Source organism: Actinoplanes sp. NPDC019969 (genome assembly GCF_055562375.1).
Genome location: NZ_JBVHFK010000013.1, coordinates 54,519 through 109,271, shown reverse-complemented (window position 1 = coordinate 109,271; position 54,753 = coordinate 54,519). Strand labels below are relative to the sequence as shown.

At 71.7% G+C, this 54,753-nt stretch carries 62 protein-coding genes (1 of these 62 cut by a window edge); 37 read left to right on the top strand and 25 right to left on the bottom strand.

Translation table 11 applies throughout. The annotated features are described in order from the left end of the window. Positions 1-9 precede the first annotated feature (9 nt). The 4 genes from ACZ3II_RS33485 (at position 10) to ACZ3II_RS33470 (ending at position 3,455) form a co-directional block, all read left to right on the top strand. Complete coding sequence (locus ACZ3II_RS33485; protein WP_465522870.1) at positions 10-171, top strand: hypothetical protein; 162 nt, start codon at positions 10-12, stop codon at positions 169-171. 121 nt (positions 172-292) lie between these two features. Next, positions 293-1,945, top strand: a complete 1,653-nt coding sequence (locus ACZ3II_RS33480; RefSeq protein WP_465522869.1) for a serine/threonine-protein kinase — start codon at positions 293-295, stop codon at positions 1,943-1,945. Between the two features lie 9 nt (positions 1,946-1,954). Further along, the gene (locus tag ACZ3II_RS33475; protein ID WP_465522867.1) at positions 1,955-2,665 is read left to right on the top strand and encodes a hypothetical protein; all 711 of its coding nucleotides are present in this window, start codon (positions 1,955-1,957) and stop codon (positions 2,663-2,665) included. Positions 2,666-2,759: 94 nt separating this feature from the next. After that, positions 2,760-3,455 carry a carbonic anhydrase gene (locus ACZ3II_RS33470; RefSeq protein ID WP_465522865.1) on the top strand — a complete coding sequence of 232 codons (696 nt, stop codon included), beginning with the start codon at positions 2,760-2,762 and terminating at the stop codon, positions 3,453-3,455. On the opposite strand, the gene ACZ3II_RS33465 is transcribed toward ACZ3II_RS33470, so the two are convergent. Further along, positions 3,419-4,321, bottom strand: a complete 903-nt coding sequence (locus tag ACZ3II_RS33465) for an aldo/keto reductase family oxidoreductase (protein WP_465522863.1) — start codon at positions 4,319-4,321, stop codon at positions 3,419-3,421. The genes ACZ3II_RS33470 and ACZ3II_RS33465 overlap by 37 nt on opposite strands. A 123-nt stretch (positions 4,322-4,444) precedes the next feature. On the opposite strand from ACZ3II_RS33465, the gene ACZ3II_RS33460 reads away from it, so the two are divergent. Beyond that, entirely contained in the window at positions 4,445-4,855 is a 411-nt protein-coding gene (locus ACZ3II_RS33460) for a winged helix-turn-helix transcriptional regulator (RefSeq protein ID WP_465522861.1), read from the top strand. Here ACZ3II_RS33460 and ACZ3II_RS33455 read toward each other — a convergent pair. After that, positions 4,822-5,553: a response regulator gene (locus ACZ3II_RS33455; protein WP_465522859.1), complete on the bottom strand. Its 732-nt coding sequence runs from the start codon at positions 5,551-5,553 to the stop codon at positions 4,822-4,824. The two genes, ACZ3II_RS33460 and ACZ3II_RS33455, sit on opposite strands and share 34 nt — an antisense overlap. Positions 5,554-5,603: 50 nt before the next feature. Continuing rightward, a complete protein-coding gene (locus ACZ3II_RS33450) occupies positions 5,604-6,746 on the bottom strand; it encodes a sensor histidine kinase (RefSeq protein WP_465522857.1) in 1,143 nt (380 codons plus the stop codon). A gap of 76 nt (positions 6,747-6,822) precedes the next feature. Here ACZ3II_RS33450 and ACZ3II_RS33445 point away from each other — a divergent pair, with 76 nt between their 5' ends. Continuing rightward, complete coding sequence (locus ACZ3II_RS33445; protein WP_465522855.1) at positions 6,823-8,178, top strand: serine hydrolase domain-containing protein; 1,356 nt, start codon at positions 6,823-6,825, stop codon at positions 8,176-8,178. Between the two features lie 105 nt (positions 8,179-8,283). After that, positions 8,284-8,538, top strand: a complete 255-nt coding sequence (locus ACZ3II_RS33440) for a hypothetical protein (protein WP_465522853.1) — start codon at positions 8,284-8,286, stop codon at positions 8,536-8,538. 758 nt (positions 8,539-9,296) lie between these two features. Here the strand turns inward: ACZ3II_RS33440 and ACZ3II_RS33435 are convergent. After that, complete coding sequence (locus ACZ3II_RS33435; protein ID WP_465522851.1) at positions 9,297-10,496, bottom strand: MFS transporter; 1,200 nt, start codon at positions 10,494-10,496, stop codon at positions 9,297-9,299. 130 nt (positions 10,497-10,626) lie between these two features. Between ACZ3II_RS33435 and ACZ3II_RS33430 the strand changes: the two genes are divergently transcribed. Both ACZ3II_RS33430 and ACZ3II_RS33425 read left to right on the top strand, forming a co-directional pair. Next, positions 10,627-11,259: a GntR family transcriptional regulator gene (locus tag ACZ3II_RS33430; RefSeq protein WP_465522849.1), complete on the top strand. Its 633-nt coding sequence runs from the start codon at positions 10,627-10,629 to the stop codon at positions 11,257-11,259. Between the two features lie 53 nt (positions 11,260-11,312). After that, positions 11,313-11,645: a hypothetical protein gene (locus ACZ3II_RS33425; RefSeq protein ID WP_465522847.1), complete on the top strand. Its 333-nt coding sequence runs from the start codon at positions 11,313-11,315 to the stop codon at positions 11,643-11,645. Between the two features lie 2 nt (positions 11,646-11,647). Here ACZ3II_RS33425 and ACZ3II_RS33420 read toward each other — a convergent pair whose 3' ends face one another. Further along, positions 11,648-12,436 (bottom strand): lysostaphin resistance A-like protein, encoded by a 789-nt coding sequence (locus tag ACZ3II_RS33420; protein ID WP_465522845.1) that lies wholly within the window; start codon positions 12,434-12,436, stop codon positions 11,648-11,650. A 101-nt stretch (positions 12,437-12,537) separates the two neighbouring features. Between ACZ3II_RS33420 and ACZ3II_RS33415 the strand changes: the two genes are divergently transcribed. Next, positions 12,538-13,695, top strand: coding sequence for a sensor histidine kinase (locus ACZ3II_RS33415; RefSeq protein ID WP_465522843.1), 1,158 nt, complete (start codon positions 12,538-12,540; stop codon positions 13,693-13,695). Next, positions 13,692-14,318 carry a response regulator gene (locus ACZ3II_RS33410; RefSeq protein WP_465522841.1) on the top strand — a complete coding sequence of 209 codons (627 nt, stop codon included), beginning with the start codon at positions 13,692-13,694 and terminating at the stop codon, positions 14,316-14,318. Before ACZ3II_RS33415 ends, ACZ3II_RS33410 begins: the two co-directional genes overlap by 4 nt. A gap of 17 nt (positions 14,319-14,335) precedes the next feature. Here the strand turns inward: ACZ3II_RS33410 and ACZ3II_RS33405 are convergent, their stop codons facing one another. Continuing rightward, the gene (locus ACZ3II_RS33405; protein WP_465522839.1) at positions 14,336-14,803 is read right to left on the bottom strand and encodes a TIGR00725 family protein; all 468 of its coding nucleotides are present in this window, start codon (positions 14,801-14,803) and stop codon (positions 14,336-14,338) included. Between the two features lie 146 nt (positions 14,804-14,949). On the opposite strand from ACZ3II_RS33405, the gene ACZ3II_RS33400 reads away from it, so the two are divergent. Next, positions 14,950-15,270, top strand: a complete 321-nt coding sequence (locus ACZ3II_RS33400) for a hypothetical protein (RefSeq protein ID WP_465522837.1) — start codon at positions 14,950-14,952, stop codon at positions 15,268-15,270. Between the two features lie 51 nt (positions 15,271-15,321). On the opposite strand, the gene ACZ3II_RS33395 is transcribed toward ACZ3II_RS33400, so the two are convergent. Next, positions 15,322-15,540, bottom strand: coding sequence for a DUF4229 domain-containing protein (locus ACZ3II_RS33395; protein ID WP_465522835.1), 219 nt, complete (start codon positions 15,538-15,540; stop codon positions 15,322-15,324). An 84-nt stretch (positions 15,541-15,624) separates the two neighbouring features. Here ACZ3II_RS33395 and ACZ3II_RS33390 point away from each other — a divergent pair, with 84 nt between their 5' ends. From ACZ3II_RS33390 to ACZ3II_RS33380, 3 genes are read left to right on the top strand one after another with little or no spacing between them, the layout of a single operon-like run. Continuing rightward, entirely contained in the window at positions 15,625-16,146 is a 522-nt protein-coding gene (locus ACZ3II_RS33390) for a PadR family transcriptional regulator (protein ID WP_465522833.1), read from the top strand. Continuing rightward, complete coding sequence (locus ACZ3II_RS33385) at positions 16,143-16,841, top strand: ABC transporter ATP-binding protein (protein WP_465522831.1); 699 nt, start codon at positions 16,143-16,145, stop codon at positions 16,839-16,841. Before ACZ3II_RS33390 ends, ACZ3II_RS33385 begins: the two co-directional genes overlap by 4 nt. Next, the gene (locus tag ACZ3II_RS33380; RefSeq protein ID WP_465522829.1) at positions 16,838-19,081 is read left to right on the top strand and encodes an FtsX-like permease family protein; all 2,244 of its coding nucleotides are present in this window, start codon (positions 16,838-16,840) and stop codon (positions 19,079-19,081) included. The genes ACZ3II_RS33385 and ACZ3II_RS33380 overlap by 4 nt, the downstream gene beginning before the upstream one ends. A 1,118-nt stretch (positions 19,082-20,199) precedes the next feature. On the opposite strand, the gene ACZ3II_RS33375 is transcribed toward ACZ3II_RS33380, so the two are convergent. The 4 genes from ACZ3II_RS33375 to ACZ3II_RS33360 form a co-directional block, all read right to left on the bottom strand. Beyond that, the gene (locus tag ACZ3II_RS33375) at positions 20,200-20,814 is read right to left on the bottom strand and encodes a hypothetical protein (protein ID WP_465522827.1); all 615 of its coding nucleotides are present in this window, start codon (positions 20,812-20,814) and stop codon (positions 20,200-20,202) included. A gap of 32 nt (positions 20,815-20,846) precedes the next feature. Next, a complete protein-coding gene (locus tag ACZ3II_RS33370; RefSeq protein ID WP_465522825.1) occupies positions 20,847-21,098 on the bottom strand; it encodes a hypothetical protein in 252 nt (83 codons plus the stop codon). A gap of 373 nt (positions 21,099-21,471) precedes the next feature. Continuing rightward, positions 21,472-22,236, bottom strand: a complete 765-nt coding sequence (locus ACZ3II_RS33365; RefSeq protein WP_465522823.1) for a leucine-rich repeat domain-containing protein — start codon at positions 22,234-22,236, stop codon at positions 21,472-21,474. Further along, a complete protein-coding gene (locus ACZ3II_RS33360; protein WP_465522821.1) occupies positions 22,229-22,840 on the bottom strand; it encodes a hypothetical protein in 612 nt (203 codons plus the stop codon). Before ACZ3II_RS33360 ends, ACZ3II_RS33365 begins: the two co-directional genes overlap by 8 nt. A 30-nt stretch (positions 22,841-22,870) precedes the next feature. Between ACZ3II_RS33360 and ACZ3II_RS33355 the strand changes: the two genes are divergently transcribed. Beyond that, on the top strand, positions 22,871-24,046 hold the full coding sequence (locus tag ACZ3II_RS33355; protein WP_465522819.1) for a cytochrome P450 family protein: 1,176 nt from the start codon (positions 22,871-22,873) through the stop codon (positions 24,044-24,046). Positions 24,047-24,048: 2 nt separating this feature from the next. Here the strand turns inward: ACZ3II_RS33355 and ACZ3II_RS33350 are convergent, their stop codons facing one another. The 3 genes from ACZ3II_RS33350 to ACZ3II_RS33340 are packed head-to-tail and all read right to left on the bottom strand — an operon-like array spanning position 24,049 to position 25,816. After that, the gene (locus tag ACZ3II_RS33350) at positions 24,049-24,366 is read right to left on the bottom strand and encodes a DUF3349 domain-containing protein (protein WP_465522817.1); all 318 of its coding nucleotides are present in this window, start codon (positions 24,364-24,366) and stop codon (positions 24,049-24,051) included. Next, positions 24,363-24,620, bottom strand: a complete 258-nt coding sequence (locus ACZ3II_RS33345; RefSeq protein ID WP_465522815.1) for a hypothetical protein — start codon at positions 24,618-24,620, stop codon at positions 24,363-24,365. The genes ACZ3II_RS33350 and ACZ3II_RS33345 overlap by 4 nt, the downstream gene beginning before the upstream one ends. Beyond that, positions 24,617-25,816, bottom strand: coding sequence for an inorganic phosphate transporter (locus tag ACZ3II_RS33340; RefSeq protein WP_465522813.1), 1,200 nt, complete (start codon positions 25,814-25,816; stop codon positions 24,617-24,619). Before ACZ3II_RS33340 ends, ACZ3II_RS33345 begins: the two co-directional genes overlap by 4 nt. Before the next feature lie 224 nt (positions 25,817-26,040). Between ACZ3II_RS33340 and ACZ3II_RS33335 the strand changes: the two genes are divergently transcribed. After that, on the top strand, positions 26,041-26,511 hold the full coding sequence (locus ACZ3II_RS33335) for a serine hydrolase (RefSeq protein WP_465522811.1): 471 nt from the start codon (positions 26,041-26,043) through the stop codon (positions 26,509-26,511). Positions 26,512-26,556: 45 nt separating this feature from the next. On the opposite strand, the gene ACZ3II_RS33330 is transcribed toward ACZ3II_RS33335, so the two are convergent. From ACZ3II_RS33330 to ACZ3II_RS33315, 4 genes are read right to left on the bottom strand one after another with little or no spacing between them, the layout of a single operon-like run. Continuing rightward, positions 26,557-26,865 carry an HPF/RaiA family ribosome-associated protein gene (locus tag ACZ3II_RS33330; protein WP_465522809.1) on the bottom strand — a complete coding sequence of 103 codons (309 nt, stop codon included), beginning with the start codon at positions 26,863-26,865 and terminating at the stop codon, positions 26,557-26,559. A 29-nt stretch (positions 26,866-26,894) separates the two neighbouring features. Then, positions 26,895-27,413, bottom strand: a complete 519-nt coding sequence (locus ACZ3II_RS33325) for an NUDIX domain-containing protein (RefSeq protein WP_465522807.1) — start codon at positions 27,411-27,413, stop codon at positions 26,895-26,897. A gap of 20 nt (positions 27,414-27,433) precedes the next feature. Then, complete coding sequence (locus ACZ3II_RS33320) at positions 27,434-27,826, bottom strand: SRPBCC family protein (RefSeq protein WP_465522805.1); 393 nt, start codon at positions 27,824-27,826, stop codon at positions 27,434-27,436. Between the two features lie 17 nt (positions 27,827-27,843). After that, entirely contained in the window at positions 27,844-28,470 is a 627-nt protein-coding gene (locus ACZ3II_RS33315; protein ID WP_465522803.1) for a GDSL-type esterase/lipase family protein, read from the bottom strand. A 92-nt stretch (positions 28,471-28,562) separates the two neighbouring features. On the opposite strand from ACZ3II_RS33315, the gene ACZ3II_RS33310 reads away from it, so the two are divergent. From ACZ3II_RS33310 to ACZ3II_RS33260, 11 genes are all read left to right on the top strand, one after another. Beyond that, complete coding sequence (locus ACZ3II_RS33310; protein WP_465522801.1) at positions 28,563-30,602, top strand: PAS domain-containing sensor histidine kinase; 2,040 nt, start codon at positions 28,563-28,565, stop codon at positions 30,600-30,602. Next, positions 30,599-31,051, top strand: coding sequence for a hypothetical protein (locus ACZ3II_RS33305; RefSeq protein WP_465522799.1), 453 nt, complete (start codon positions 30,599-30,601; stop codon positions 31,049-31,051). Before ACZ3II_RS33310 ends, ACZ3II_RS33305 begins: the two co-directional genes overlap by 4 nt. A 110-nt stretch (positions 31,052-31,161) precedes the next feature. Then, positions 31,162-32,628: a choice-of-anchor M domain-containing protein gene (locus ACZ3II_RS33300; RefSeq protein ID WP_465522797.1), complete on the top strand. Its 1,467-nt coding sequence runs from the start codon at positions 31,162-31,164 to the stop codon at positions 32,626-32,628. A 63-nt stretch (positions 32,629-32,691) separates the two neighbouring features. Continuing rightward, positions 32,692-33,978: a WxL protein peptidoglycan domain-containing protein gene (locus ACZ3II_RS33295; RefSeq protein ID WP_465522795.1), complete on the top strand. Its 1,287-nt coding sequence runs from the start codon at positions 32,692-32,694 to the stop codon at positions 33,976-33,978. Continuing rightward, a complete protein-coding gene (locus ACZ3II_RS33290; RefSeq protein WP_465522793.1) occupies positions 33,978-35,588 on the top strand; it encodes a TIGR03773 family transporter-associated surface protein in 1,611 nt (536 codons plus the stop codon). Before ACZ3II_RS33295 ends, ACZ3II_RS33290 begins: the two co-directional genes overlap by 1 nt. A gap of 71 nt (positions 35,589-35,659) precedes the next feature. Beyond that, positions 35,660-36,298: a choice-of-anchor M domain-containing protein gene (locus tag ACZ3II_RS33285; RefSeq protein WP_465523356.1), complete on the top strand. Its 639-nt coding sequence runs from the start codon at positions 35,660-35,662 to the stop codon at positions 36,296-36,298. Further along, positions 36,295-36,930: a choice-of-anchor M domain-containing protein gene (locus ACZ3II_RS33280; RefSeq protein WP_465522791.1), complete on the top strand. Its 636-nt coding sequence runs from the start codon at positions 36,295-36,297 to the stop codon at positions 36,928-36,930. The genes ACZ3II_RS33285 and ACZ3II_RS33280 overlap by 4 nt, the downstream gene beginning before the upstream one ends. A gap of 53 nt (positions 36,931-36,983) precedes the next feature. Further along, entirely contained in the window at positions 36,984-38,513 is a 1,530-nt protein-coding gene (locus tag ACZ3II_RS33275) for an anchored repeat ABC transporter, substrate-binding protein (RefSeq protein ID WP_465522789.1), read from the top strand. 6 nt (positions 38,514-38,519) lie between these two features. After that, the gene (locus tag ACZ3II_RS33270) at positions 38,520-39,383 is read left to right on the top strand and encodes a choice-of-anchor M domain-containing protein (protein WP_465523354.1); all 864 of its coding nucleotides are present in this window, start codon (positions 38,520-38,522) and stop codon (positions 39,381-39,383) included. Between the two features lie 14 nt (positions 39,384-39,397). After that, positions 39,398-40,102 carry an anchored repeat-type ABC transporter ATP-binding subunit gene (locus ACZ3II_RS33265; RefSeq protein ID WP_465523352.1) on the top strand — a complete coding sequence of 235 codons (705 nt, stop codon included), beginning with the start codon at positions 39,398-39,400 and terminating at the stop codon, positions 40,100-40,102. Positions 40,103-40,104: 2 nt separating this feature from the next. Continuing rightward, positions 40,105-40,953 carry an anchored repeat-type ABC transporter permease subunit gene (locus ACZ3II_RS33260; RefSeq protein WP_465522787.1) on the top strand — a complete coding sequence of 283 codons (849 nt, stop codon included), beginning with the start codon at positions 40,105-40,107 and terminating at the stop codon, positions 40,951-40,953. A 312-nt stretch (positions 40,954-41,265) separates the two neighbouring features. Here the strand turns inward: ACZ3II_RS33260 and ACZ3II_RS33255 are convergent, their stop codons facing one another. Then, positions 41,266-42,300, bottom strand: a complete 1,035-nt coding sequence (locus ACZ3II_RS33255) for a universal stress protein (protein ID WP_465522785.1) — start codon at positions 42,298-42,300, stop codon at positions 41,266-41,268. Positions 42,301-42,497: 197 nt separating this feature from the next. Here ACZ3II_RS33255 and ACZ3II_RS33250 point away from each other — a divergent pair, with 197 nt between their 5' ends. Both ACZ3II_RS33250 and ACZ3II_RS33245 read left to right on the top strand, forming a co-directional pair. Next, a complete protein-coding gene (locus tag ACZ3II_RS33250) occupies positions 42,498-42,710 on the top strand; it encodes a universal stress protein (protein WP_465522783.1) in 213 nt (70 codons plus the stop codon). A 12-nt stretch (positions 42,711-42,722) separates the two neighbouring features. Continuing rightward, positions 42,723-42,959 carry a hypothetical protein gene (locus ACZ3II_RS33245; RefSeq protein ID WP_465522781.1) on the top strand — a complete coding sequence of 79 codons (237 nt, stop codon included), beginning with the start codon at positions 42,723-42,725 and terminating at the stop codon, positions 42,957-42,959. Positions 42,960-43,036: 77 nt separating this feature from the next. Here the strand turns inward: ACZ3II_RS33245 and ACZ3II_RS33240 are convergent, their stop codons facing one another. The 4 genes from ACZ3II_RS33240 to ACZ3II_RS33225 form a co-directional block, all read right to left on the bottom strand. Beyond that, positions 43,037-43,522 carry a hypothetical protein gene (locus tag ACZ3II_RS33240; RefSeq protein WP_465522779.1) on the bottom strand — a complete coding sequence of 162 codons (486 nt, stop codon included), beginning with the start codon at positions 43,520-43,522 and terminating at the stop codon, positions 43,037-43,039. 137 nt (positions 43,523-43,659) lie between these two features. Then, positions 43,660-44,499, bottom strand: coding sequence for a M23 family metallopeptidase (locus ACZ3II_RS33235; RefSeq protein ID WP_465522777.1), 840 nt, complete (start codon positions 44,497-44,499; stop codon positions 43,660-43,662). Beyond that, on the bottom strand, positions 44,496-44,999 hold the full coding sequence (locus ACZ3II_RS33230; protein ID WP_465522775.1) for an ArsR/SmtB family transcription factor: 504 nt from the start codon (positions 44,997-44,999) through the stop codon (positions 44,496-44,498). Before ACZ3II_RS33230 ends, ACZ3II_RS33235 begins: the two co-directional genes overlap by 4 nt. 44 nt (positions 45,000-45,043) lie before the next feature. Then, positions 45,044-45,811 carry a maleylpyruvate isomerase family mycothiol-dependent enzyme gene (locus tag ACZ3II_RS33225; protein ID WP_465522773.1) on the bottom strand — a complete coding sequence of 256 codons (768 nt, stop codon included), beginning with the start codon at positions 45,809-45,811 and terminating at the stop codon, positions 45,044-45,046. 184 nt (positions 45,812-45,995) lie between these two features. Between ACZ3II_RS33225 and ACZ3II_RS33220 the strand changes: the two genes are divergently transcribed. Further along, positions 45,996-47,582 carry a peptide chain release factor 3 gene (locus ACZ3II_RS33220; protein WP_465522771.1) on the top strand — a complete coding sequence of 529 codons (1,587 nt, stop codon included), beginning with the start codon at positions 45,996-45,998 and terminating at the stop codon, positions 47,580-47,582. 17 nt (positions 47,583-47,599) lie between these two features. Here the strand turns inward: ACZ3II_RS33220 and ACZ3II_RS33215 are convergent, their stop codons facing one another. Beyond that, complete coding sequence (locus tag ACZ3II_RS33215) at positions 47,600-49,003, bottom strand: GGDEF domain-containing protein (RefSeq protein ID WP_465522769.1); 1,404 nt, start codon at positions 49,001-49,003, stop codon at positions 47,600-47,602. Between the two features lie 87 nt (positions 49,004-49,090). Between ACZ3II_RS33215 and ACZ3II_RS33210 the strand changes: the two genes are divergently transcribed. The 5 genes from ACZ3II_RS33210 to ACZ3II_RS33190 all read left to right on the top strand — a co-directional run bounded on the left by ACZ3II_RS33210 (position 49,091) and on the right by ACZ3II_RS33190 (position 53,507). Beyond that, positions 49,091-49,333: an AbrB/MazE/SpoVT family DNA-binding domain-containing protein gene (locus tag ACZ3II_RS33210; protein WP_465522767.1), complete on the top strand. Its 243-nt coding sequence runs from the start codon at positions 49,091-49,093 to the stop codon at positions 49,331-49,333. Next, on the top strand, positions 49,330-50,256 hold the full coding sequence (locus ACZ3II_RS33205; protein ID WP_465522765.1) for an ABC transporter ATP-binding protein: 927 nt from the start codon (positions 49,330-49,332) through the stop codon (positions 50,254-50,256). The genes ACZ3II_RS33210 and ACZ3II_RS33205 overlap by 4 nt, the downstream gene beginning before the upstream one ends. Beyond that, a complete protein-coding gene (locus ACZ3II_RS33200; protein WP_465522763.1) occupies positions 50,253-51,002 on the top strand; it encodes an ABC transporter permease in 750 nt (249 codons plus the stop codon). The genes ACZ3II_RS33205 and ACZ3II_RS33200 overlap by 4 nt, the downstream gene beginning before the upstream one ends. 1,411 nt (positions 51,003-52,413) lie before the next feature. Further along, complete coding sequence (locus ACZ3II_RS33195; protein WP_465522761.1) at positions 52,414-53,298, top strand: helix-turn-helix domain-containing protein; 885 nt, start codon at positions 52,414-52,416, stop codon at positions 53,296-53,298. Then, entirely contained in the window at positions 53,295-53,507 is a 213-nt protein-coding gene (locus ACZ3II_RS33190; protein ID WP_465522759.1) for a DUF397 domain-containing protein, read from the top strand. The genes ACZ3II_RS33195 and ACZ3II_RS33190 overlap by 4 nt, the downstream gene beginning before the upstream one ends. 5 nt (positions 53,508-53,512) lie before the next feature. Here ACZ3II_RS33190 and ACZ3II_RS33185 read toward each other — a convergent pair whose 3' ends face one another. After that, positions 53,513-53,932: a response regulator gene (locus tag ACZ3II_RS33185; protein ID WP_465522757.1), complete on the bottom strand. Its 420-nt coding sequence runs from the start codon at positions 53,930-53,932 to the stop codon at positions 53,513-53,515. 146 nt (positions 53,933-54,078) lie between these two features. On the opposite strand from ACZ3II_RS33185, the gene ACZ3II_RS33180 reads away from it, so the two are divergent. Next, positions 54,079-54,753: the 5' portion of an ABC transporter ATP-binding protein gene (locus ACZ3II_RS33180; RefSeq protein ID WP_465522755.1), read on the top strand. The gene runs 240 nt beyond the window's last position; only the first 675 of its 915 coding nucleotides appear in the window; it begins with the start codon at positions 54,079-54,081; its stop codon lies off the right edge, out of view.

Sequence of the window (54,753 nt, the reverse complement as noted above, 5' to 3'; positions counted from 1 at the left end):
GAGAAAGACATGCGTGCTCTGCTGACCACCCTGGCCGTCGTCGCGGTGGTGCTGATCCTTCTCGGCCTGTTCCTGAAGGCCGTGAAGTGGCTGCTGATCATCGGACTGATCGCTCTGCTCGCCACCGTCGTGCTCGGCTTCGTGAAGGGCCGTCAGACGCTGCGCCGATGAAACCACCGCCGCCTGTCCGTTCCCCGACAGCAGCCGTTCGGGCGCACCTGCGGTAGCGGCCGCGTGCCCATAATGGGCGGCGCGGCGGAGACCTGCATCCGCCCTGGACGGTGGGGTGGGAATGAGCGGCTGGCAGCTGTCCGGCTACACGTCGGTTCGTCAGCTCGGCGCCGGCGCGTCGGGCAGTGTCGTGCTCGCCACCCATGACGACACGGGCACGCCGGTCGCGATCAAGTATCTGACGCGGGTGCTCGGGGACGACGCCGAGTTCCGGGCGGCGTTCCGGCGCGAGGCGGAGCTGCTCGGGCAGATCGACGATCCGAACATCTCCCGGCTGTACGAGTACGTCGAGTCCGCTGACGGCGCCGCGATCGTGATGGAGCTGGTCGACGGGGTGTCGCTGCGGGCGATGCTGCGCGAGCACGGCCCGACCACCCCCGAGGCGGCGCTCTGCGTGCTGAAGGGTTCCCTCGCCGGGCTGGCGGCGGCGCATGCCCACGGTGTCGTGCACCGGGACTACAAGCCGGAGAACGTGCTGGTCACCGGCGAGGGTCTGAGCAAGCTCGCGGACTTCGGCATCGCGGTGCCGGTCGGGCGGAGCACCGGTACGGTCGTCACCGGCACACCCCGGTACATGGCTCCCGAGCAGTGGACGGGCGCTCCCGCGACCCCTGCCTGCGATGTGTACGCGGCCACCGCCACGTTCTTCGAGTGTCTCACCGGTCGTCCGCCGTTCGACGGGGCGAACCTGTTCGCGCTGCACGACCAGCATGCCCACGCGCCCATCCCGACGGACCCGGCGCCGCCGCCGGTGCACGGGTTGCTGCGGCAGGGGCTGGCCAAACGTGCTGCCGACCGGCCACCGCACGCCGTCGCGTTCCTGGACATCCTGGAGGAGATCGCGGGTACGGCGTACGGCCCGGACTGGGAGGACCGCGGCCTTCGTGAGCTGGCCCGGCGCGCGGCGCTGCTGGCGGCGTTGTGGCCGTTCCCGGACAGCGCCGGCGGTGGGACCAGTTTCGCCTCCACCACGGTGAGCAGCGCAGCGGCCCGTCGTGGCGGCGGCCTGCGGCGTGACCGGACGATGACCCTGGCCGGCGGTGCGCTGGTCGCGGTGCTGCTGGTGGGTGCGGCGGGATACCGGTACGCCGCCGCGGCCGAGGACGAGCCGGTGATCACCGCCGGCCAGGCGAGCACGATCGTGGACCCGGCGACGACCGGTGCGGCCGTACCGTCCGTCTCGTCGCAGCCGCCGGTCCCGGCCGATCCGTCCAGTTCGCCGACCCCGGTCGCCCCGGCGACTACCACTACCACCACCACGCCAACCAGCCCGACGCCGACCACCAAAGCGCCGACGACCTCCCCGGCCGCCTCGCCCACCACCCCGAGCCCGACCACCACGACCTCGGCGCCGCCGTCCGACACGACCGCGCCCACTGTCGGCTCGGTCAGCGCGAAACCGGCGGCGCTGGAGGCGGAGAACTGCCGGTACGGCAACCGGACGAGCACCATCTCGGTCACCGTCTCGGACGACGGCAGTGAACCGGCGGCGCTGGACGTCGGGTTCCGGTACTCCTTGAACGGTTCCACCTCGACCGTCGCGATGAGCCCGGTGGGCCGGAACGTCTTCCAGGGCACGCTGGGCCCGCTGCCGTCGCCCCGGTCGGTCACCCGGATCGCGGTCGCCGTCGTCGCCTCGGACGCGGCGGGGAACGCGGCCCGGTCGGCGTCACCGGCGTACGTGACCCTCGACGTCGTCTGCACCCCCGGCTAGGAGATCACCGTGTCCACTGCGCCAAGGCCTGAGGAGCCCACCGAGGGCCGGACCATGCCGGTGCCCGCCGATCCGTGGGCGACCATCAACCGTCCCGCCGCCACGGTGAGCTTCAACGGCGCCACCCCGTACCCCGCAGATCCTGGCCAGACCGTCCACCTGAGCGCTTCGAGTCAGACGGTTCACCTCGGCGGGCAGGAACATGCCGCGCCGACCGTACGTACCCGGAAAGAAGTCCGCTTCGGACCCGGTGTGCCGGTGGCCCCGGCAGCCGCTCCCGCCTGGCCCGGCCGCGCCACCGCCCGCCGCCCGATGTGGCGCCGCCTGACGTCGCTGCTCTCCGGCCTGCTGACGCTCGCGCTGGTCGGCGTGGTCGGCTTCTCCATCTGGCAGCGGCTCAGCCCGCTCGAGGTGCGAGGCGTCACGATCGCGGTGCCGCAGCCCGCCGGAGCCCGCTGTGACGTCACCGTCGCCGTGGTCGCGACCGTCCAGACCAACGGCAGGAGCGGGGAGATCCGCTATCAGTGGCTCCGTTCGGACGCGCCACCGAGCGCGGTGCTCACCGAACAGGTCCCCCGTGGCCAGAACACCGCCTCGCTGACGCTGAACTGGTCGTTCAGCGGGGTCGGCACGGCCACGGAGACCGCCATCGTCAACATCATCGACCCGTCGCCGATCCAGGCCGGGACCGAGGTCTCCTACCGCTGCGGTGGCAACTGACGCACCGGCTGTGTCGACCGTCGCAGGTTTCGGGGCTGTCCACCCGGGACGGACGGGAGGAGGATTCGGATTCTCATCCCGATTTGGAGATCCGATGATCGACTCATCCCTCCGCCGTCGTGCGCTGTTCACCGCCGGCGGGGCTGTCGCCGGCTCGATCGCGGTCGGGACGGCCGCGTCACCGGCCGCCGCCGCCACCGCCACTCCCAGCACCCCGCGCGCCGCGCTGAAGGCCCTGCTGGACGGCAACCGCCGCTTCGTCTCCGGCCACGCCCGGCACCCGCACCAGACGGTGCGCCGCCTGCACGAGGTGTCCACCGGCCAGCATCCGTTCGCGGTGCTGCTCGGCTGCGCCGACTCGCGGGTGTCGCCGGAGCTGTTGTTCGACCAGGGCATCGGTGACCTGTTCGACGACCGGGTGGCCGGCAACATCGTCGACGACCTGCTGCTCGGCAGCATGGAGTACGCGATCGAGGAGTTCGCGCCGCCGCTCGTGGTCGTTCTCGGTCACGAGCGGTGCGGCGCGATCTCCGCGACGATCAACGCGGTCAAGACCGGCACCTCGGCGCCCGGTCACATCCAGACCATCGTCGACGCGCTGACCCCGATCGTGACGCCCTACGTGAACGCCGCCGACGGTGTCGAGCAGGCGGTCCGGGCGAACGTCCGCGCCCAGGTCGCGGCCCTGCTGGAGCGCAGCGAGATCGTCCGGGAGAGGGCGGAGCGGCGGGAGCTGGCGGTGGTCGGCGCCCGCTACGACCTGGACACGGGCGTCGTCACCGTCCTCTGACGGCTGCCGATCGCGCCCAGTTCGGCCAGATCTTTCTCGGACAGCTGCAGTCCCGCCCCGGCGACGTTCTCACGGAGGTGCGCCACCGAGGACGTCCCGGGGATCAGCAGGATGTTCGGCGACCGCTGCAGCAGCCAGGCCAGCGCCACCGACATCGGCGTGGCATCCAGCCGCCCCGCCACGGCCGACAGCGCTTCCGACTGCAGCGGGGTGAACCCGCCGAGCGGGAAGAACGGCACGTAGGCGACGCCCTGCCCGGCCAGCTCGTCGATCAGGTCGTCGTCGTGCCGGTGCGCCAGGTTGTACAGGTTCTGCACGCACACGATCGGCGCGATGGCCTGCGCCTCGGCGACCTGCTCGGCGGTCGCGTTGCTCACGCCGAGGTGCCGGATCAGGCCGTCGCGCTGCAGTTCGGCGAGGATGCTGAACGCTTCGGCGAGCGAGCCGGGCTTCGGCCCCGCCGCGTCGCCGAGCCGCAGGTTGACCAGGTCGAGCGCGTCGAGGCCGAGCACGCCGAGGTTGTCGTGCACGGCCCGGCGCAGGCTCTGCGGGTCCCGGGCGGGCGGCCAGCCACCCTGTTCGTCACGGTTCGCGCCGACCTTCGTGGCGATGCGAAGACTTGCGGGGTACGGGTGAAGCGCCTCCCTGATCAGCTCGTTGGTGACGCGCGGCCCGTACGCGTCGGCGGTGTCGATGTGGGTGATCCCGAGCTCGACCGCCTCCCGGAGCACGGCGAGAGCCCCGTCGCGGTCGGCGGGCGGTCCCATCACCCAGGGTCCGGCGAGTTGCATGGCGCCGTACCCGAAGCGGGTGACGTCCAGGTCCCCGAGCGTCCAGGTGCCGCCGGGAAGAGAAGTGCTGGACATGTCCGTACCTCATGATTCGTGATGTCGTTGCCGGGTGCCCTGCCAACTATGGGAGGGTTACTCTCCATCGGGAAGTACGCACTTCGAAGTGCGTAGCGCACCCTCACAGCGGGAGAATCGCCGATGACTACGGCCAAGTCGGAGTACGACGCGTTCCTGGCAGCCTGCCCCAGCCACAAGCTGCTCGAACGGATCTCCGGCAAATGGGTCACCCTGATCCTGTCCGCGCTGGGCAGCGGCCCGGACTGCGCCGGCGAACCCGCCCCCATGCGGTACTCGGAGTTGTCCCGCCTGCTCGCCGGCGTCAGTCAGAAGATGCTGACCCAGACACTGCGCGCGCTGGAACGTGACGGCCTGGTCAGCCGTACCGTGACACCGACCGTGCCGGTCACCGTGTCGTACGAGCTGACCGACCTGGGCCTGTCCCTGCACCGGACGATGCGCGGCCTGAAGTCCTGGGCCGAACAGAACATGGATGAGGTGTCCACACACCGTGCCGGCTACGACATGGTGTCCCGCGCCAGCCCCGCCTGAAAGCCGGCGATCACCAGCTGCGCCCGGTCCCGCGCACCCAGTTTGGTGAGCAGCCGCCCGACGTGTGTCTTCAACGTGGCCCGGCTGATGTGCAGAGCCTCCTGGATCTCCGCGTTCGACAGCCCCCGCGTGATCAACACGAGCACCTCCCGCTCCCGCGGCGTCACCTCCCCGAGCACGTCCAGCGCCGCCCCGGAATGCGCGCGCGAGCCCCGATCCGTCAGCGAGCGCGGCGCCGTGTCCGGAAATGGCCGGGCGTCGGACCGCGGGCCGGCGAAGGCGGCGATGAGGCGGCGGGTCACGCTCGGCGCGAGCAGCGCTTCACCGCCCGCCACGATGTGGACGGCGTCGAGCAGCCGCGCCGGCGTGGTGTCCTTGAGGAGGAAACCGCTGGCCCCGGCCCGCAACGCCCGGTAGACGTGGTCGTCGAGGTCGAACGTGGTGAGCACGAGCACCCGCGGCGGACACGGCCCGTCGGTGAGACGCGCGGTCGCGGTGATGCCGTCACCACCGGGCATCCGAACGTCCATCAGAACCACGTCCGGCCGGTGCTCCCCGGCGAGCCCGACCGCCTCGTCGCCGGTGCCGGCTTCCGCGACCACGGTGATGCCGGGGCTGGCGTCGAGCAGCCGCCGCACCGTGGCCCGGAACAACGGCTCGTCGTCAGCGAGCAGCACCCGGACATCACCGCCGCTCATGTCAGCGGGCACGGCAATGCCCGCCGTATCGGCCGTGCCCCCATCAGCGGTCATGGCGTCGCCGGTCGTGTCGCGTACGGCAGGGTCGCCCGAACCGTGAAACCGCCGCCGGGATCCCGGCCCGTCGTCAGGGTGCCGCCGTGCAGTCCGGCGCGTTCACGCATGCCCGCCACACCGAACCCGGGCGGGCCGTCGCACCCGTCGCCGTCATCAGTCACGCACAGACTCAGCGCGTCCGGGGACGCCTTGATGGTGACGTGGCACCGGCCCGCACCGGAGTGCCTGCGCACATTGGTGAGCGCCTCCTGCAGGATGCGGAAGGCGGACGTCTGCACGGCGGCCGGAACCACCGACTCCGACGACCGGTCCACGGTGACCCGCACTCCTGCCGACCGGACGGCGTCGATCAGCGCATCCACCCCGGCCAGACCCGGCCCGTCGTCCCGAGGCACGCCTGGCGCATCGGGCGCGTCGGCGCGCAGGTCGCCCAGCACGGTGCGGACCTCGCTGAGGGCGGCCCGGCTCACCCGCTCGATCGTGCGCAGCGCCGTGTCCTGCCCGGTGCCGAGGTGCTGGGCGACCGCGGCGTCCATGGCGATCAGGCTCAGGTTGTGGCCGACGACGTCGTGCACGTCCCGGGCGATCCGCAACCGCTCCTCGGTGATCGCCTGGGCGGTGCGCAGCCGCGCCAGCTCGGCGGCGTGCCGGCGGCGGGCCCGGACGGCCCGGGCCAGCGCCCAGGAGCCGGTGATCACGGTGATGCTCGTCGCGGCCGCGGCAGCCGGTGTCGTGCTGAACGACTCCACCCCGTCCGGGGCCGGGATCAGCGGCAACCCGTCGCCGGCGGCGTCGGCGAGGCCGGGCGGCAGGATCCCGGCCAGCGCGGCCGGCAGGCTCCACGCCGGGCTGCGCGCCGACACGGCCACCGGGTAGACCGCGAGCGCGAGGGCCCACATCGCCACGTCGGCGCCCGTGCCGGCCAGCACGGCGACGGCCGCGGTCACTGCGGTGACCGCCAGCACCGGCTCCGGCCACCGGCGGCGCCCGGCCAGTGGCAACCCGAGCAGCACGGCCGGCGCCCAGACCGCGACACCGGCGGCCGGGGTCCGGAACACGGCGGCGACCGTGACCGCGACGGCGAGCAGCACATCGACGATCAGCGGGATCCGGCGGGACATCAGCACAGTCGTCACGGTATCGACCGGCGCCGGGCAAAACATCGGACCGTGGTCCGATGTGGCACGCCGGTTCGCCGAGCACGCTTGCCCGGTGCTGATCCGAACCTTGACCGCCCTGATCCTCGCCGTCCCGGCCGCCCCGGCGACGGCGACCGCCGACCTGACCCCGTCCATGATCGACGCGCTGGTGACGTCCTACCGGGACGAGACCGGGGTCCCCGGGGTCGCCGTCGCCGTCACCCACGGCGCCCGGGTCGTCCACGCCACGGGTTACGGGCACTCCGCCCGGGGCGAGCCGGTCACCGACCGGACCGTCATGGCCGTGGCCTCGGTCAGCAAGTCCATGACGGCCCGTGCCGTCCTGCAGCTGACCGCCTCCCACGGCATCCGGCTGGACGACCCGGTGCGCAGACATCTGCCGGAGCTCACCCTCGCCGACGACCGGGCCGGCCGGATCACCGTGCGGCAGCTGCTCGACCAGACGTCGGGCCTCACCGACAGCACGAATCCCTCGTTCAGCCGGCCACCGGCCCACGACCTGCGGGAAGCCGTCGCCGCCATGCGCACCGCGCGGCTCGCCACCGACCCGGGCACCCGCTTCGCGTACCACAATCCCAACTTCCAGATCGCCGCCCGCCTCGTCGAGGTCGTCAGCGGCGAGCCGTTCGGCGACCATCTGCGGCGGCACGTCTTCGCCCCGCTCGGCATGGCCGACAGCCGGACCGTCGACACCGCCGATGAGCTGCCGGCGAGCAGCCGCGGTCACCTCATGGTCGCCGGCATCCCCATCACGCTGCCGGAGCCACCGGCGTTCGGGGCCGGTTCGGGCGCGGTGCTGAGCACCGCCCGTGACATGGCCGCCTGGCTGATCGCCCAGGACGGTGCGCTCCCCGCCGCCACCAGCGGGTATGCGCTAGGCTGGCAGGTCGGCGCCACTCCGTCCGGCGCACGGCTGGTCGATCACGACGGCGACATGATGACGTTCACCGCCTATCAGGCCGTCCTGCCCGCCAGCGGTCACGGCGTCGCGGTCATGGCCGGCACGGGCACGCTGCACCGGGACGCGCAGGCGATCGGCGCCCGCCTCATCGACCTGATCGAGGGGCGGACCCCACCACCCGCCACCACTCCCCTGGTCCTGGTCGACATCGTCCTTCTTCTGCTGGCGCCGGCCGTCGCGCTCCTGGGCGTACGCGCGATCCGCTCTTCCCGGCGATCCGTCGTCACGTCGCTGCTCTGGCTGTTGCCACTGGTGACGCTCACCCAACTGCACCGGATCGTCAGCGCCCTGTACCGCGGCCGCGACATCTCCTGGTTGCAGACCGCCTACCTGTACCCGACGTTCACCCTGCTCCTCACGGTCGCCTCGGTCACCGGCGTCGTGGTCGTCATCATCCGCACGGCGCGGCTCGCCCTGCCGTCCCCAGGACTCGATCACGGGGACTGACCCGCCGCCGGGCAACGCCGCCCCCGACGGGCGCCTGACGATCGATTTGTTGCATCAGTGACCCGTGGGACGTGCAGGATGAAGATCGACGGGTAAAGCGGGTCCATGGCTATCGAACCGTCACAGGACGCCCGGCGGATCGCGGAGTCGATGCGTCACACCGCCGAGGATCTGGAACGCGCCGAGGACACCCTGCATCGCAGCGCCGCCGCGTCACCGGACCAGCAGACCGCCGAGCGGCTGGACCGGCTCGGGGACGCGGTCACCGCCGAGGCCCGGGAGATCGCACGACGGGCCGCCAACCTGTCCCCGCAACCGGGGGCGAGACCCTCGGCCAGCCCGCCCGAGCAGCGCCGTTAGCCCGTTTCACCCGTATCCCCGGCGGCTTCCGCCGTTGATGGGACGCGCTGCCTCGCCGGCCGTAGCGTCCCCGCGAAGGAGCACGTCGTCGTCCTGGTCTCGGTGGCCGTCGGGGTGCAGTCGTTGCCGCGGCTGCACAACGCCGACCAGCAGTTGAGCGGCGTCACCACCCGGATCGTGCCCGGCTGGACCTGCGGGGCACGCCGGTCGGCCCGATCCCCGGGCAGTTCACCGAGAACGCCACGGTGTCGGCGAATACCCAGAAGCAGTTCGCCGTCGGCGACGCCGCCATGGGGCTACTCGAGAACCCGCTGACCAACGACGCCGATCGGCCACTCGCTGCGAAGACGACCGAGAGGCTGCCGCGATCTCGGCCGAGTTCCGCCAGTTGGCCGGCCGCTTCCGCTACTGATCACCCCACGGGCTGGTGCTCAGTGCTGCCTCAAGGCCCCTCATGACCGGTTCCCCGGTCGCCCACCACGGCCGAGACAGCGAGGGCCCTCCGGCTGGTGTCATGGCTGTCTCCGGACGATCGAGACAGCCATGAGAACCAGCCGGGGTCTTCCGGCCGGCACTACGGCTGAGACCGCCGCGAGAACCAGCGAAGTTCGGCTGGCCGTCACGGCTGTCTCCCGACGGCCGAGACAGCCAGCAGAACCAGCCGGGGTGTTGCGGCTGGGAGTCAGGGCTGTCTCGGCCACCCCGAGACAGCACTCACGACCAGCTGGATGGGGTGGGCGGACGGCGGAAAGGGGCGGTCAGGGCGTGGGGCGGGTACGGAAGGCGACGAACGGGATCAGGGCCAGGCCGAGCAGACCGCCGCCGATGGCCAGGACGGCGTAGCTCGTCACGGACATGACCAGGCCGCTGGCGAGACCGCCGCCGGCGCCCGCGAGAGCGATGCACAGGTCCACGTTCCCCTGGATGCGGGCGCGCTGCGCGACCGGCGCCGCGTCAGTGATCATGGCGGTGCCGGCGACCAGGCCCAGGTTCCAGCCGAGGCCGAGCAGGATCAGCGCCGTCGACAGCAGCGCGACCGAGTCGTCCGGGGCGGTGGCGGCGACCAGGCCGGCGGCGAGCAGGGTGATTCCGGAGGCGACAGCGACCGGCGTCCGGCCGATCCGGTCGACGAGGATGCCGGTGACGAGCGACGGCAGGTACATCGCGGCGATGTGCAGGGAGATCACCAGGCCGGTGGCGGCCAGGTCGTGACCGTGGGCCCGCATGTGCACCGGCGTCATGGTCATCACCGCGACCATGACCAGCTGCGACAGGATCATGGTGGCGGCGCCGGCGGTCACTCCCCGGGACGTGGTGCGGGCCGGGGCGGTGGCGCCCACGGCGACGGGCCGGGACACCCGCAACGGGTCGGGGCGCAGCAGCAGGAAGAGGATCAGCCCGGCGACCGCGTACGCGACGGCGGCCACGGCGAACAGGCCGGCCAGGCTGGGCAGGCCGGCGGCGAGGGCGGCGCGGCCGGAGGCGGCGACCAGGTTCGGCCCGATCACGGCGCCGACGGTGGTGGTGACGAGCACCGCGCTGACGGCACGGCCCCGGCGTTCGGGGGCGGCCAGGTCGGCGCCGGCGTAGCGGGCCTGCAGGTTGGTGGCGGTGCCGCCGCCGTAGAGCAGCAGCGAGATGAGCAGCAGCGGCACGCTGTCGAGGGCCGCCGCCGCGACCACGCCCACCGCGCCGAGCGCGCCGGCGGCATATCCGGCGACCAGGCCGGGACGGCGACCGTAACGCTGGGAGAGCCGGCCGACGGCGAGGGCGGCGACGGCGGAGCCGCCGGTGGAGATCGCGGCGGCCATGCCGGCGAGGGCGCCGTCGCCGAGCATCTGCCCGGCGAGCAGGGCGCCGACGGTGACTCCGGCGGCGAGGCCCGCGCCGCTGAACACTTGGGAGGCCATCACCACGCTGAGGGTGCGCTGCTGCAGTTGGGGCGTCCTGGTTTCCATCGTCGACAACACGCTTCATGTATACATGATGTATCCAAGCGATTTACGGGCCGGGCGAAGGACGCCGTCCAGGGCAGTTGGATACTTACGGGCACCACGAAACGGGCCAGCACGAAACGAAGGAGAGTCGTTGGACGGCAGCGCGAGTGCGGCGGAACGGTCCTACCGCGCGATCCGTGACGGCATCCTCAACGGCCTCCACCCGGCCGGCGCCATGCTCGGCGAGGAGTCCCTGGCCGCCGAGATCGGGGTGAGCCGCACCCCGGTCCGGTCCGCGCTGGCCCGGCTGCAGGACGAGGGCTGGATCGTCATCTACCCCAAGCGCGGCGCCCTGGTCCAGGGCCTGAGCGAGCGGGCGATCGCCGACCTGCAGGACACCCGCCTGGTCCTGGAGTCCGCCGGGGCGAGCCGGATCAGCGCCGAGGTCCGCGACGGCCTGGCCGAGCGGCTGCGCGCCTCGATCGTGGAGCAGCGGGACGCCTTCCGGGATCGGGACGTACGCCGTTTCATCGAGCTGACCATCGACTTCCACCGCGCGTTCGTGGCGGCCGGTGGCAACGACGTGCTGCTGGAGCTCAACGACCGGCTGGCCGACCGGCAGCGGTTCCTGCTGTTCTGCAAGGGCGACCACCTGCTCGCCCACTGCGACGACATCATCGCCGAGCACGAGACGCTGGTGGAGCGGCTGCACGCCGGGGACGCGGCCGGTTTCACCGAGGCGCTGCGCGACCACCTGGCCGACAACTACGTGCCCGGCCCGTGATCATCGCGCGGCCGGGCTGTTTTGCCGGGACCGCGCGGGGAAATCATCACCCCATGCAGCCAACTGAGCAGTACGGGACAACGATGCCGACCGAGCCTCTCCCGATCGCCCGGGTGAACGTCGGCATGACGGTCGTGGACGCCGCCGGCGAGCAGGTCGGCACGGTGACCGCCGTGCAGATGCCCGGAACCGGAGTGCACCCGGACGCCGTGGCCGGTGTCGCGGAGGCTCTGATGGCTTCCGGCTACCTGCGTGTCGACGGCACGGGCGCGCTCTCCAACGACGTCTACGCCGGCGGTGACCAGATCGCCACCAGCGAGGACGGCGAGCCGGGCGTGGTGACGTTGCGCGCCGGCCGGGACGATCTGCACCGCGCCACCGACTGACGTCATCCCCGGGTCGCGTGCCGGGCGGCCACCACCCCGGCCAGCACGAACACGCCACCGACCATCGCGAGGTAGGCGCCGTACGCTTCCGGCCGCGGCGCCACCCACAGTCCCGCCACCCCCGTGCTGACGTGGAATCCGCCGTGCACCGCCACCGCCGGCCACACCGAGCCGGTCCACAGCCGGAACGCGGTGGCGAGCAGCGCGAACCCCAGCGGCAGCAGCAGGAACACCAGGCGTTCGCCGAGGCTGTCGGCCCCGGACGAGGACAGCAGGTGCGGGACGGTGAAGACCAGCACGGACAGCGCGGTCACGCCCCGCGGTGACAGCCGCCCGAGCGCTGTCTGCACCAGGTAGCCGCGGAACAGCACCTCCTCCGGGATCGCCTGCAGCAGGAACGCCTGCGCCAGCATCAGCACCACGCCGAGCAGCACCGGTCCCCGCACGGCAGGCGCCGCGGTGGTCAGTCCCGCGGCGGCGGCGAGGGCGGTTCCGGCAGCGGTGCACGCGGCGGTGACGGCCAGGGCGGCGAGGCAGGCCCGCCAGGCGGGACGGCCGAGCCCGAGCGCCGCGACCGGCCGCCGGTCGACACCCCGGACCAGGGCGATCGCGAGTCCGATTCCGGTCACCGTGGCGCACAGGCACATCGCCAGCTTCTGCACCGGCCCGGGCGGGAGGAACAGCGCGACGGAGCCGGACAGCGCCGCGGTGAGCATCGCGACCAGCGTGAGCACGGCCCGCAGGGGAAGCGGCAGCCGTGGCCGGGGTGGGGCGATCGATGTCGTCGTCATGCCGAAGACGCTAGGGATCCACCGGTGGCGATACATCGCGCTGCGGTCATGGCCGAAAACCATGACTCGGGTCATGGGGGTGCCGCCCCTACCCTGAGCGGGTGGACACCAACCGGCAGGATCGGCCGCGACTGGTCAGTGTGCTCTTCGGGGGCTGCCTGGCCGCGCTGGCCGTGCTGCACACCGCCGAGCCCGGTCTCGCCGTCGGCAGCAGGTGGCTGCTGGCCGCGTTCCTGACGCCGATCGCCCTGTGCTGGCCGGCGCTGCGCTGGCGGCGCGGTTCCGGGCGCCGGCCGGCCACCGCCGCGTTCACCGTGTTCAGCGTGCTGGCGGCGATGGTCGACGGCACCGGCGTGAGCCTGTTCCTGATCCTGATCGCGCTGGCGAACATCACCCTCGCGTTCGGACTGCGGGCGGGCGTCGCGACCACCATCGCGCTGACCGCCGGGCAGTTCACCGGTCAGCTGCTGCTGGTGCACCGATCGCCGGGCGCGTCGGCGTACGAGGCCTTCGCCATCGCTCTCTACGGCGTCTTCGTGATGACCCTGGCGACCGCCGTGAACGAGGCCCGCGCTGCGCGCGACCATGCCGACCGCTTGCGGTCCGAGCTGGCCGAGGCCCATCAGGAGCTGCAGCGGTACGCCGACCGCGTGCACGAACTGGCCGTCGCCGAGGAGCGGGTCCGGATGGCCCGGGAGCTGCACGACTCGATCGGCCACCACCTCACCGTGATCAAGGTCGGCCTGGAGAACGCCGACCGCTGGCACGACCGCGATCCGGCCGCCGCCCGGGAGGACGTGCGCCAGGCCAGGACGCTGACCGGTGACGCGCTGCGGGAGATCCGCCGGGTGGTCCGCGCGCTGCGCCCGGCCTCGCTGGACGGCAGGCGGGGCAGCGCGGCGCTGCGCGAGCTGGCCCGGTCCTTCGACGGCACCGGGCTGTCGGTGGAGGTGCTGGTCGACGGCGAGGAGCGCCCGCTGGACGAGTCCCGCGAGGTCACGCTGTTCCGGGCCGTGCAGGAGAGCCTGACGAACGCGTTGCGGCATTCCGGCGGCAGCCGGGTCGCGGTGCGGTTGCGGTTCACCCCTGATGCGGTACGCCTGAGCGTCACCGACGACGGCCGGGGCGCCGGTGCGGCAGGGCCGGGGTTCGGCCTGACGTCGCTGGCCGACCGGGTCCGCGCGTCGGGCGGCGCGCTGCGTACCGGGGACACCGCCGACGGTTTCCGGGTCTGTGTGGACCTGCCGGAGCCGGCATGACGATCCGGGTGCTGCTGGTCGACGACCAGGATCTGATGCGCCGGGGCCTGCAGCGGCTGCTCGAGCTGGAACCGGGCATCGAGGTCGCCGGCACGGCCGCGTCCGGGGCCGCCGCGCTCGTGCTGCTGGAGCATCTCGAGGTGGACGTGGCCCTGGTCGACGCGCGGATGCCCGGCATGACGGGCGTGGAGCTGATCGCCCGGCTGACCCGCGACCGTCCGGCGGTGAACGCGCTGCTGCTGACCACGTTCGACGAGGACGAGTTCGTGTTCGGCAGTCTCCGCGCGGGCGCCCGCGGGTTCCTGCTCAAGGACGCCTCCCCGGAGGCCCTGGTCGCCGCGATCCGTACCGCCGCGCACGGAGGCACGGTGATCGACGGCCAGGTCGCGCCGCGGGTGCTGGCCCACGTGGGCACTCCCCCACCGGCCCTGCCCGCGCTGTCCACCAGGGAGGACGAGGTGGCCCGGCTCGTCGCGACCGGCGCCTCCAACCAGGAGATCGCGAACCGGCTGTTCCTCACCGAGGGCACCGTCAAGAACCACGTCTCCGCCGCGCTGCGCAAACTCGGCCTCCGCGACCGCACCCAGCTGGCCCTGGCCTACTCGCGCGCCGCGGAGCGGTGACGAAACCACACACCGGGTCACGCGAGCGCGTGGTCGACGGCCTCCTCCGGCGTCGTGGCGTGGTGGATGCCGCCGACCGGGGTGCCGTCGGCGGCGACGACGCGCCAGCCACCGAGCGAGACGACCGGGACGTCGCCGCGGCGCAGGGCGAGGGCGATCTCGCTGAGGGTTCCCCAGGAGCCGCCGACGCTGATCACGGCGTCGGCGCTCCAGACGATGACCGCGTTGCGCGCCTCGCCCATGTTGGTCACGATCGTCGCCGACAGGTCCGGCGACGATCCTTCGGCGCTGTCGCCGGGCCGGATGCCGATGACGAGGCCACCTTTCGCGCGGGCGCCGGCGGCGACGGCGGCCATCACGCCGGTTCCGCCGCCGCAGACGACGACGGCGCCCCGTTCGGCGAGCAGCTCACCGACCCGGTGGGCGTCGGCGGCGTCCGCGGCGGTGCAGTCCCGAGGTCCGCAGACGGCGATCTGACGAGGCATGCGTGTCCCTTTCGGGTCATAAATAGTGGAAAGGGGGCCAAGTACGGTCTGACGCGTTTTCGGCTCTGAGGCGACGGGAAAGCTCAGATCAGGAACGGACAGACCATCCGGTACGGTCCGGAAGCACGCACCCTTTGGAGCCTCCCATGACGACCACCTCTCCGGTTGACGGCACCCGCAGCGCCCACCTCACCGGCCACCACGAGACGCACCACGCGCGCCCGCACGGCGCCGAGACCAAGCCCTCGTGGAAGACCACTGAGCTGTTCGTCTATCTCGCTGCGGTGGTCGGCGTGCTGATCGCCTCGCAGACCGTCGGCGACGGCGCGGCGAACAACGGCGCGGACTACTTCGCCGCCGACAAGGCCTGGTTCTACATCACGCTGCTGAGCATCGGCTACATGATCAGCCGCGGTCTGGCGAAGGCCGGCAGCCGCAGCCGCGACTTCGACCCGCGCGAGCGCTGACGACGAAACGGCACACCCTTTCCCCGTACGCGGAAAGGGTGTGCCGTTTTGTCAGCGCCGCGCCCGGCGCTTCTCGATCGCGTCGACCACCTTCTCGCCGACCTCCGCGCGGGCCTTGCGCAGCAGGAAGATCGACAGCACCATGCTGACCAGCATGGCGATCAGCGCCCGCAGGAAGATGTCGATCCCCAGCGGCAGCGCGGTCAGCACGGCGAAGACCGCCAGGAAGACGCCCAGCCGGGCGAGGGCGAGAAACAGCACGGAACGCATCGGCCCATCATGCCCCACGGCCCGCCGCAGCCCCGTCCGGCTGCATATACATCGGGTTTATACATCGTGTGTATAGTGGCCGGCATGTCAGTCAGCTTCGCCCTGCTCGGGCTTCTCGAGGGCGGTCCCCGCCACGGTTACGACCTGAAACGCTCCTACGACGAGGCGTTCGGGCGCGACCGGGCGCTGCACTACGGCCAGGTGTACGCGACGATGGCGCGCCTGCTGAAGAACGGGCTCGTCGAGGTCGAGTCGGAGCCCGGCGACGGCCCCGACCGCAAGCGGTACGCGATCACCGACGCCGGCATCACCGATGTGGCCACCTGGCTCGGCCAGCCCGAGAAACCCGAGCCGTACCTGCAGAGCACGCTGTACACCAAGGTGGTGCTCGCCCTGATGACCGGCCGCGACGCCGCCGAGGTGCTGGACGCCCAGCGCTCCGAACACCTGCGGATGATGCGTGACCTGACCCGCCGCAAGCTCGACGGCGACCTGGCCGACGAGCTGATCTGCGACCACGCGCTGTTCCACCTGGAAGCCGACCTCCGGTGGCTGGAGCTCACCGCCGCCCGCCTGGACCGCCTCGCCGCGAAGGTGCGCGCGTGACCGCCGCCCCGGGCAGCCCCCGGCCCGTGCTGACCGCCGAGGACCTGCACCTGAGCTTCGGCGAGACGCAGGCGCTGCAGGGCGCGTCCCTGTCGGTGTACGCCGGTGAGGTCCTCGCCCTGATGGGCCCGTCCGGCTCCGGCAAGTCCACGCTGCTGCACTGCCTCGCCGGCATCCTCACGCCCGAGTCGGGCAGCGTCCGCTACGGCGACCGTGACCTGGCCCGGATGTCCGACGCGGAACGCAGCACCCTGCGGCGCGGCACGTTCGGGTTCGTCTTCCAGTTCGGGCAGCTCGTCCCCGAGCTGACCTGCCTGGAGAACGTCGCCCTGCCGCTGCGGCTGGCCGGCGCCGGCCGCCGGGACGCGCACCGCCGCGCCGCCGCCTGGCTGGACCGCCTCGAGGTCGCCGACGTCGCGGACAAGCGGCCCGGCCAGGCCTCCGGCGGCCAGGGACAGCGCGTCGCGGTGGCCCGCGCCCTGGTCACCGAACCGACGGTGATCTTCGCGGACGAGCCGACCGGCGCCCTCGACTCGCTCAACGGCGAGCTGGTGATGAAGCTGTTCATCGCCGCGGCCCGGGAGACCGGCGCCGCGGTGGTGCTGGTGACGCACGAGCCGCGGGTCGCCGCCTACTCCGACCGGGAAGCCGTCGTACGCGACGGCAAGGTGCGGGAACGGGAGCTGATCCGGTGACCGGGCTGCGCAGATGGATCTTCGAGCTGACGCTCGGGGCACGGATGAGCGTGGCCGGCGGCAGATCCGGGGTGCTGCGGCTCGGGCTGATCGCGATCGGCGTCGGGCTGGGCGTCGCGGTGCTGCTCGGAGCGGCGACCGTCCCGGCCGCGATGGCAGCCAGCAACGTCCGCACCGGCGCCCGCGCCATCGATAACCAGGCGGAGGTGCCGCGCGGCGACGGGACCATGCTCACGGCGAGCGTCGGTAGCCCGTACCACGGTCAATCGATCGACGGTGAGATGCTGCAGCCGGAAGGCGGCCGCCCACCGCTTCCACCAGGGGTTTCCCGGATCCCGGGGCCCGGTCAGATGGTGGTCTCCCCCGCACTGGCGACGCTGCTGGCGCAGCCGGACGCCGCACTGCTGCGCGAGCGGTGGGACGCCGAGGTGGTCGGCACCATCGGGGACGAGGGCCTGTCCGGGCCGGCGGAACTCTTCTTCTATCTGGGTACGGACAAGCTGACCCCCGACACCGCCGTCCGCATCCGTGAGTTCGGCCCGCCCGGCGCGATCGCCGAGGGCGACATGGTGCCGATCTTCGTGCTGCTCACCCTGGTCGGCATGGTCGTGCTGCTGATCCCGGTGATGGTGTTCATGGCCAGCGCCGTCCGGTTCGGCGACCAGTCCCGGGACCGCCGCCTGGCCGCGCTCCGGCTCGTCGGCGCCGACGCCGCGATGACCCGCCGGATCGCCGCCGGCGAGACCCTGGCCGGCGCGGTGCTCGGCCTGCTCGTCGGCGGGCTGCTCTGGTTCGGCGGGATCGTGCTGGCCAACCGGTACGGCACCGGCAGCCTCAGCTTCTACCTGTCCGACATGCGCCCGGTGCCGCTGCTGGTCGCCGCGATCGTGCTCACCGTGCCCGCCGTCGCCGTCACGGTGACCCTGTCGGCGATGCGCCGGGTCGTCGTCGAACCGCTCGGCGTGACCCGGATGAGCGTCACCATCCGCCGCCGGCTGTGGTGGCGGCTCATCCTGCCCATCCTCGGCCTGGTCCTGCTCTGGCCGCTGTACCAGGGCATCGACGAGACGTCCTCCGGCTACGAGATCCAGGTCGTCGCCGGCATGGGATTCCTGCTCACCGGCATCGCGCTGCTGCTGCCGTGGCTGGTCGAGGCGGTCGTACGGCGGCTCGGCGGCGGCAGTCCCGCGTGGGAACTGGCCGTACGCCGCCTGCAGTTCGACAGCGGCACCGCCATCCGCGCCGTCTCCGGCATCGCCGTCTCGGTCGCCGGAGTGATCGCCATGCAGGGCATCGTCACCGGCATCGACTCGCTGTACGGCAGCCCCGGCGGCACCGGACAGGTGCGCTACGGCACCGCCGTCCTGCCGATGACCCCACTGCCCGACCGGGACTGGGCCGCCGCCCTCGACGCCACCCCCGGCGTCCGCGGATACCAGATCCTCCACATCGTGCAGGCCGGCGAGCAGGCCCGGCTGCGGATCGGCGCGTGCCCGCTGCTCCAGCAGCTCGCCGAAGTCGGCGAATGCCGCGACGGCGACGTGTTCGCCCTCGACGGCGCCGAAGCCGGAAAGACCTACAAGCTGGGCGACGCGGGCATCCCCTGGACGGCGCCGCCGACGACCCGGGTGGTGGGGCGCGCCGTGGACGAACCCTCCCTCGGCGAGAATCTCCTGGTCACCCCGGCCGCGCTGGCCGGTGTCAAGGTCCCGGCGGACAGCACCAGCTACTACGCCGCCCTCGACCCGGGCGATCCGAACGCCATCGAGCATCTGCGGAACACCGCCGCCCGGCTCGACCCGCAGGCGTTCCTCTACATGTACGACAACAGCATGGTCCGCGACGCCCTCGCCGGCATGCGGGACGGGCTGCTGGCCGGCGCGGTCGCCCTACTCGTCCTCATCGGCGCCAGCATGATCGTCAACGTGATCGAGCAACTCCGCGAACGCCGCCGTGTCCTGGCGGTCCTCGCCGCCTTCGGCACCCGCCGCCGGACACTGGGGGGTTCGGTGCTGTACCAGGTCGCCATTCCGGTCGTCCTCGGCATGGTCCTCGCCGTCACGGTCGGTACGGGGCTGGCGTCGGCGCTGATGGTGGCGATCGAGGCGCCGGTGACGGTCGACTGGTTCGGCATCGGGGCGACGTCGGGGATCGCGGCGCTGGTCGTGCTCGGGACCACGGCGGCGGGCCTGCCGGTCCTGTGGCGCCTCACGGCGGCCGGCAACCTGCGCAACGAGTGACGGTGGCCCGCGGGGAGAGGGGTTGGCTGTCTCGCTCGGGGGTAGAGGCGTGCTGACTCTCTCACCCGCGGGTCGAGGAATCCGGCTATCTCACCCGGGGGAAGGCGTGCCGGCTTTCTCACCCGCGGGTCGAGGAATCCGGCTATCTCACCCGGGGAACAGGCGTGCCGGCTTTCCCACCCACGGGACAAGGAATCCGGCTATCTCACCCGGGGAACAGGCGTGCCGGCTTTCCCACCCACGGGACGAAGGATCCGGCTGTCTCACCCGAGGGAACAGGCGTGCTGGCCTTCTCGCCCTCGGGACGAGGCATCCGTTTTTCTCGCCCCTCTGAGCTAGCTTTGCTGCGCTTCGCTCCGCGGGCAAAATGCCCCCTTTGAGTTGGTGTCGAGCCAGGCTATTTTCCGCCGCCCAGCAAAGACCACTGGGCGTCGGAAAATAGTCTGTCTCGACACCAACGGGCATTTTGCGGGCAGTTCTGTGGATACGACCTTGCGTAGACTACGGGGGTGATCAACGGCCGCACCCGCACCCGCCCTACCTGGACACACCTCAGTGGCCACGGGGGCGTGACGGTCACGTGGCTACGAAAAGTTTTGTGTTCGCCAAGTCGCCGTGGTCCGCGGTGCGGTGGCCAGGTGACGTGAAGCCCCGTAGTCTGCGGCGCGCGTGGTCACGTAACGGTGAAGCCCCGTGGTCTGCGGTGCGCGTGGCCACGTGACGTAAAGCCTCGCAGTCTTCAGTGCGGGCGTGGCCACGGAACAGTCCCGCAAAATGCCGTTGGTGTCGAGACAGGCTATTTTCCGCCGCCCAGTGGTCTTTGCTGGGCGGCGGAAAATAGCCTGTCTCGACACCAACTTAGAGGCATTTTGCCCGCGGAGCGAAGCGCAGCCAGCTAGCTCAGAGGGGCGAGAAAAACGGATGCCTCGTCCCGCGGGTGAGAGAGCCAGCACGCCTGTACCCACGGGTGAGAAAAACGGATGCCTCAATCCCCGGGCAAGAAAGCCAACACGCCTCAACCACCGGGCGAGACAGCCGGACACCTCAACCCACGGGCCGTTGAGTTGCCGATGGTTCGGCGCGCGGGGCGGGACGGGGCCGACAATGCGGCTGCCCGTCTACGTCTGGCCCAGGTCCGCGCATGTCTGTTCGTCGGGGAGCAGTGGGCGGATCACCGTGCCGGACGGGTGGGTGGTTTCGGTGAGCAGGCGGCACGGCTCGGTGCCGGTGGGGTCCAGGATGGCGTAGCGGGCGGGGACATATTCGCCGGTGTCCGTGCCGCTCGTGTGGAGAGTGTCGGTGAAGGCCAGGATCCGGCCGCGGATTCCGCCTTCGCGGGCTTCCGGGCCGGCCACCACGGTCTCGTGGCTGCCCTGGTCGTCGGTGATGCGTACGGTCAACGTCCCGGCGTCCACGATGTCGTCGCGCCCGTGGACGCGCCCGTGGAACAGGCCGGCTCGGGCCGCGATGCGGTACAGCTCGTCGATCCGGGCCGCGGGCACCTTCCGGACCCGGGCGGTCAGCGGGCCGTCGCGCAGCACCGCCGTGCCGTCCGCGTACAGGATGTACTCCGGCAGCATCCACCGGTCGAGTGCCGTCGCCAATCCCGGCACCCGCTCCACCACCACGATCGCGCCGACCGGCTTCTCCGGCGGCCGGGGTGGCGGTTCGATCCCACAGGCGACGATCACGGTCAGCAGCGGTACGGCGTACAGCAGCGCTCGTCGGCCCATCCCGCTCCGACGCCCGCCGGCTCGGGGCGGTTTCAGGGAGTGAGGGTGAAATCGAGGTCGCGCGGGTCGTACCAGCGGCCGGCCGCCGGCTGGTCGAGCAGGCGGCCGGTCCAGCGCAGCCGGACCCGGTCGGGACGTACCTCGACGAGTTCCGCCTCCCGCCACGGCTCACCGTCGGGGGTGCGCACCCACCAGGGCCGGGCCAGGGCGGCCGATCCGGTCGAGCGCACCAGGTCGTACGCCTCCGCCCGGTCCTGAACACCGGCCAGCGGCGCGCCGAACACCGTCTCGGCGTGCCAGCCGCCGGCTGTGGGAACGAGACGGCCCAGGATCTCCCCGTCGTCGCGGACGACGTCCTCCGGCGCGGGGATCCACGGCCACTTTTGCGGATCGCCGTGGTGATGGCGTCCGTGGACGCACGCAGCCAGGCGATGCCATCGTGTTCGGCGACACTCCCCTGGTATTCGTCGGCGTCACCGGGCTACCTGCCACCCACGTCCGGCGGAGTGCGCGGGTCGCGCGGGGCATGGCCCGTGTCCGCGCCGACGAGGACCGGCGGCCCGAGAGGCTGTCCGGCGATCCGATGGCGGCAGTGGGTCAGCGTCCTGATTCGCAACGGACTGCGCTGACCGATCCGGCCGGTGGCAGCCACCGGGACTACCAGGGCTCGGGCTGCGCCACGTCCGGGCCGCCGGAGTGAGGTGTCGCGACATGGTTCTCGGCGGGTTCCGGCAGGGCCTGGACGCAGGCGGCCGAGCAGGCGTTGACCAGCAGCGGCAGCACGTCCGTGGCCACCAGCAGTGAGATCCACACCTGCCGGAGACGGGCCGGGCCGACCGGTCCGGAGCAGACACTGCACGACCGGATCTCCTCGGTGCCCCACACGCCCGGGTCGAGGCGGTCCAGCTCCGGCGGGCCGGACGGCTGCAGGCGGGGGAACGGATGGCGGTACTTGTAGTTGCCGTACAGCCCACGGGTGCTCACCGTGCTGCGGCGCAGACGTGGGCAGCGGGTCAGCTCGTACGGGAACCAGTGCAACGACCGGGAGGTGTACGGCTCGAACGTCTCCAGGCTCGCCATCGCGCCGATCTCCGGCGGGATCCGCACCAGCGGGCTGCCGTACAGCACGAGTTCCCGCACCCGGGTCAGCCGGGCGATCGTCGGCGGCAGGGTCACCAGGTCCTGGCGTTCGGCCGGGGTCAGGTCCACCAGCGGGCGGAAGATCTCCCTGCCGTCGGCCGCGGCCTCGTCGATCAGCTCCAGCATCCGCCGCCATCCCGGCAGCGACGTGTCCTGCCGCTCCCCGTGAAACCGCACCGGGCCGCCGTCGAAACAGGCCTCATCGGCCCGGATCGGCCCCGACCCCGCCGTATCCGCTGCGAACCGGTTGTGGACCACGTGGGGTGGCGGCTGATCACTCATGGTGACAGCGTATCGACGTACGGAGATCCGAGGCGGCGGGAGGGCCGGCGTGGACGCCGGTGCCGCGTTCGTGGCGGAGGCCGGCGGCGGCGATGAAACGGGCGGCGTCCGGGAGGACCGGATGGGAGCCGATCCGGTCCACCGCCATGCGCCGGATCGTACGGTTGAGGCGGCCGGAAGCCCTTGTCACGGCGGGCCAGTCCCAGGCGGCGGGGTCGCCGAAGTGCTGCTTTGTCTCGTACCACCGGGTGGCGCGCTTCTCGGTGTTGTGGTTGGTGTTGCTCCATCGCAGTTCGCGGGTGTCCAGCGCTCGCCCGTGGTGCAGACCGATCAGCCCCCAGGCCTCGCAGTGGTGGCGGAACGTCGCGTCGCCGAGCGCTCCCGGGTTCAGGTCGATCCGGGTCATCGCGGGAGACGGTCCCGTGCCGGGCACGAACAGGGCCAGGAAGGCGCCCGGGACGATCGCCGTGGGACTGCCGAACTCGCGGATCTCCCGGTCGGGCTCGGAGTAGGCCTCGAACACCCGGAACACGCCGAGGTCGAAGACGGCGGTCAGGACGTCGGGCCCGTCGTCGTCGGTGGCGTAGAAGGTCAGGTTCGGCATGCGACGACTATCCTCTGTGGAGGAGGGGGCATGGCGCTGTTCGACGAGAAGTATGCGGCTGATCCGCATCCGGCTCTGGCGGAGTTGCGGCGGGCGGGGCCGGTGCACCGGGTGGTCTCCCCGGCGGGGGTTCCGTTCTGGCTGGTCACACGCTGGGATGAGGCGCGGCGGGTGCTGACCGACCCGTCGCTGTCGAAGCAGCAGCCGGTCGGCGGGCTGCCGCCGGCGTTGCGGGCGGCGCTGTCGACGCAGATGCTGCTGCGTGATCCGCCGGATCACACCCGGCTGCGGCGGCTGGTGTCGGCGGCCTTCACCGCGCGGCGGGTGCGGGGGTTGGAACCCGAGATCGTCCGGATCACCGACCGCCTCCTGGACGACCTGGCCACGGCGGAGGCGCCGGATCTGATCGGCCGGTTCGCGGTGCCGTTGCCGTTCGAGGTGATCGGTGAGCTGCTCGGCGTGCCGGTGGAGGACCGTGACCGGTTCCACGGCTGGTCCGGCGTGATCATCACGGGTGGGTCCGGGCCGGCGGAGATGGCGGGGGCGATGGCCGAGATCGTCGCCTACTTCCGGGAGCTGCTCGGACGCAAGGCGGCACAGCCCGCGGACGATCTGCTGAGCGCGCTGCTCGAGGTGGCCGAGGACAGTGACCGGCTGAGCGGTGACGAACTGGTCGGCATGGCGTTGCTGCTGCTGATCGCGGGCCACGAGACCACGGCGAACCTGATCGGCAACGCGGTGTTCCTGCTGTCCCGATGGCCGGACCGGCGCGAACGATTACGGGACGATCCCGGTCTGCTGCCGGCGCTGGTCGAGGAGGCGCTGCGGCTGGCGAGCCCGGCGGCGACCAGCACGTACCGGGTCACCACCGGGCCGACGACGATCGGGGCCACCACGATACCGGCCGGTGAGCAGGTGCTCGTGTCGCTGCTGGCGGCGAACCGGGACCCCGACCGGTTCACCGCCGCGGACACGCTCGACCTCGACCGCGGTGATGCCGGGCATCTGGCGTTCGGGCACGGTGTGCACTTCTGCCTCGGCGCGCCACTGGCCCGGCTGGAGGCCCGGATCGCGCTGGGCCGGCTGCTCGCCCGATTCCCCGGCCTCCAGCCGGCGGTGCCCCCGGAACAGCTCCGGTGGCGGTCCGGCCTGCTGATGCACGGCCTGGCGGCACTCCCGGTCCGGCTGGGCCCGCCGCACGGGTGAGGTCAGTCGGCGGGCGGGTCGGCCAGCGGCCAGCCGCCGGCGGCCAGGTGGGCGGCGACACGGACGGTGTCCTCGGGGGCGGCAGATTGCAGGACCGTACTGCTGATCATGGTTTCGATGTCGGCGGTGGTGATCGGATCGTCCGACTGCTGCGACTGCTCGGCCAGGGCGCGCGCGATCTGGCGGACCTCGGTCTCGGTCAGTTTGCGGCGCAGCAGGCCGAGCAGGGCCACGTAGTCGCGGCGCGGGACGCCGTCGGGATAGCCGGCGCGCAGCCACTCGACGGCGCGGGCCACGAAACCGGCGCGTTGTTCACTCATTCGCCCACCAGGATGGGGAGTTCGGCGCCGAGACCGGTGGCCACGATGTACGTCAGGCCCAGCAGGACGCCGGCGAGGACGATGCCGAAACAAAGGTACGCGGTGACCGTACCCCGCAAGCGTCGTTGATCGTGACCCCCGGAAGCCAGCGAGCGGATGCCGACGGCGAACAGGGCGGGCAGGCCGGCGCCGAGGATCAGGCCGGCGGCGAGGACCTTCCAGGCGCCGTCGAGGGCGAGTTGCAGGGTGCTCATGCGGGAACCTCCGTCTTCGGCCGGGGCGAGTCCTGCCAGTCGTCGTTGACGTTGGTGTGGTCGACCGGGGTACGCCGGGACCGCGCCCACATCAGCCCGGTCAGCAGCAGCAGGATCGCGAAGACGACGAAGGCGTGCAGCGTGTCGCCGATCCACCACAGCAGCGCGCCGGCCAGCCCGGCCGCCGGCAGGGTGATCAGCCAGGCGAGGATCATGCGGCCGGCGACCCGCCAGCGGACCTGCGCGCCCGGTTTGCCGACCCCGCTGCCCAGGATCGAACCGGTCGCGACCTGGGTGGTGGACAGCGCGAACCCGAGCTGGCTGGACGACAGGATGACGGCGGCGGACGCCGACTCCGCGGCGAGACCTTGCGGTGGGGCGATCTCCACCAGACCCTTGCCGAGGGTACGGATGATCCGCCAGCCACCCAGATAGGTGCCGAGGGAGATCGCCAGCGCGCACGACACCTTCACCCAGAACGGGATGCTGCCGGTGTCGGTCCACTCGCCGGACGCGATCAGCGCGAGGGTGATGACACCCATCGTCTTCTGCGCGTCGTTGCTGCCGTGGGCCAGCGACACCAGGGAGGCGCTGCCGATCTGTCCCCAGCGGAACCCGGACTCGGTGAACCGCTGCGCCACCCCCACGGTGATCCGGTAGATCATCCAGGTGCCGGCCGCCGCGACCACCCCGGCGATCAGCGGGGACATCACCGCGGGCAGCAGCACCTTCCCGGCGACGCCGTCGAGTTTGCTCCCGTCGCCGGTCCACTTGACACCGGCCCAGCCGAGACCGGCGACGGCCGCGCCGATCAGGCCGCCGAACAGCGCGTGCGAGGAACTCGACGGCAGGCCGAGCAGCCAGGTGAACACGTTCCACACGATCGCGCCGGCCAGCCCGGCCAGCACGATCAGCAGCAGCGCCGCCCCGTCGTCGGCGAGCAGTTCGGGTTTCGGGGTTCCGTCCGGGTTCTGGATGCGTACCACCGCGTTCGTCACCGTCAGGGCGACCTGGACGGAGAGGAACGCGCCGATGAGGTTCAGCACCGCTGACAGCAGCACCGCCACCTTCGGACGCAGCGCGCCGGTGGCGATCGAGGTCGCCATCGCGTTGGCCGTGTCGTGGAAGCCGTTGGTGAAGTCGAAGCCCAGGGCGGTGATGACCACGAGAATGAGGATCACTGATGTCTCGGTCACGGATCGAGCGTTGCCCCGGCCGGCCACCACTATCCAGCTCCGGACGATGCCAACTGAAGAGTTCGTTCACCGGCATGCGAACGTTCACCGGAGGATCAGCCACTCACGGGTTTCTCTCGCGCGTGTATCGAAAACCGCGTACGCCACCGCAACAGCCGTTCGGCTTCGATGACCGTCATGACTTCGCTCTCACAGCAGGGTTCAGGCAGGCGGCAGCTGCTCCGATGGGGCGCGATGGCGGCCGGCGTGCCGGTGGTGGACGCCGTCCGCAACCTGGACAAGGGCAGCGTGGACCCGAACATCCCGGGCCGCAACCCGGGGCGCGGCTTCATCGGGTACGCCTCCGGCGACGGTTCGCCACCGCGCCCGACCTGGTCCGGTTCGCGGAGGCGCTGCGCGACGGCACGCTGCTGGACCGGCCCTACGCCGATCTGTTCGCCGGGGCCCGGCAGCCCGGCCCGGAGCCCCGGTCGTTCGACGGTTACACGATGCCGGTCAGCATCGTCAACGGCCAGTGGGTCTTCGGGCGTGGCGGCGGAAACGGCGGTGTCGGCGCCGACTGGAGCGTCTACCCCGACACCGGCCGGGTCGGCGTGGTCCTCAGCAACCGCGACGGGGTGCCGCTGCTCGACATCCTCCTGCGGCAGGCCGCGGCCATCACCGGCGCGCCCGTCGAACCCCCGGGCGGCGGCTGATCCCGCCCTGCCCACCCCGGCCGAGGAGCTGCACCGACGCCGTGATCAGGGCTGACGGGGGCGGCGGCGCAGGTGGCGGAGACGGGAGCGGAGGCGTTCCTGGAGCAGGTCGGCCGCCTCCTGCATGGTCTCGCCGACCGCGTGCACGTGGACGCCGGTTCCGTCGACGTCGGCCTGGACGTCGATGCGATCCCCGTACGCCGTGCCGTCCAGGGTCAGCCGGATCCGCAGCACCGGCGCCGGGGCGTGGTGCAGGGCCGCCAGAACCTTGGCCCGGGCGTACTCCCCGGCTTCCTGCGTGACGTGGCCGTAGGTGTGGACCTGCGGTTCGACTGCCAGATCGGTGACGGTCATGGTCGCCTCCATCGGGTTCGTGCGTACCCTCACGATGCTCCGCCGGAGATCCCTTCCGTCAGGGCCGGAGGGCCCGTCCGTGTCTCGAAACCGTTCTCCAGGTAGAGCGCGGTGCCGGCGGCCCGGGCCCGCAGTGCCGCCGCGATCCGCCGGGCCAGCAGCTCCGGGAGCCTCGCAGCGGCCTCCTGCTCGGTGCACCACGCCCAGCCGCGCAGTTCCTCGGCCGGCACCCGGATCCGCGCGGCCTGCTCCGGGGTGAGGGTCCCGCCGTCGAACAGCATCATCAGGCCCTCGGTGCGCCCCTTCCGCGGCGGAACCCAGTCGGTCACCAGCAGCCGTCCGGGGCGCAGGTCGAGCCCGAGTTCCTCGGCGAGTTCCCGGGTGACGGCGGTGAGCGGCGACTCGTCGGCCTCGACCGCGCCGCCCGGGATCTCCCAGTAGTCCTTGTAGGCCGGTTCGACCAGCAGCACCCGCCCCCGGTCGTCGGTGAGCAGCGCGCCGGCGCCCATCCGTTTGCGCGGCAGCGTGGCGGTGTAGTCATCGGGCACCGGCCCAGGCTAGTCGCCGCTCACCCGGCGTTGAAGTTGTCCTCGACGTCGCGTTCCAGGTGCCGCATGGTCTCGGCGAGCAGTTCCCGGGACCGGGTCTCGCCGTCCGGGCCGGGCGCCTCCACCTCGGCGTGCAGGACGCTGCCGCCGGCCGGGGCGTCCTCCACCCGGGCGCTGCCGTGCACCCCGCCGCCGGGCAGGTTCCACCGCAGCCGCATCTCGGCGGGGACCACCTCGACCTCGCACTCGTGGGTCGCCGAGCCCGTCGCGACCCGTACCCGGCCGTCGCCTGCCGCCTCGGCGCTCATGCCGCGCGGAAGCCACCGGGTGATCCGATCAGGATCGGTCAGCACCCCGAAGACCACTTCGGCGGGCGCGTTGAACTCGAATCGGTCGCTGATGTGTGACTGCATGCGTTGCGCATTCCCCGTCAGCGGGAGTCCACACCGGTTCCGCGGCGTGTCACCTCGGCGGCGGCCTCGTGGACGGCGGGGGCGAGCGCGTCGGTGATGACCGCGTAGCCGGCGCTGGACGGATGGAACCGGTCGGCGCTGAACAGGTCCGGGTCGGCGGCGAACGCGACCGACGTGACGCCGCTGACGTCGGCGATCCGGGCGCCGGCGGCGGTCGCCGCGCGGATCTGTTCCTGCCGGAGCGCCTGGCTGCCGCTGCTGACCAGCATCCGGAACTGCGGCGGCACCCACGGGACGACGCTGAGGTCGGGGGCGGGCGCCACCACCACGGCGGCGCCGGCGGCCCGCAGGTCACGGACGGCGGCGCCGAGCAGGGTGGCGGCCTGCCGGGGCGGGACGAGATGGGTGAGATCGTTCGCGCCGATGATGATCAGCGCGAGGGCCGGGCCGGCGGCGACGGCCCGGCTGACCTGGGCGGCGAGGCCCCGGCTGTCAGCGCCGGGAACAGCGAGGACCCGCAGTTCACAAGCTTCTCCGGTACGGGTGAGCGCCGTGACCAGACGTGCTCCGATGGTGTCGGCCGGGCGTGCGGCGCCCTGCCCGTACGCGATCGAGTCACCGAGGATGGCGAAACCTATTGTCACGGATTGTGCAACATCGGCAGCGGCCGCACCGTTCCAGCGCAGACTCCCGCGTGACCGGTATCACTAGACGATTTACGGTAATATGTCGGGTTGTGGAGGAGCGGGGCGAGGTCGATCACCAGGCGTTGTTCCGGGCCGCGCCGACACCGCTGCTGGCCCTCGACACGGACCTGGTCATCATCGACGCCAGCGACGCGTACCTGACCTCGACGATGCGCGACCGCGCCGACGTGGTGGGCCGGCCGGTGTTCGAGGCGTTCCCCGACAACCCGGACGATCCGGAGGCGAGCGGGGTGAGCCGGCTGGGCGCGTCCTTGCGGCGGGTGCTGCGGGACCGGATCACCGACGTGATGCCGATCCAGAAGTACGACGTCGTACAGCCCGGCGGAGGTTTCGCCACCCGTTACTGGGCGCCGGCGAACGCGCCGGTGTTCGGCCCGGACGGGGAGCTGCGGTGGATCGTGCACCGGGTCGAGGACGTCACCGCCTACATGCGGGCCGAGGCGGACGACACGGCGGCGGCCGCCGAGGTCTTCGCCCGGCACGCGCTGGAGGAGCGGAACGAGACCCTGCACGTCCTGATCGACAGCCTGGACACGGCGGTGGTCGGCTGTGACGCGGAGGGCGTGCCGGCGCTGTTCAACGACGCGGCCCGGCGGCTGTTCGGCGATCTGCTCGACGGTGTGCCGATCGGCCGGTGGGCCCGGGAACTCGCGGTGCACGACCCCGGCGGCCGGCGGGTGCCCGCGCGGGACCTGCCGATGACCAGGGCGCTGCGCGGTGAGCCGGTTCGGGACGCCGAATTCGTGATCGGGTTCCCCGGCGCGCCCCGGCGGCACTTCCGGGTGAACGCCCGGCCGGTCACCGGGCAGCCCGGCCTGGCGGCGGTGATCGCCCTGCACGACGTGACCGCGCACCGCCGTGCCACCCGTTACAAGCAGTGCGAACTCGAGGTCGCCCGGCTCACCGCCGGATCGGGCCCGCGCGACGAGGTGCTGGCCGGCGTCGTCGCGTCCATCGGCACGGTGGCCGGCTGGGCGGCTGTGGAGCTGTGGACCGTCGACGACGTCGCGCACGTGCTGCGCCGGGCCACCTGCTGGGCAGCGCCGGGGTTCGAGACGCCGTGCCACCGGCGCGACACGCTGGCGTACGGCAGGGGTCTGCCCGGGCAGGCCTGGCAGACCGCCGCCCCGGTGTGGGCCGCGAACCTGCCGGAGGATCCGGACGCCGGTGGCGGACCGCCGCACTCCGGCCTGGCGATCCCGCTGCCCGGCGCGGACGTCCTCGCGGTGCTGGTCTGCTACAGCGACACGGTCGAGGATCCGGACGCCGCCAGCACCGCGACGCTGACCGGGATCGGCGCGCTGATCGGCGAGTTCCTGACCCGGCGGCACGCCGAGCATCTCGCCGCCGAGCTGGACCGGTCCCGTGACGAGTACATCTCCCTGGTCGGCCACGAGCTGCGCACCCCGCTGATGAGCATGCAGTCCTGCGCGGGCCTGCTGCTCGACGAACCGGACGTGCCCGAGGACCAGCGGTCGCTGTTGGAGGTGATCCAGCGCAACACCACCACCGTCCACACCATCGTGACCAAGCTGCTGGACGTCGCCGGCATGCGCGCCGGGCACATCGACCTGCACCGGCAGCCGGTCGATCTGGCCGCCGTCGTGCACGCCGCGGTCCGGGCCCGGGCCACCGCCGTGCCGATCGAGACGAGCATCCCGGCGGCCGCGCCCCTGGACGGCGACCCGGCACGGTTGCGGCAGGTCGTCGACGAACTGCTGTCGAACGCGCTGACCTGGGCCGCTCCGGGCAGCGCCGTCCGTGTCGAGCTGCGCACCGAGCCGGGCACGGTCAGCCTGGCGGTGTCCAACACCGGCAACCGGATCTCCGCCGAGGACCGGGAGCGGCTGTTCGACATGTTCTTCCGCAGCGACGACGCCCGGCACGGCGGCATCCCGGGGACCGGGCTGGGACTGACCATCGCCCGTACGATCATCGAAGGTCACGGCGGCGCCCTCACCGTCAGCGAACCGGAGGCCCCGGCCACCACCTTCACCATCCGCCTGCCCGCGCGGCTGCCGGAGCGCCATCCCGCCGCCCGCCGGCCGTCGAGGACACTCGGTCCATGACATCCGAGACACGACGGACCGTGGTGGCGGCGCTGCTGGAGCTCGCCGCCGGCACGAGTTTCCGCGACCGGGCGGACGCCGGCCGCGCGCTGGCCGTCTTCGCGGACCTGCCGGAGACGCATCAGCCGCTGGTCCGGCTGGTCGTCGACGCCGGGAACACCTACGTGACCAGGGTGACCGCCGAGGCGCTGCTGCGCCGCCGGGACGCCGCCGGTCTCGCCATCGTCGCCACGGCGCTGGCCGACACCGACGACAACCACGCCGACTGGATCCACACCGCGATCCTGGACGTCTTCAGCATCTACGCCGACGAGCGCGACGCCGCCGTCCGCCTGTGCGAGGAGCTGGCCGGCCGCCCCGACGACCGCCTGCAGCGCGGCGCCACTCACCTGATCAGGTCGCTGACCAGCTTCACCCCGGTCCTGCACCCGGTCACCGATCCGGAGTAGACCGCCGGCCGTCGCTAGATGGCAATGATTTCCATTTACATAGGGACGTGCTACCTTGCGAGCGCGAAAACGAGAGTCGTTTTCAAATAGCTCGTGAAGGGAGACGATGCGTGAAGAGACCCTCCCCAGGGGTCGCGTCCACTCTCGCCGGTCTCACCCTGGCCGCGGCCACGCTGATCAGCGCCGCCCCCGCCCTCGCGGCGGACCGCGTGGTGCTGGCCAAGGGCCACACCGACGCGGTCGACGTGCACTACGCGGACGGCAGACTGTCCTTGAAGGTCAAGGACGACACGGTGAGCCCGGCGGTGGTCCGGGACCCGGCGGACGTCACGTTCCAGGTGCTGCCGGCGGCCGGGACGACGGTGCCGGACCTGCCCACGTTCTCGTTCCTCGGAGCGCCGGGCAGCCGGATCTGGATGCTGCCGCAGGTGCAGGACCAGGCACTGTTGTGGCCGGGCTGGAACACCACGACCCTCGGCTCCGGTGTCTTCGCCGGGGACAAGGTGTCGCTCAGCCTGGTCGGGGTGGACGGTCCCGGTGACGTGACCTTGTTCGACACGAACTCGCTCGGCACCCCGAACATCAAGTTCCGCAGCAACGACGGCCTGCCCGACAAGCTCGACGTGCCGGTGCACACGCACGCCCACGCGGGCTGGGTGTTCTCGGCGCTCGGCACGTACACGCTGAGGTTCCAGGCCGACGCCACGCTGAGCAACGGCACGACGGTGAGCACCGGGCCGGTCGACTACCGGTTCGTGGTCGGTGACCTGCAGGGCGGCGGTGACCTGAGCCTGAGCATCGCCGGGATGGCCGAGGGCGATTACCAGATCGGCGACACCGTCACGCTGCAGGCGGTGCAGTCACCGCAGGGTCCGCTGACCAAGTACCAGTGGTTCGTCAAACGGTACGGCGACCAGGACTTCTCCCCGATCGCGGGCGAGACCGGGGCGTCGTACGGTTTCACCGCCACGCAGGCCCTCAACGGCAGCCAGTACGTCGTCAAGCTCTACGACGGCGCCACGGTGAAGGCGACCAGCGCCGAGTCCTGGCTGTGGGTGGCCGCCCCGCCCGAGGGCAGCAGCGCCGCCAAGTCGGTGACCGCCACCATCAACGCCTCCGACGGCGCTCTCGTGATCAGCGTCGATCCGGGGCACCGGGCCGTGACCCTGCCGGCGGCGACACTGTCGGCAGCCGGTGACCGGTGGGAGAGCAACGGCGCGCTCCAGCCCGTCACGGTCACCGACACCCGTGCCGCCCAACCTGGTTGGACGGTGTCCGGGCAGGTCGCGGACGGGTTCTCCACCTCCGACGGCAAGACGTTCGCCGGCAGCTACCTCGGCTGGACGCCCAGCATCACCACGCAGGGCGACAAGCAGGGCGTGATCGCCGGTCCGGTGTCGGCGCCGTACGTGCCCGGCCAACCCGACACGGGCCTGGGCGGCAGCGCGGCGCTGGCGGCGGCGCCGAACGGCAAGGGTCTGGGCACCGCCCAGCTCGACGCGGCTCTGAAGCTCAGCGTCCCGACGAACACGGCGGCCGGCACCTACACCGGCACCCTGACCCTGACCGCCATCTGAGACGTCGCGGGGCGGTTGGTCCCCCTGGCCGCCCCGCGACCCCGGTCGCGAGAAAGACCCCTCATGCTCACGCACGCCACCGCGGCGGTTCTGGCCGCCGTCCTCCTCGCTCCCGTGCCCGCGGACGACCCGCTGACCTGGTCGGTCGCGCCGTCCGGGCCGAAGGGGCCGAACGGCCGCCCGGCTCTGGACTACAAACTCGACCCCGGCGCCACCGTCACCGACCACGTCGCGGTCACCAACCACTCGAAACGCCCGCTCACGCTGCGCCTCTACGCCAACGACGCGTTCACCACGGCGGGCGGCGGCTTCGACCTGCGGGCCGGCAGCGCCGCGCCGACGGACGCCGGAAGCTGGATCAGAATCGGCCGGCCGACGATCACTCTGCCGTCGAAGTCGCGGCTCGTGGTCCCGTTCACCGTGACCGTCCCGGCGAACGCGACCCCCGGCGATCACGCGGCCGGGGTGGTCGCCTCACTCGCCGCCGCGACCTCGGACGGCAACGGCAACCAGGTCACCGTCGATCATCGCGTCGGCGCCCGCGTCTACCTGCGCGTCACCGGCCCGCTGCGCCCCGAACTGACCGTCACCGACGTGCGGATAACTGCCGCGACGTCCTGGAACCCGCTGAAGCTGCCGCGCCTCACGGCCGCTTTCACCATTGAAAACCGGGGGAATGTACGGCTACGCGCCCTGCCCCGGGCTGAGGCGTCGGGCCCGTTCCCCTTCTCGGGCGGACGCGCCGCCGACGGCCCGCCGATCCCCGACCTCCTGCCCGGCGCCGCCCTCCGCACCGAGATCACCCTCGACGCGGTGCCGCCGCTCTTCCGCTCCACGCTCGACCTGTCGGCGATCCCGTCCACCGCCGACGGCCGCCCGATCGACCCGGCGCCCGTGGTCGCCCGTGCCCAGCACACCGTCTGGCTGATCCCGTGGCCCCAGCTCGCCACCCTGGCCCTGGCCGCCGTTCTGATCACCGCTTGGCTGTTCTCCCGGCGCCGCCGCAGGGCCCGCTTCCAGGCCGCCCTGGCCGCCGCCGAACAACGTGGCCGCGCCGCCGCCCACAACCCGTCCAGCGTGTCGAGTTCGGGCGCGCATGACGGCCGAACTCAACACACCGACCGGGAAGCCGACCAGCCCCAGCCCGAGGCCGGCAGCCCACCCAGCGTGTCGAGTTCGGGCGCCCTTGGCGGCCGAACTCAACACACCGACCGGGGCGCCGACCAGCCCGAGGCCGGCAGTCCGTCCAGCGTGTCGAGTTCGGGCGCGCATAGCGGCCGAACTCGACACGCTGAGCCGGGCGCGGAGCGGGCCGGCCGTGAGCAGCCCGACGAAACGGAAGGAACCTGATGACTGGCAGGACACGGTACGGCCTGCGCAAGGCTGCCCGGCACACCGTGGTGACGGCCACCGCCTCGCTGGTGGCACTTCTGCCCGCGCCGGCCCTGGCCGCCGGCGCCGAACCCGAACCGGGCGGCGCCGACCTCGTCGCTCTGACTCTCGACGGCGGCGACCTGGAGATGACGTTCCGGGACGGTGCGGGGGCCGAGGCTGATCCGGCGACGTTGCGGTTCACCGCCCGGAACGGGCCGGTCGGGGTGGTGCCTGAGGATCCTGCGTTCGCGTTTCTCGGTACGGCAGGGACTCCGGTGTGGTCGCTGTGGGATGACGGCTCTCGGTTTCCCGCGTTCGACACCACCGGTGTCGACCCGGCCGAGGTCGTCGGCGGCACGGTCGGCCTGGAACTGGTCGGCGTCGAGGGACCGGGCACGTTCGCCGCCTACATCCTGTCGGCGTGGGGGCGGCCGACGCTGCTGCTGGACAGCGACGGCCGGTCGAGTGCCACGTTGCCGGCGGGTCGCCGTACCGGAGGGGTGGTGTGGCTCTTCGACGCCCCCGGCGAGTATCAGGTGACCTTGCGCGCGACCGCCCGCACCGGCGGCAAGAGCCTTCGGGACGAGGTCACCTACTCGGTCACCGTGCCCGGGCATGGCGGGGTGAGGAAGACGGCCCCGGCCGCGCGGGAGGAGGCTGCCTCCGGCCCGGCGCGGCTTGGAGCGGCAACCGGCCCGGCGCAGGCCGGTGCGGCAACCGCTGTACCGGCGGCAACGGCGGCCGGGGCGAACGCCGCCGCGCAGAACGCGACCACCGAGGGCAAGGCCGCTGCGGAGAAGGCGGGGAAGAAGGTGATCTCTGACGGGCACGTCGACATGGGACCGAATCTCAGTGGCGGCACCCTGACGATCCGGCTCAAGGATGACGCGACCACTCCCCCGACCTGGCGGGAACTCGCCGACGTCACGCTGAGGGTGACCGAGAAGGCCCGGATCGACGTCCCGGCCGGCAGCGGTTACGCGTTCCTCGGCAAGGCCGGTGACAAGGTCTATCTGCTCCCCCAGTCCCAGCAGTCCGGGATCGTCTGGCCCGGCTGGAACACCCAGCACGACTCGGTCGTCAACGGCACCAAGGGCAACGTCACCTGGCAGCTCAAGGGTGTCACCGGCCCCGGCGCGTTCACGTTGTTCCTGACCGGCTCGTTCGGCACGCCGGATGTCGTGTTCGACTCGGCGAAGTCCCTGCCGCAGCAGCTCGCCATCCCGCCGAACACGCACGCGCACGGCAACTGGGCGTTCACCAAGGCCGGCGTCTACAAGCTCACCGTCGCGATGACCGCCACCACGACCGGCGGCAAGACCGTGTCGGACACGAAGACCCTGACCATCGCGGTCGGCGACTCGACCGGCACCGGCACCGGAGGCGGCTCCGGCACTGGCACCGGCACCGGGGGCGGCGGCACCAGCACCGGCGACGACAGCGCCGGCACCGGCAGCGACCTGGCGAAGACCGGCACGGACATCGTCTCGATCGCCGGCGGGGGCACGCTTCTGCTCGCCACCGGCGCCGCCGTGGTCGTCCTCACACGACGGAGGCGCTCCGAGTCCACTACCGAGCCTTCCTAATGAAAATGAAAACCATTAAGGTCGACAGCGGCGCGGCGATCGTACGCCGCATCAATCCCGAGGAGATCCCCTTGCGCAAACCCCTGCGCCTGCTGATCGGCGGTGGCGTCCTCGCCGCCGCGCTGTTCGGCACCGCCCTGCCCGCCCAGGCCACGCCCGGCGTGGTCGTCCTCAGCTCCGGCCACGTCGACATGATCGACATCGCGCTGGAGGACGGCGCCCTGGAGATCGGCGTCCACGACGAGACCGTCGAGCCCGACGTCGAACGCGAGGTCGACGACGTCGTCTTCCTCGTGAAGAACGCCGCGAGGACCACCGTCCCGGACAACCCGGCGTTCGGGTTCCTCGGCGCCGCCGGCAAGCCGACCTGGATCCTCCCGGAGGTCCAGAACGAGAACCTGCTCTGGCCCGGCATCTCCACCGAGGAGGTGGACGCCTCCGCCGTCTCCCTCAGGGTGGAGAAGGTGACCGGCCCCGGCCGGCTCGCCGTGTTCACCGAGGACGCGGTCGGCACCCCGGACGTGCTGGTCAACAGCGCCGACGGCCTGCCCGACGCGATCGCCCTGGACGCCGGCACGCATGTGCACGCGAGCTGGGCGTTCTCGAAGGCCGGCGTCTACCTCGTCAAGGTCCGGGCCACCGCCACCCTGGCCGGTGGCAGCACCGTCACGTCGGCTCCCGCCGTCTACCGGGTGGTGGTGCAGCCGTGAAGCGGATCCTGACCGCCACCGCTCTGACCGCCGCCCTGGTCGTGGCCGCCGGTTCGCCCGCCTATGCCGCGACCACCCTGACCAGCGGCCACGTCGACATCCTGGACGTCGACTACAGCGCCGGCGCCCTGGTCCTGTCGGTCGGTGACGAGACCGGCGGCGCCCTGGTCGAGCGGAACCCGGCGGACGTGGTCCTCCAGGTTCCGGCCGCCGCGAAGATCACCGTGCCGGCCGGCAGCGCCTGGTCGTTCCTCGGCGCCGCCGGCGGGACCGCGTGGGTGCTGCCGCAGGGCAACACCGGCGGGCTGCTCTGGGGCGGCTGGAACACCGGCGAGGTCCCGTCCGGGGTGCTGCAGAACAACGCGGTGACGTTCAAGCTGCACAGCGTCTCGGGTCCCGGCCAGTTCAGCGTCTACACGGTCTCGGCCGGTACGCCGACCAGGCTGTTCGACTCCTCGGACGGGCTGCCGGACACCCGGGCCGTCACCTACAACGCGCACAGCCACGCCAACTGGGGCTTCACCCGGGCCGGCACGTACACCGTCACCTTCGAGGTCACCGGGAAGCTGCTGAGCACCGGCGCGACCGTCACCACCGGCACGAAGGCGTACACCTTCACCGTCCTGCCGTGACGAGTGTGGGCCCGCTCCACCGGAATTGGAGCGGGTCCACCAGGGAGATCCTAATGTTCCGAGTCCCGGCCGCCATCCTGGCGTGCCTCGCGCTGGCCGGTTGCGCGGCGCCGCCCGCCCTCAGCGCCACCGACGGCCGCGTGCAGGTCGTCACCACCACCGGCATCCTCGCCGACCTGGTCCGCAACGTCGGCGGCGACCGGGTGCTGGTCGACGCGATCGTGCCGGACAACGCGGACGCGCACGCGTACGAGCCGACCCTGCGCGACGTGCGCAACATCGTCTACGCCGACGTGGCGTTCAGCAACTACCTGCTCCTCGAGGCGCAGAGCGTGATCAGGACGCTGGACGCGAACCTGCCGGACGGCGTCGAGCAGATCTCGCTGGCCGAGGGGGCCACCAAGTACGCCGCCGAGATCATCCCGCTGGTCGAGGACGTCTCCCTGGACACCGTGTGGCTGGGGCTGCGCGCCCAGGGCGACGGAACCGTCCACGGCGTGACCCGATCCTCCGACGTGCGGCTGTCCGCCACCGCCATGACGGGGCCGGGACGGATGACGGCCTATCTGACCGAGTCGTTCGGCAACCCGGACACCTTCCTGGACTCCGGCGACGGCTTCGACGCGGCGAACGGCTTCCGGGACGACACCATGATCCTGCCGCCTGCCGCGCACACCCATATGAGCTGGGCGTTCACCGAGCCGGGTGTCTACCGGCTCCGCCTGCGGGCCGAGCTGGCCGTCGCCGCCGACACGAAGCCGGTGCCGATGGGCGAGCAGACGCTGACGTTCGCTGTCGGGGTGGATCCGCACCTTTCGCCGGACGTGACAGTCCTCCGGGGCGGTCATACCGATGTCACCTCGGACATCGACACGGGCGAGATCTACCTGCGGGAGGACACCGGCAGCGGCCCGAAGCAGCACGATCCCGCCCGTACCGTCATCGACGTTCCGGTGAAAGCGCTCAAGGAGGTGCCCGCCGGGCCGGGATTCCGCTTCCTCGGCCGCCCCGGAACCCGGATCTATCAGCTTCCGCAGGCGGTTCTCGGTCGGCACGTGCACGGCGAGATCGATCCGCACCTGTGGCAGGACGTCGGGAACGCGCAGGCGTACACCGAACTGATCCGGGACACCCTGATCGCCGCCGACCCGGGCGGGACCGCGCAGTACCGGGCCAACGCCGACCGGTACCTGACGGAACTCAGCGCGCTGGACGCGTACGTCCAGGAAAGAATCGACGGGATCCCGCAAGCGAACCGCCATCTGGTGACCACCCACGACGCCTTCGCCTACCTGGCGAAAGCCTATGGGATCCCGGTGGCCGGGTTCGTCACGCCGAACCCGGCGGTCGAACCGAGCCTCGCCGACCGGCGGCGGCTCACCGAGACCCTGCGGAACCTGCACGTCCGAGCGGTGTTCCTGGAACCGAACCTGCGCGCCCGCTCGTCGATGCTGACCGAGGTCGCGCGCGACAACGGGGTGCGGGTCTGCGACATCTACGGCGACGCCTTCGACGGCCGGGTGCGCAGTTACACGCAGCTGATGCGGTTCAACGCCGACTCCCTCCACACCTGCCTGACCTGAGGAAACCTGTTGCTGACCACCATCGTGCTGGCCGCCGCGCTGGCGATCGCACCCACCCCGACGCCGGACCAGACTCTCGACGCCGGCCAGTCCCAGGCGACCGGGCGGGCCGTCCTCGACACCGGCCACGTCGACATCGGCCCCCGCCTGCGGGACGGGAAGTGGACCGTTCAGATCCACGACGACCATGCCGTGCCGTCGGTGTGGCGCGACCCCGCCGACACCGTGCTGCGCGTCCGGGACAGCGCCCGCCAGCAGGTTCCGGACGACGCGGCGTACGCGTTCCTCGGCAAGAAGCCCGGCACGGACGTGCACGTGGTGCCGCAGACGGAGAAGCAGGGGGTCGTCTGGATCGGCTGGAACACCCAGGATCCGGGGGTGCTCGGCGCGATCAGCCGGGGTGTCACGATGAGCCTGCGCGAGGTGCGGGGGCCGGGCGACGTCACGGTGTTCCTGCAGTCGGGGAACCTCGGGGCGCCGCAGGTGCTGTGGAGCACGGCGAAGCCGTACCCGCAGCCGCTGTGGGTGGAGACCAACACGCACACCCACGCCAACTGGGTGTTCGGCGCCCCGGGCAACTATCTGCTGGCCGTCGACGTCACCGCCGACCTGGCCGACGGATCCACCGCCTCGGCGAGCACCGTCCTGCGCCTGGCGGTCGGCGACGCCACCGAGCCCGACTTCGACACGACCCTGGTCGCGGCGCCGCCGTCGGCTTCCGCTCCGGCCGTGGCTGCGAACCCCTCCTCCGGTACGTGGCAAGCACCCGCCCTGATCGGTATCGGTCTGACGGTCGCCCTGATCATCGCCGGTCTCGTCGCCCGCCAGTCCGTGCTCCGCCGCCGCGCCGAACGGGAGAGCTTCCGGTGACCCCGGCCCTGGAGATGGCCGGAGTGGATGCCGACCTCGGGGGCCGGCCGGTTCTCCGGGGCGTCGACCTGCGCCTCCATGCCGGGGAGTTCGCGGCGCTGCTCGGGCCGAACGGGGCCGGCAAGACCACCCTGATGCGGTCCGCGCTCGGCCTGGTCCCGCTGCGCGCCGGCACGGTCCGCACCGGCAGCGCCGGGTATGTCCCGCAGCGGCACGAGTTCACCTGGGACTTCCCGGCCTCCGTGCAGGACGCCGTGCTCAGCGGCCTGGTCCGCCGGATCGGCCTGTTCCGCCGCCCGACAGTCGCCCACTGGCGGGCCGCCTGGGCCGCTCTCGACCAGGTCAAACTCGGCGACCTGCGGAAACGGCCCGTCGGCGAATTGTCCGGCGGGCAGCGGCAACGGGTCCTGGTCGCCCGGGCGCTCGTCCTGGAACCGGCGGTGCTCCTCCTCGACGAGCCGTTCACCGGCCTCGACATGCCCGCCCAGGAGACCCTGACCGAACTGTTCACCGAGATCGCCCGGGAACGCGCCGTCCTGATGGCGACACACGATCTGACCGCGGCCGCGTACACCTGCGATCGTCTGATTCTGATCAACCGGACCGTGATCGCCGCGGGGCCGCCCGCAGATCTGAAGGACCCGGAGCTGTGGATGCGGACGTTCGACGTCGGACCCGGCAGCCATCTCCTCAAAGCCCTCGACCTCGCCGGAGCCTGACCGTGTCCCCCTGGCAGTTCCTCGCCGACCTGACCAACCCCGACCTGGCGTTCCTGCCGAAGGCGCTGACCATCGCGGTGCTGTCGGCGATCATGTGCGGGGTGGTCGGCTGCTACGTCGTACTCCGCGGCATGGCCTTCATCGGCGACGCCGTCGCCCACGCCGTCTTCCCCGGACTGGCCATCGCCTTCCTGTTCTCCGGCAGCATGGTCCTCGGCGGCACCATCGCCGGCATCGTCACCGCCCTGCTCGTGACCGTCTTCGCCCAGAACCGGCGGCTCAAGGAGGACTCCGTCATCGGCATCTTCTTCGTCGCCGCGTTTGCCCTCGGCATCGTGATCATCTCGCGCGCTCCCGGGTACGCCGGCTCGCTGCAGCAGTTCCTGTTCGGCTCGATCACCGGCATCCCGGACCGGGACCTGTACGTGGTCGGCGGCACCACCATCGCCGTACTCCTCGCCGTCTTCGCCCTGCACAAGGAGTTCGTGGCGGTCACCCTGGACCGGGAGATGGCCCGCGCGCTCGGCCTGCGGGTGTTCTGGCTCGACCTCGTCCTGTACGTGCTCGTCACCCTCGCCGTCGTGATGGCCGTCCAGACCATCGGCAACATCCTGGTCCTGGCCCTGCTCGTCACCCCGGCCGCCACCGCCCGCCTGCTCACCGACCGCCTCCCGGTGATGATGGCCCTCGCCCCGGCGATCGGCGCGGCCTGCGCCCTGATCGGCCTCTACCTGTCCTGGTCCTGGGACCTGCCGGTCGGCGGCACCATCGTCCTGACCCTGACCGGCGCGTTCCTCCTCGCCCACGTTCTCGCGCCACGGCACGGCCTGGTCGCCCGGCTCGCCACCTGAACACCCTCGGCTGGTCGTGGATGCTGTCTCCGGCCGGTCGAGACAGCACCCACGACCAGCCGGGATCGTGCGACTCGGCGACCGCGTGCTCCGCGGGCACGGCCGCTCCTGGCCCGGCCTGACCGACTACCTCACGGCAGAACCCTTCTCCGGTACGGGCCACCCGGACGTCCCGTGACTCGCGGCGGCCACGGCAGGCGTCCCCTAACGACCGTCCCGCGGGTGCGGGCCATGCGCGCCCGTCGCGGTCACCCCCTCGGGTGGCTCTCATGGCTGTCTCAACTGAGTCGAGACAGCCATGAGCACCAGCCGTCAAGCGCCGGTGGGCCAGCCGGGCGGGATGAGCAGAACCGGGCACAGCTGGCGGCCGCCGGTGGTGATATTGGCGGCGCGGTAGATGTGCTCGATCAGCCAGCCCTTGCGGCCCCGTCCGGCGACCAGCAGGCGGCCGCGGCGGGACGCCCGTTCCGTGGTGTAGGCGATCTCCGACTCGGTGATCGTCAGGCGGGACGTCTTCACCTGCGGCCACGTTCGGCTCAGTCCCGGCACCGGATCGTCGGCGGGGTCCGGTAGCGCGACTTCAAAAGTGCCGTCATCGAATGCGGCCTCTCCTTCGAATGCCGCCGCTCCCAGCGTCGCCCCTTTCCATGCCGCCCCTCTCGATACCGCCCTTCCCGGTGCTGCCTTTCTCGGTGTCCCCTTTCTCGGTGTCCCCTTTCCCGGTGCCGCCGCTCCCAGTGCCGCCGCTCCCAGTGCCGCCGCTCCCAGTGCCGCCTCATCCATGAGGGACTCTCTTGGGGACGCCTCGTCTGGGGGTGCCTTGACGTGGACCGCGACCAGGGGGCAGCCGGCTTCGGACGCCAGCCGGAAGGCGCAGTCCAGGGTGGCGCTGCGCCGGCCGGACGTGGCGACCACTATCGGGCCGCGCTGCGGCCACGGGCCGCGGTGGACCAGCAAGGGGCAGGCGCTGTGGTGGGCCAGGTAGGCCGCTGTCGAACCCCACCCGTGCCCGGCGCCCGCCGCGTCGCGGTGGCCGACGACCAGCAGGCCGGCTGTCTGCGATCGCTGCGCCAGGGCCGCGGCGGCGCTGTGGTCCAGCATCGCGGTGTGGACCGGCAGGCCGGGATGGGTGAGACGGGCCCGGCGGCCGGCGAGTTCGAGCAGGTGGCGGCCGTCGGCCGGGGCGGGCCGGACGGCGCGGCGGCGCGGCACGCCGGGATGGCGGCCGGGCCAGGCGTGCACGATCTCCAGGGGCACTTCCCGGCGTACGGCTTCGGCGGCGGCGATGTCCACGATCGGCGAATCGGCGGGCAAGCCATCGATGCCGACCACCACGGGCAGCTTCATGCCCCCGTACGTTAGGCAGCTCTTCCGAGGCTGTTCAGGGCCGTTCGGCCCTGCCGCCGCGGGCATCGGGGGCATGTGATGAGGAGAGAACGGCCGGACCCGTCACCGTGCTCCCGGGACGGCGTACGGCACCGGAGAGGAGGTCCGTACCGTGCACAAGAAGATCATCGTCGGGTACGCCGGATCGTCCTGCCGGCATGCTGGACCGGGCCGTGGCCGAGGCCCACGAAACCCATCCGCTGCTGGACGTGACCGCGCGGACGGTCCGCGCGCACGCCGCCACCGCCCTGATCGACCTGTCCCGGCAGGCGCGCCTGCTGGTGCTCGGCGGGCGGGAACACGGCGTGCTGGCCGGGCTGTTCGGTTCGGTCACGTCCGCGGTCGGCGGCCACGCCCGCTGCCCGTCGTGATCGTCCACGAGGGTGCCGGGGAGCACTGACCATGCCCGACGCCATCGAGCCACGGCCGGTACGGGTGGGCAGCGTGAGATCGGGGCGTACGTCACCGGCCCGGACCGTACCGTGTTCGTCCCGGCCGTGGATGTCACCGCGCTCGTGGCCGCCGGCGCCGCCGTGCTGATCGCCGTCGCCGCGGCGGCCGGGATCGCCGGCCGCCGCACCCCGTCGATCCGAACGGTGACCATGGGCCCCGGCGGCTGAATCAGCACCGCTCCCCTGTTGCGGCCGGCGCGGGGACGGCCTTGGTCGGCACGTGTCCTGCGCCTGGTGCTCGACGGTCACCGCTCGAACGGGGTGGGCGCGAAGTCCGCCGCCGTACCGGAACTGCCCCTGACCCGCAGGTTGACCGGCATCTCGACGCCCCCGTAGGTCACCATGCAAGGGATCCGGGTGTCATAGGCGGGATCGGCGTCGGCCGGTGTACACGCGCTGCGCATCGGGCGCCGCACCAGGGCAGCCCGCAGCACCCGCGCTTCCAGGTCGTATCGCGCCTGGTCGAGTCCCGGGGACCGGCCGCCCGTACCGGGTTTCCACTCCGGTGCGGGCGCGACGGCCACGGCGACCTCCGGGACCGGCATGCCGCGCCGGGCGAGCGACTCGGCGATCGCGCCGTCGGCGTACCGGACCACGCCGGTGCACCCCGCGACGACGACAGCGCCGATCACCGGTGTCACCACCAGCACGGCGAAGGGTGAGGCCCGGTTCGCTGCGGGCGCACGCCACCACTGGACCAGGACGCCGACGATCACGCCGAGCAGCGCCACCGCGAGCCCGGCGGCCGCCAGCTTGCAGGCGTGTCAGTCATCATCCGGCTTCGCTTTGGCGACGTCACTGCGAACGCGACGCTACCAACCCTCCTCACCCCACAGTCCCCTCCGGCTGGCCATGAGAGCCGGCCGGGCTAGCGGGCCGGGGTGAAGATCTCGCCGTTCTGGGGGAAGCCGGGGAGGGCGGAGGGTTTCGGGTCGCCGGTGGACCAGCGGGGATCACGGCCGGCCGGGTCGGTGTGCAGGCCGGGCCAGCGCATCGGGAGGCCGGCGGCGGCGGTCGGGCGGCTGTGGTCCATGAGCTGGACGTGCAGGTGCGGTTCGGAGGTGTTGCCGCTGTTGCCGACCTCGGCCAGCTGCTGCCCGGCGGTGACCCGGTCGCCGGGGCGCACCGTGAGGGAGTTCCGGCGCAGGTGGGCGTACGCCGCAAAGGTGTTGTCGTCGTGCCGGACGATCACGTGGTTGCCCAGGATCGCCGGGGCGCCGGCCAGCTCACGGACGGCCGCCTCGACCGTCATCATCCACAGCAGGGTCGGCCAGGTGTCGCGGGAGCGGTGATCGCGCCGGCCGGCGGCGGTGTGCACGACGGTGCCGCCGGCCATGGCGAGGACGGGGGCGCCGAAGCAGAGGTACGACTCGGGGGCGCGGGTTCGCGGGGACCAGCTGATCGTGGTGGCCGCGTCCGGGGAGGGCTGGAGGAGGTCGACGGCGTACGTCTGCCCGTAGGCCCGCACGCCGTGACTGGGGACGGCGGTGCCGGGCCCGTTGAGGACCACCCAGCGGCCCCGGACGGGCGCGGCGACCTCGACCGGTTCCCTGATGGCGCGGGGCGGGCGGACGAAGGCGAGGATCAGCGGCGCCGCCATCAGCATGAGGTCGAAGGGTTTCGGCACCGGCAGGAACAGCATCGCGATGACGGTGCCGCAGAACAGGCGCAGCCACCAGGTCGACAGGCGGGCGATCGTACGTCTCATCGGCGGGCTCCCTGGATCGTGGTGAGCAGCGGGACGATGCGGGCGACCGGAACCTCGTAGCGGCCGCCGCCGATGGTCTGCAGCCATCCGGCGGCGACGAGCTGGCGCAAGTGGTGATAGACCTGCCCGCTGGTGCCCATCCCGTCGAGGCGGGTGAGGTCCTGCGCGGTGGCGGCGCCGTGCAGCACATGCTGGAGCAGGCGGATCCGGGCCGGGTGGGCGAGGGCGGCCAGCGCGGTGACGTGCTGTGACCAGTCGCCGTCGAGCAGTTCCTCGGTGCCTGCCGTCTCCTGCCAGCGGGCGGCCCGGCCGTCGGGCAGCGCCACATGCCCGGTGATCATGACGGCGCCGGGGTCGCCGGCCCGCGCGAGCAGGCCCTCGAGCGCCCAGAAGACGTCGGGGTCGGGGGTCTGCGGCGCGCGGGGCTCGTCGTGGTGGAGGCGGCGTTCGAGGTCGGCCACGCGCTTTTCGAGCGCGTCGAGGCGTGCGGAGTCGCTCACCCCTCCACCATAACGTAATTACGTAGAACCGTAGAGCCGCGCGGCTACTCCGGGTCCCAGGCGAGCAGCTCGTCGAACCTCGCCCGATCGCCGTCGACCTTGAGCAAATCCACCGGGATCCGGCCGTACAGGGCCAGGACCAGGTCGGACGCCGTGCCGGTGAGCGAGGCCACCGCCCCGTCGCCCGGCGTGCACGCCGGCGCGCTGCGGACCCCGTCGCCGGTCAGCGTCAGCCGCCAGGCCGCGCCCTCGACCGCCACGTAGTCGACGGCGCCGGGCTCGTGCGGCCACGAGTACGGCCCGGCGCAGCAGGTGTCCAGGAACTCCTCGACACCGTCCAGCGCCACCTCCTCCGGCAGCGGCCGACCGCCCTCCCCGGTCGCCTGCGCGTCGTAGGTGTGCACCGCCACCTCCTGCACCTGGTGCCGGGCGACGCCACCGCTGGTCTGCGGCGTCTGCGACCCGCCCCACCAGGTCCAGCACTCCCGGTCCGGCCCGGCCGCCCGGAGCGCGTCCAGCAGCGCCCGGGTGGACTCCGCCGACCAGGCCAGCAGCGCCGCCGTCTCGCGCGGCAGCTCCGGCGCGTCCTCGGCGACGCCCTGGGTGGGCCCGTCGGCCGGTCCCGCGGCGACGGTCGCAGCCCAGCGGCGCTGCACCTCGCCCAGATGCCGGACCAGGTCGAACAGGGTCCAGTCGGGGCAGGTCGGCACCTGGGCGCCGAGGTCCGGCGCGGCGGTGACCGCGTCCCGGAACGCCGCCGAGCGTTCGTCGATCAGGCGAAGCAGGGCGGGGAAGTCCAGTGGGATGTTCACGCACGGATGTCTATCAGTGTGCGCAAGTCATTTACCGGTCCGGCCCGGTGAGCAGGTGGTGAACAGGATCCCCCGGCCGGGGACGGTGAGGGCGATCACGGCCCTGCGTGACTCCATTTCGGCGGTCAGGAGATACCGTGCGTCAGGTCATCGTTGTCCGGGATGTGAAATCGGAGTGCATAGCGTGAGTCAGAACGTGCTGGCGTCGTCGGCGGGGGTCGCGGCTCAAGCGGGCCGGAGGCGTACGTTCGCTGTCATCTCCCACCCGGACGCCGGCAAGTCCACGATGACCGAGGCGCTCGCCCTGCACGCCCGGGTGATCGGCCAGGCCGGCGCGGTGCACGGCAAGGGCGACCGCAAGGGTGTGGTCTCCGACTGGATGGCGATGGAGCAGCAGCGCGGCATCTCGGTGACCTCCGCGGCGCTCCAGTTCGAGTACGAGGGCATCGTCATCAACCTGCTCGACACGCCCGGTCACGCCGACTTCTCCGAGGACACCTACCGGGTGCTGACCGCGGTGGACAGCGCGGTGATGCTGCTGGACGCGGCGAAGGGCCTGGAGCCGCAGACGCTGAAGCTGTTCGAGGTGTGCCGGCAGCGGGCCATCCCGGTGATGACCTTCATCAACAAGTGGGACCGGCCGGGCAACGACGCGCTCGCGCTGATGGACGAGATCGAGCAGCGGATCGGGCTCAAGCCGACCCCGCTGACCTGGCCGGTCGGCATCGCCGGGAACTTCCACGGCGTCATCGACCGGCGCACCGGCGTGTTCACCCGGATGCAGCGCTCCCCCGGCGGCGCCGACCTGGCGATCGAGGAGGAGATGAGCGCCGAGGAGGCCGCGGAGCGATTCGGCGCCGACTGGGTGACCGCCAACGAGGAACTCGAACTGCTCGAGATGACCGGCGCCGATCACGACCAGGAGGCGTTCCTGGGCGCGACGACGACGCCGGTGCTGTTCGGCGCGGCGGTGGCGAACCTGGGCGTACGCCAGCTGTTGAACCTGCTCGTGGAACTCGCTCCCCCGCCGTCCGACCGGCCCACCGCCGCCGGGGGCGCGCAGCCGGTCGACGGCACGTTCTCCGGCTTCGTCTTCAAGATCCAGGCGAACATGAACCGGGCCCACCGGGACCAGGTCGCGTTCATGCGGGTGTGCTCCGGCCGGTTCGAGCGCGGCATGATCGTCACGCACGCCGGGACCGGCAAGCCGTTCGCCACCAAGTACGCGCAGCAGATCTTCGGCCAGGGCCGGGACACCATCGACGAGGCGTTCCCCGGTGACGTGGTCGGCCTGGTCAACGCGACGGCGCTGGGCATCGGCGACACCCTGTACGCGGGCGGCGCCGTGCAGTACCCGCCACTGCCGTCGTTCCCGCCGGAGCACTTCGCCGTCGTGCGGACCTCCGACACCGGCGCGTTCAAGCGGTTCCGCCGCGGCATCGAGCAGCTCGACGGCGAGGGCGTGGTGCAGGTGCTGCGGTCGGAGCAGCGCGGTGACCAGGCGCCGGTGTTCGCGGCGGTCGGCCCGATGCAGTTCGAGGTGGCCGCCTACCGCCTGGAGGCCGAGTTCGGGGTGAAGGTCCAGCTCGACCACCTGCCGTACGAGGTGGCCGCCCGCACCGACGCCGCCGGCCGGGAGATCCTGAAGGCGGAGTCGAACGTCGAGGTGATGACCCGGGTCCGCGACGAGGCGCTGCTCGCGGTCTTCCCGCACCGGTGGCGGATGCGCACGGTCGCCGGGCGTTACCCGGAGCTACGCCTGGACGCGTGACACCGACGCCGCCACTGTCACGAGGCGACCACGCGGTCCCGGCCGGCGTTCTTCGCCTCGTACAGGAAACGGTCGGCGACCAGCGGCAACGTGCCCGGTTCCGGCAGGTCGGCGGGCGTGCAGGCGACCCCGGCCGACACCGTCACGGTGATCGCCGCGTCGTCGCTGACCGGGATCGGCGTCGCCCGTACCGCCTCGTGCATCCGCGCGGCGATCACCCGGGCCTCCTCCGGCGTCGCGTTCGGCAGCAGCACCGCGAACTCCTCACCGCCGTACCGCGCCACCACGTCACCGTCACGCACCGCGCCACTGATCCGGCGGGCCACCTCCCGCAGCACCCGGTCCCCGCCGTCGTGCCCGTACGTGTCGTTGACCCGCTTGAAATGGTCGACGTCGAGCAGCACCACGGCTGTCGGCTTGACCGGCCCGCCCAGCACACCCTGGAAGAACCGGCGGGTCCGCAGCCCGGTCAGCTCGTCGGTCACCGCCATCCGCCGCTGCACCGCCACCAGCCCCGCCAGCCGCCCGATCACCAGCAGGAACAGGATCCCGCAGGACGCGCAGACCAGCGGCACGTGCAGCTGCGCCCCGCGCAGGTACTGCACCAGCAGCGCCGCCGGGGCGAGCAGCGAGGCGAACGCCAGCGCGGCCAGCCGGCCCGGCCCCAGATCTTGGGCGGTTCCGGTCACCGGCGTGTCCACGTCCCGCAGCGACGGATGCATCCCGGTCATCCCCAGCAGCAGCGCCGACGCGGTCCACAGCGGGTAGGCGGCGTTCTGCAGCCGATCGTCCCCGGACAGCGTGGCGAGGACGCTCAGCGTGTCCGGCACGATGATCAGCAGCAGGTAGCCGGTGAGGCAGCGGACCGCCACCGGCTTCGGCCCGGCGTCCAGCAACAGCCGCGCCCCGAGCGCCGCCAGCAGCAGATCGCTCAGCGGGTAGGTGGCCGCGACCGAGCGCGTGAACAGGTCGGCGCTGCCGCCGACGATCGGCTCGATCAGGAAGATCCAGGAGAGCAGCACGACGGCCACCGTCAGGATCGCCGCGTCGATCAGGCCGGGCAGATCCCAGCCGGGACTGCGCCGCCGCACGATCAGCAGCAGGGCCAGCACACCGACGGCGTTCGCGGACAGCAGCACGGCGTCGCCCACGCTCGGCGACGGGTTCGGCTCGCCGAACATCACCCCGGGCGGCAGCGCCAGCGAACTCAGCACCAGAGCCTGCCCGAGGACCAGCAGCCAGGGCCACCGTGTCGCCGGACGGTAGCGGCGGATCCCGTACAACATGGCGGCGGGGCCGCCGAACGCCGCCATCAGGCCCAGCGGCCCGCTCACCGTCTGCGGCGCCCCGGTTGCGAGCGTGAGGGTGTACGCCGTGAGCACCACCACGGCGAATCCGGCGTACCCAGCCCATGGGGTCACCACTGTTGGTTCGGCCGTTCGCGTCCCTTTCTGAGCTTGCCGTCGTGGTTATACTTGTGAGAAAAGTATGACTCGTTGGAGAGAGCTGTGAACCCAGAGGACCTGCCCCCAGCGCAGGGGAAGTTCGCCGGCACGGTCAAGGTCGGAGAGAAGGGGCAGATCGTCATCCCGAAGGGCGCACGCGACCTGTTCGGCATCAAACCGGGCGACACGTTGCTGCTGCTCGCCGACGCGGAGCAGGGGATAGCGATCGTGCGCCAGGACATCTTCGACCAGTTCATCGCCCAGGCCATGCCGCCTGCCGGCCCCGCGAAGGGAGACGCCACATGATCGTCGAGTGCGGCGAGGTGGTGCGGCGGTTCGGTGACGTGACCGCTCTGGACGGCGTGTCGTTCCAGGTGGCCGAGGGTGAGATCTTCGGGCTGATCGGCCCCAACGGCGCCGGCAAGACCACCCTGCTGAACTGCATCGAGGGCCTCGATCGGCCCACCTCCGGCACGATCAGCGTGCTCGGCCGGCACCCGATCACCGACCGCCACGAGCTGACCCGGCGGACCGGGGTCCAGTTGCAGAGCGCGGCCCTGCCCCCGCGGATGACAGTGGGCGAGGCGATGCGCCTGTTCTCCGCGCTCTACGACGAGCCGGTCCCGTGGCGGGAGCTGCTGACCACGCTCGGCATCGCCGGCAAGGCGGGCACCCGGGTCGAGCGGCTCTCCGGCGGCGAACGGCAGCGGGTCTTCATCGCGCTTGCCCTGCTGCACCGGCCCGAGGTCGTCTTCCTCGACGAGCTGACCACAGCGCTCGACCCGCAGGCGCGCCTGGCCATGTGGGATGTCGTGAAGGCGGTCCGGAGCCGGGGCACCACCGTGGTGCTGACCACGCACTACATGGAGGAGGCCGAGCACCTCTGCGACCGGGTCGGCATCATCGACCATGGCCGGCTGATCGCGCTCGATCCCGTGCCCGCGCTGGTCCGCGCCCACGCCGGCGACTCCACCGCGACTCTGTCGCTGGCCGCCCCGGTCCCCGGCGACCTGACCAGGGAGCTCACCCGGATCGGCACGGTCACCGCCGCGGAACTCGAAGGCGATTCCTTGACCGTACGCGGCACCGGCGGTTTCCTGCAGGACGTCCTCGCCGATCTGAGCGCCCGGGGCATCCGGGCGACCGGCATCAGCACCGCCCAACCAGGATTGGAAGACGTGTTCCTCACCCTCACCGGCCGTCAGATGCGCGTCGAGGCGCAGTCGTGAAGGGCTACCGCACGCTCACCCTGACGTTGGGCCGCTCCCTGCTGCGGGAACCGGTCGGCCTGTTCTTCTCGGTCATCTTCGCCCCCGCGCTGGTGCTGATCCTGGGTTTCATCTTCGACGACGGCCCGAGCCCCGACCTGGGCGGCCGCAGCTTCATCGAGGCGACCCTCCCGGCGTTCCCGTCCCTGGTCCTGGCGATCACCGGTGTCCTGCTGGTCCCGGTGAGCCACCTCAACCTGCGCGAGAGCGGCGCCCTGCGCCGGCTGCGGCTCACTCCCCTGCGCCCGGCCACGTTCATCGCCGCCGACCTCACCGTCAACTTCCTGATCGGCATGACCGGCATGATCGCCGCGCTGGCGGTGGGTGCCCTGGTCTTCGGCGCCGACCTGACCGGCAACCTGGCCTCGGTGCTGCTGGCCGCCGCGCTGGGCCTGACCGCTTTCCTCGCCCTCGGCTACACCCTCGCCGCCGTCTACCCGTCCGCCGCCGCAGCCACCGGCATCGGCAACACCCTGATGATCATCCTGATGATCTCGTCGGGCGCCTTCATCCCCTTGGAGACCATGCCCGCCGGCATCCAGCGCATCATGAACCTCTCCCCGGTCCACCACTTCGCCGACCTGATGCAGGGCTTGTGGGCGGGCGACGCGTGGTCCACGCTGCTGCTCCCGCTGGGCGTCCTCACCGCCATGATCCTCATCTTCGGAACCCTGGCCACGGTTCTGTTCCGCTGGGACCGCCCCTGATCGCGGTCCAGGCGCCCTGCCGCCCGTCCGCCTGCTGCGGCAGAGCCGTCCGTTCCCCGGACCCTTCCGGATCGGGCACGACGTTCATAGCCAGGCGATCCCGCGCATGCGCCGTCCGCGGCAGAATCGTCGGCGGATCGGCTCAGCTTCAGCCCCCTCTTCGCGCCCGCAGTCTTGGCGGATGGACCAGCGGAACGAACGTTCTCCCTTCTTGCTGATGTCCGCATCAACCATCCGCCGACGGGAACACCCGAGACCCGACACCGCCCGCCATTACCGGAACCGGCCATCGCCCGCGATCTTGCGCGGTGCAGATCGGACCTCCCGAACCAAGATCGACAGCCTCCGCGATCCTGGATTCGGAGCATCGGGTTCGAGTCTTCTTCTGGGGTGCTGAAGGGCGAGTAGTCAAGCCCTCCTCCGGGCGCTGCCGTCACGACTACGGCCGGGGCTTCCCGGGCCAGTTCCCGATCTTGTGGACCCGACGCGGGGAGCCGAGCGCACAAGATCGAATTTCTGCTCCTTGTTGTGCGCTGAGCTGCGGAAATCCAGCGCCTCCCGCCCAAGATCGCGAACCTGATAGATCTTGGGCGGGAAGTGCCGGACCGCATCGCACAAGAACGCTGGCCGCGCGTCGATCTTGAGGGTGAAGGGTGCGTACGGACTCACCCGCTCGAGGCCTGGCGGATACGGATCTGAGTAACCAAGAAGAAGACTCATTCCCGGTGCAAGGCGCACGAAATCGGGCATGAAGCCAATCTTGTGCGCCTTGACCCGATGCCGAAACCACAAGATCAGGAACGGGCACCAATCCTCAAGCCGCGAGCATCCCACTGATCACCCGAACCAAGGCCTGACTCAGCGAGCGCGGCAACGGCTCTCTTCGACGACGAATCATCCAAGATCGCAGTAGGCCTTCCTGGCTGTCGAGCGGCCCGCCGACGAGTGGTCCACTTGCCACGACCCCCTCACAAAACGCAGTATCAGCCGACAAATCACCAAGATGGGGCGCGCGGCCCTGGCGAGGGCGCACCACCCATCCGATCACCTCGAAAGGCTGGACGTCCGCCGCGTACTCGAAGTCCCTTCCCGCATTTGCGGGCACCCTGGAACCGGCAGCGAACGTCGCCGGTCAGCGCGGCCGAAGAATGCCAGAAAGCCTCGCGATGCAGCTAGCGACTCGTGCGTCGACCCCACCCCACCTCATCTCCGGGCAGCGTCGTGAACGCCTGGCCCGGGACTGGGGAACCGGGGACGAATCGTCAAGCGTCGTCACTCCCGCGTGGCCGGCCGTCTTGTGGGGCCTGGCGCTCCGGCTGTTAGCTGACATCCGGAAATGCCACAGACAGCCCCTTTCCGAATTGGTCTACCTGAATCGTCCGGAACGGAATGCTCAGCGAGGAGCTCGAAGGTGACGGAGTCCACGAGCGTGGGGTCGACGATTCCCCGGCGCACGCTCGGTATCGCTCTGCGCAAAGCCCGAGAGGAGGCGAACGTGACGATGGCCGAGGCCGCCGAGGTGATCGGCCAGACCGTCCAGAGTCTGCGGCGCATCGAGCGCGGCACGGTGTCCACCCCGAAGGGCAAGGTCAGCCTGCTCTGCCAGCGGTACGACGTGGCCGGCCCCATCCGCGCCGCCCTGGAGCAACTCGCCGGCGAGACCCGGGCCAAGGGCTGGTGGCACTCCTACGGGAACGCCGTCCCGACCTGGTTCGAGTTCTACGTCGCCCTGGAACAGACCGCCGACCACATCCGCACCTTCGAGCCGTGGCTGGTACCCGGCCTGCTGCAGGACGTCGGCTACATGGAGGCGGCAATCCTGGCCGGTGAACCCGGCTTGGACGCCGCACAGGTCTCCGCCCGGATGGAGATCAGACGGTTACGTCAGCGGCAACTGACCCGCTCGTCTCCGGCACCTCCACGCCTGGATGTGATCATGGCCGAGTCGGTGTTGCTGGCCGGGTTGCCCGAACACGTCATGCGGACACAACTTCGACATCTGTTGAAAGCCATTGAGCTCCCGCACGTGTCGGTGCGAGTGATACCGCTTTCAGCAGGTCTGCACGGGGCTTCAGTGACCGGCGCGTTCGGGCTGCTCGACTTTCCGGCGGAGGACGGAATCGCCCCGCCGAGCACGGTATACAGCGAGAACCAGACCGGAGCGATCTATCTGGACAAGCCGGAGGAAATCGCGACCTACGAAGCAGTCTGGAGATCTCTCGACACGACGGCTATCGGCCAATCCGGATCGATAGCTTTGTTTTCTCAACGATTGAAGGAGTTGAACCGGGAATGAATCTCGATCTGACGGGCGCAGCGTGGCGTAAGTCGATCCGTTCCGGCGGCAGCGGCAATTGCGTCGAGGTGGCCCTCGAACTTCCCAACGCGCCGGGGTACGTCGCGGTCCGGCACAGTCAGCGGCCCGGCGCCGAGGCGATCGTGTACACCGACGCCGAATGGGCGGCGTTCGTCGGCGGTGTCCGGGACGGAGAGTTCGACAAGTAGGGGCGTCAGCCCACGGGGAGAACGTGCGATCTGCCGCCGGCGGCGACCTGACGGATGCTGTCGAGCAGGTCGAGGGCCGTGCAGTCCTTGACCAGGAAGCCGCTCGCGCCGGCTTCGAGGGCGGCATGCACGTGCTCCTCGTGGGCGAACGTGGTCAGCATGATCACCCGCACCGATGAGGTGTCCGGGGATGCGCGGATCCGGCGGGTCGCCTCGATGCCGTCCGTCCCGGGCATCTGAACGTCCATCAGCACCACCTCCGGCCGGTGCAGCCGGGCCAGCGCGACGGCCTCGGCGCCGTCGGCGGCTTCGCCGGCCAGGACGAGACCGGGTGTCACGTCGAGCAGCGCCCGGAAGCTCGCACGCATCAAGGCATGGTCGTCGGCGAGAAGAACACTGATGTCCGGTACGGGTGGCGCGGTCACGTGACCTCCTCGAAAGCGGAGCAGAGGTGCTCGTCGGCGACCACGCTAACCGGCGGGGTGGGCAAGCGCATCGGACCAGGGTCTTACATCGACTTCAGACCACGGTACGACGCGGCGGAGGGGTCCCCGCTGCCACGATTGACCGCATGATCGAGCTGCTGGAGCTGACCAAACGATACGGGCCGACGCTGGCGGTGGACCGGTTGTCCTTCGAGGTCCGCCCGGGTGTGGTGACCGGTTTCCTCGGGCCGAACGGGGCCGGCAAGTCCACCACGATGCGGATGATGCTCGGCCTGCACCGCCCCACTTCCGGGCAGGCGCTGGTCGGTGGCCGCCGCTACGACCGGATCGACCACCCGCTGCACGAGGTCGGCGCGGTGCTGGACGCCGACGCCGCCCACCCGGGCCGGACCGCGTTCACGCATCTGGCGTGCCTGGCCCGGTCCAACGGCATCAGCAAGACGCGGGTGAGCACCGTCCTGGAGCAGGTCGGTTTGGCGAGTGTGGCCGGCAAGCGGGTCGGTGGGTTCTCCCTCGGGATGAAGCAGCGGCTCGGGATCGCCGGGGCGCTGCTCGGCGACCCCGGTGTCGTGGTGCTCGACGAGCCGGTCAACGGCCTGGACGCGGCCGGCATCCGGTGGATCCGGTCGACGTTGCGGTCGCTGGCCGCCGAGGGCCGCACGGTGCTGCTGTCGAGTCATCTGATGAGCGAGATGGCGGTCACCGTGGACCGGGTTCTGATCATCGGCAAGGGCCGGTTGCTCGAGGACACCTCGGTCGCCGAGATGAACGACCGCTTCGAACGCGACGTTCTGGTCCGC

Excerpts from the sequence above, each read along its gene's own strand:
- ACZ3II_RS33485 (WP_465522870.1), top strand. The coding sequence starts at position 10 with ATGCGTGCTCTGCTGACCACCCTGGCCGTCGTCGCGGTGGTGCTGATC.
- ACZ3II_RS33480 (WP_465522869.1), top strand. The coding sequence starts at position 293 with ATGAGCGGCTGGCAGCTGTCCGGCTACACGTCGGTTCGTCAGCTCGGC.
- ACZ3II_RS33470 (WP_465522865.1), top strand. The coding sequence starts at position 2,760 with ATGATCGACTCATCCCTCCGCCGTCGTGCGCTGTTCACCGCCGGCGGG.
- ACZ3II_RS33465 (WP_465522863.1), bottom strand. The coding sequence starts at position 4,321 with ATGTCCAGCACTTCTCTTCCCGGCGGCACCTGGACGCTCGGGGACCTG.
- ACZ3II_RS33460 (WP_465522861.1), top strand. The coding sequence starts at position 4,445 with ATGACTACGGCCAAGTCGGAGTACGACGCGTTCCTGGCAGCCTGCCCC.
- ACZ3II_RS33455 (WP_465522859.1), bottom strand. The coding sequence starts at position 5,553 with ATGAGCGGCGGTGATGTCCGGGTGCTGCTCGCTGACGACGAGCCGTTG.
- ACZ3II_RS33440 (WP_465522853.1), top strand. The coding sequence starts at position 8,284 with ATGGCTATCGAACCGTCACAGGACGCCCGGCGGATCGCGGAGTCGATG.
- ACZ3II_RS33435 (WP_465522851.1), bottom strand. The coding sequence starts at position 10,496 with ATGGAAACCAGGACGCCCCAACTGCAGCAGCGCACCCTCAGCGTGGTG.
- ACZ3II_RS33425 (WP_465522847.1), top strand. The coding sequence starts at position 11,313 with ATGCAGCCAACTGAGCAGTACGGGACAACGATGCCGACCGAGCCTCTC.
- ACZ3II_RS33420 (WP_465522845.1), bottom strand. The coding sequence starts at position 12,436 with ATGACGACGACATCGATCGCCCCACCCCGGCCACGGCTGCCGCTTCCC.
- ACZ3II_RS33410 (WP_465522841.1), top strand. The coding sequence starts at position 13,692 with ATGACGATCCGGGTGCTGCTGGTCGACGACCAGGATCTGATGCGCCGG.
- ACZ3II_RS33405 (WP_465522839.1), bottom strand. The coding sequence starts at position 14,803 with ATGCCTCGTCAGATCGCCGTCTGCGGACCTCGGGACTGCACCGCCGCG.
- ACZ3II_RS33400 (WP_465522837.1), top strand. The coding sequence starts at position 14,950 with ATGACGACCACCTCTCCGGTTGACGGCACCCGCAGCGCCCACCTCACC.
- ACZ3II_RS33395 (WP_465522835.1), bottom strand. The coding sequence starts at position 15,540 with ATGCGTTCCGTGCTGTTTCTCGCCCTCGCCCGGCTGGGCGTCTTCCTG.
- ACZ3II_RS33390 (WP_465522833.1), top strand. The coding sequence starts at position 15,625 with ATGTCAGTCAGCTTCGCCCTGCTCGGGCTTCTCGAGGGCGGTCCCCGC.
- ACZ3II_RS33375 (WP_465522827.1), bottom strand. The coding sequence starts at position 20,814 with ATGGGCCGACGAGCGCTGCTGTACGCCGTACCGCTGCTGACCGTGATC.
- ACZ3II_RS33365 (WP_465522823.1), bottom strand. The coding sequence starts at position 22,236 with ATGAGTGATCAGCCGCCACCCCACGTGGTCCACAACCGGTTCGCAGCG.
- ACZ3II_RS33360 (WP_465522821.1), bottom strand. The coding sequence starts at position 22,840 with ATGCCGAACCTGACCTTCTACGCCACCGACGACGACGGGCCCGACGTC.
- ACZ3II_RS33355 (WP_465522819.1), top strand. The coding sequence starts at position 22,871 with ATGGCGCTGTTCGACGAGAAGTATGCGGCTGATCCGCATCCGGCTCTG.
- ACZ3II_RS33350 (WP_465522817.1), bottom strand. The coding sequence starts at position 24,366 with ATGAGTGAACAACGCGCCGGTTTCGTGGCCCGCGCCGTCGAGTGGCTG.
- ACZ3II_RS33345 (WP_465522815.1), bottom strand. The coding sequence starts at position 24,620 with ATGAGCACCCTGCAACTCGCCCTCGACGGCGCCTGGAAGGTCCTCGCC.
- ACZ3II_RS33335 (WP_465522811.1), top strand. The coding sequence starts at position 26,041 with ATGGGGCGCGATGGCGGCCGGCGTGCCGGTGGTGGACGCCGTCCGCAA.
- ACZ3II_RS33330 (WP_465522809.1), bottom strand. The coding sequence starts at position 26,865 with ATGACCGTCACCGATCTGGCAGTCGAACCGCAGGTCCACACCTACGGC.
- ACZ3II_RS33320 (WP_465522805.1), bottom strand. The coding sequence starts at position 27,826 with ATGCAGTCACACATCAGCGACCGATTCGAGTTCAACGCGCCCGCCGAA.
- ACZ3II_RS33305 (WP_465522799.1), top strand. The coding sequence starts at position 30,599 with ATGACATCCGAGACACGACGGACCGTGGTGGCGGCGCTGCTGGAGCTC.
- ACZ3II_RS33295 (WP_465522795.1), top strand. The coding sequence starts at position 32,692 with ATGCTCACGCACGCCACCGCGGCGGTTCTGGCCGCCGTCCTCCTCGCT.
- ACZ3II_RS33290 (WP_465522793.1), top strand. The coding sequence starts at position 33,978 with ATGACTGGCAGGACACGGTACGGCCTGCGCAAGGCTGCCCGGCACACC.
- ACZ3II_RS33275 (WP_465522789.1), top strand. The coding sequence starts at position 36,984 with ATGTTCCGAGTCCCGGCCGCCATCCTGGCGTGCCTCGCGCTGGCCGGT.
- ACZ3II_RS33265 (WP_465523352.1), top strand. The coding sequence starts at position 39,398 with ATGGCCGGAGTGGATGCCGACCTCGGGGGCCGGCCGGTTCTCCGGGGC.
- ACZ3II_RS33255 (WP_465522785.1), bottom strand. The coding sequence starts at position 42,300 with ATGAAGCTGCCCGTGGTGGTCGGCATCGATGGCTTGCCCGCCGATTCG.
- ACZ3II_RS33250 (WP_465522783.1), top strand. The coding sequence starts at position 42,498 with ATGCTGGACCGGGCCGTGGCCGAGGCCCACGAAACCCATCCGCTGCTG.
- ACZ3II_RS33235 (WP_465522777.1), bottom strand. The coding sequence starts at position 44,499 with ATGAGACGTACGATCGCCCGCCTGTCGACCTGGTGGCTGCGCCTGTTC.
- ACZ3II_RS33205 (WP_465522765.1), top strand. The coding sequence starts at position 49,330 with ATGATCGTCGAGTGCGGCGAGGTGGTGCGGCGGTTCGGTGACGTGACC.
- ACZ3II_RS33190 (WP_465522759.1), top strand. The coding sequence starts at position 53,295 with ATGAATCTCGATCTGACGGGCGCAGCGTGGCGTAAGTCGATCCGTTCC.